The 57,671-nt window shown below is 31.4% G+C and carries 55 protein-coding genes (2 of these 55 running past the window's edge); 37 read left to right on the top strand and 18 right to left on the bottom strand.

What is annotated here, in order from left to right; genetic code table 11:
• Positions 1 to 756: the 5' portion of a M16 family metallopeptidase gene (locus tag AC3VJB_RS11915; protein ID WP_497667184.1), read on the bottom strand. 561 nt of this gene lie to the left of the window's left edge; the window shows 756 of its 1,317 coding nt (coding positions 1-756); its start codon is at positions 754 to 756; its stop codon lies off the left edge, out of view.
• Between the two features lie 206 nt (positions 757 to 962).
• Here AC3VJB_RS11915 and rplU point away from each other — a divergent pair, with 206 nt between their 5' ends.
• From rplU to AC3VJB_RS11895, 4 genes are all read left to right on the top strand, one after another.
• Positions 963 to 1,448 carry a 50S ribosomal protein L21 gene (gene rplU / locus AC3VJB_RS11910; RefSeq protein WP_047787976.1) on the top strand — a complete coding sequence of 162 codons (486 nt, stop codon included), beginning with the start codon at positions 963 to 965 and terminating at the stop codon, positions 1,446 to 1,448.
• Positions 1,449 to 1,470: 22 nt separating this feature from the next.
• The gene (gene rpmA / locus AC3VJB_RS11905; protein ID WP_028891690.1) at positions 1,471 to 1,731 is read left to right on the top strand and encodes a 50S ribosomal protein L27; all 261 of its coding nucleotides are present in this window, start codon (positions 1,471 to 1,473) and stop codon (positions 1,729 to 1,731) included.
• Positions 1,732 to 2,109: 378 nt separating this feature from the next.
• Complete coding sequence (locus AC3VJB_RS11900; RefSeq protein ID WP_047787975.1) at positions 2,110 to 2,847, top strand: LytR/AlgR family response regulator transcription factor; 738 nt, start codon at positions 2,110 to 2,112, stop codon at positions 2,845 to 2,847.
• Positions 2,848 to 4,770, top strand: coding sequence for a tetratricopeptide repeat-containing sensor histidine kinase (locus tag AC3VJB_RS11895; RefSeq protein WP_159611116.1), 1,923 nt, complete (start codon positions 2,848 to 2,850; stop codon positions 4,768 to 4,770).
• Here AC3VJB_RS11895 and dinB read toward each other — a convergent pair.
• The 4 genes from dinB to trhO form a co-directional block, all read right to left on the bottom strand.
• Positions 4,767 to 5,849 carry a DNA polymerase IV gene (dinB, locus tag AC3VJB_RS11890; protein ID WP_159508809.1) on the bottom strand — a complete coding sequence of 361 codons (1,083 nt, stop codon included), beginning with the start codon at positions 5,847 to 5,849 and terminating at the stop codon, positions 4,767 to 4,769. The genes AC3VJB_RS11895 and dinB overlap by 4 nt on opposite strands.
• An 88-nt stretch (positions 5,850 to 5,937) precedes the next feature.
• Positions 5,938 to 6,168: a ferredoxin gene (locus tag AC3VJB_RS11885; RefSeq protein ID WP_281980141.1), complete on the bottom strand. Its 231-nt coding sequence runs from the start codon at positions 6,166 to 6,168 to the stop codon at positions 5,938 to 5,940.
• Complete coding sequence (locus AC3VJB_RS11880) at positions 6,168 to 7,415, bottom strand: peptidase U32 family protein (RefSeq protein WP_159611114.1); 1,248 nt, start codon at positions 7,413 to 7,415, stop codon at positions 6,168 to 6,170. Before AC3VJB_RS11880 ends, AC3VJB_RS11885 begins: the two co-directional genes overlap by 1 nt.
• Positions 7,415 to 8,446: an oxygen-dependent tRNA uridine(34) hydroxylase TrhO gene (gene trhO, locus AC3VJB_RS11875; protein ID WP_497667183.1), complete on the bottom strand. Its 1,032-nt coding sequence runs from the start codon at positions 8,444 to 8,446 to the stop codon at positions 7,415 to 7,417. Before trhO ends, AC3VJB_RS11880 begins: the two co-directional genes overlap by 1 nt.
• Positions 8,447 to 8,672: 226 nt before the next feature.
• Here trhO and AC3VJB_RS11870 point away from each other — a divergent pair, with 226 nt between their 5' ends.
• Both AC3VJB_RS11870 and AC3VJB_RS11865 read left to right on the top strand, forming a co-directional pair.
• Complete coding sequence (locus tag AC3VJB_RS11870; protein ID WP_167712694.1) at positions 8,673 to 9,680, top strand: aspartate-semialdehyde dehydrogenase; 1,008 nt, start codon at positions 8,673 to 8,675, stop codon at positions 9,678 to 9,680.
• 65 nt (positions 9,681 to 9,745) lie between these two features.
• A complete protein-coding gene (locus AC3VJB_RS11865) occupies positions 9,746 to 10,399 on the top strand; it encodes an HD domain-containing protein (protein ID WP_167712696.1) in 654 nt (217 codons plus the stop codon).
• Between the two features lie 199 nt (positions 10,400 to 10,598).
• Here AC3VJB_RS11865 and AC3VJB_RS11860 read toward each other — a convergent pair whose 3' ends face one another.
• Genes AC3VJB_RS11860 through AC3VJB_RS11845 form a run of 4 tightly spaced genes read right to left on the bottom strand, consistent with a single transcriptional unit; the run spans position 10,599 to position 14,476 of the window.
• Positions 10,599 to 11,381, bottom strand: a complete 783-nt coding sequence (locus tag AC3VJB_RS11860; RefSeq protein WP_167712698.1) for an enoyl-CoA hydratase/isomerase family protein — start codon at positions 11,379 to 11,381, stop codon at positions 10,599 to 10,601.
• 7 nt (positions 11,382 to 11,388) lie between these two features.
• The gene (locus AC3VJB_RS11855) at positions 11,389 to 12,801 is read right to left on the bottom strand and encodes a sensor histidine kinase (protein ID WP_167712700.1); all 1,413 of its coding nucleotides are present in this window, start codon (positions 12,799 to 12,801) and stop codon (positions 11,389 to 11,391) included.
• Positions 12,802 to 12,851: 50 nt separating this feature from the next.
• Positions 12,852 to 13,322 carry a hypothetical protein gene (locus AC3VJB_RS11850; RefSeq protein WP_047787965.1) on the bottom strand — a complete coding sequence of 157 codons (471 nt, stop codon included), beginning with the start codon at positions 13,320 to 13,322 and terminating at the stop codon, positions 12,852 to 12,854.
• Positions 13,323 to 13,324: 2 nt separating this feature from the next.
• A complete protein-coding gene (locus AC3VJB_RS11845; RefSeq protein ID WP_497667182.1) occupies positions 13,325 to 14,476 on the bottom strand; it encodes a DNA polymerase III subunit in 1,152 nt (383 codons plus the stop codon).
• 119 nt (positions 14,477 to 14,595) lie between these two features.
• Between AC3VJB_RS11845 and AC3VJB_RS11840 the strand changes: the two genes are divergently transcribed.
• From AC3VJB_RS11840 to AC3VJB_RS11830, 3 genes are all read left to right on the top strand, one after another.
• On the top strand, positions 14,596 to 14,820 hold the full coding sequence (locus tag AC3VJB_RS11840) for a FeoA family protein (RefSeq protein WP_047787963.1): 225 nt from the start codon (positions 14,596 to 14,598) through the stop codon (positions 14,818 to 14,820).
• 3 nt (positions 14,821 to 14,823) lie between these two features.
• On the top strand, positions 14,824 to 16,929 hold the full coding sequence (gene feoB / locus AC3VJB_RS11835) for a ferrous iron transport protein B (RefSeq protein ID WP_196781599.1): 2,106 nt from the start codon (positions 14,824 to 14,826) through the stop codon (positions 16,927 to 16,929).
• 217 nt (positions 16,930 to 17,146) lie between these two features.
• Positions 17,147 to 17,650, top strand: coding sequence for a DUF3575 domain-containing protein (locus AC3VJB_RS11830; RefSeq protein WP_159508821.1), 504 nt, complete (start codon positions 17,147 to 17,149; stop codon positions 17,648 to 17,650).
• Between the two features lie 80 nt (positions 17,651 to 17,730).
• On the opposite strand, the gene brnQ is transcribed toward AC3VJB_RS11830, so the two are convergent.
• Positions 17,731 to 19,017, bottom strand: a complete 1,287-nt coding sequence (gene brnQ / locus AC3VJB_RS11825; RefSeq protein ID WP_437823514.1) for a branched-chain amino acid transport system II carrier protein — start codon at positions 19,015 to 19,017, stop codon at positions 17,731 to 17,733.
• 39 nt (positions 19,018 to 19,056) lie between these two features.
• Here brnQ and AC3VJB_RS11820 point away from each other — a divergent pair, with 39 nt between their 5' ends.
• Together AC3VJB_RS11820 and upp are read left to right on the top strand one after the other, a co-directional pair.
• Positions 19,057 to 19,830 (top strand): alpha/beta fold hydrolase, encoded by a 774-nt coding sequence (locus AC3VJB_RS11820; protein ID WP_159508825.1) that lies wholly within the window; start codon positions 19,057 to 19,059, stop codon positions 19,828 to 19,830.
• 42 nt (positions 19,831 to 19,872) lie between these two features.
• Complete coding sequence (gene upp / locus AC3VJB_RS11815) at positions 19,873 to 20,526, top strand: uracil phosphoribosyltransferase (protein ID WP_073182290.1); 654 nt, start codon at positions 19,873 to 19,875, stop codon at positions 20,524 to 20,526.
• Position 20,527: 1 nt separating this feature from the next.
• Here the strand turns inward: upp and AC3VJB_RS11810 are convergent, their stop codons facing one another.
• Positions 20,528 to 21,433: a DUF6427 family protein gene (locus AC3VJB_RS11810; protein WP_073182289.1), complete on the bottom strand. Its 906-nt coding sequence runs from the start codon at positions 21,431 to 21,433 to the stop codon at positions 20,528 to 20,530.
• 42 nt (positions 21,434 to 21,475) lie between these two features.
• Here AC3VJB_RS11810 and AC3VJB_RS11805 point away from each other — a divergent pair, with 42 nt between their 5' ends.
• The 20 genes from AC3VJB_RS11805 (at position 21,476) to AC3VJB_RS11710 (ending at position 40,988) form a co-directional block, all read left to right on the top strand.
• Entirely contained in the window at positions 21,476 to 21,697 is a 222-nt protein-coding gene (locus AC3VJB_RS11805; protein WP_047787956.1) for a DUF6341 family protein, read from the top strand.
• Positions 21,698 to 21,709: 12 nt separating this feature from the next.
• Positions 21,710 to 22,381 (top strand): tRNA (guanosine(46)-N7)-methyltransferase TrmB, encoded by a 672-nt coding sequence (trmB, locus tag AC3VJB_RS11800; protein WP_159611102.1) that lies wholly within the window; start codon positions 21,710 to 21,712, stop codon positions 22,379 to 22,381.
• A 200-nt stretch (positions 22,382 to 22,581) separates the two neighbouring features.
• A complete protein-coding gene (locus AC3VJB_RS11795; protein WP_047787954.1) occupies positions 22,582 to 22,905 on the top strand; it encodes an MGMT family protein in 324 nt (107 codons plus the stop codon).
• Positions 22,902 to 23,447, top strand: coding sequence for a DUF4269 domain-containing protein (locus tag AC3VJB_RS11790; protein WP_159611100.1), 546 nt, complete (start codon positions 22,902 to 22,904; stop codon positions 23,445 to 23,447). The genes AC3VJB_RS11795 and AC3VJB_RS11790 overlap by 4 nt, the downstream gene beginning before the upstream one ends.
• Before the next feature lie 175 nt (positions 23,448 to 23,622).
• On the top strand, positions 23,623 to 24,753 hold the full coding sequence (locus AC3VJB_RS11785; protein ID WP_047787952.1) for an Mrp/NBP35 family ATP-binding protein: 1,131 nt from the start codon (positions 23,623 to 23,625) through the stop codon (positions 24,751 to 24,753).
• 6 nt (positions 24,754 to 24,759) lie between these two features.
• Positions 24,760 to 24,996, top strand: coding sequence for a NifU family protein (locus AC3VJB_RS11780; RefSeq protein WP_047787951.1), 237 nt, complete (start codon positions 24,760 to 24,762; stop codon positions 24,994 to 24,996).
• Between the two features lie 182 nt (positions 24,997 to 25,178).
• On the top strand, positions 25,179 to 26,234 hold the full coding sequence (locus AC3VJB_RS11775) for an NAD(P)/FAD-dependent oxidoreductase (RefSeq protein WP_281980132.1): 1,056 nt from the start codon (positions 25,179 to 25,181) through the stop codon (positions 26,232 to 26,234).
• Between the two features lie 2 nt (positions 26,235 to 26,236).
• Entirely contained in the window at positions 26,237 to 27,133 is an 897-nt protein-coding gene (locus AC3VJB_RS11770; protein WP_497667181.1) for a sterol desaturase family protein, read from the top strand.
• A gap of 6 nt (positions 27,134 to 27,139) precedes the next feature.
• Entirely contained in the window at positions 27,140 to 27,472 is a 333-nt protein-coding gene (locus tag AC3VJB_RS11765; RefSeq protein WP_073182284.1) for a 2Fe-2S iron-sulfur cluster-binding family protein, read from the top strand.
• A 168-nt stretch (positions 27,473 to 27,640) separates the two neighbouring features.
• The gene (locus tag AC3VJB_RS11760; protein WP_047787947.1) at positions 27,641 to 29,149 is read left to right on the top strand and encodes a pyridoxal phosphate-dependent decarboxylase family protein; all 1,509 of its coding nucleotides are present in this window, start codon (positions 27,641 to 27,643) and stop codon (positions 29,147 to 29,149) included.
• Between the two features lie 5 nt (positions 29,150 to 29,154).
• On the top strand, positions 29,155 to 30,477 hold the full coding sequence (locus AC3VJB_RS11755; protein WP_497667180.1) for a lysine N(6)-hydroxylase/L-ornithine N(5)-oxygenase family protein: 1,323 nt from the start codon (positions 29,155 to 29,157) through the stop codon (positions 30,475 to 30,477).
• A complete protein-coding gene (locus AC3VJB_RS11750) occupies positions 30,464 to 31,657 on the top strand; it encodes an MFS transporter (RefSeq protein WP_497651548.1) in 1,194 nt (397 codons plus the stop codon). Before AC3VJB_RS11755 ends, AC3VJB_RS11750 begins: the two co-directional genes overlap by 14 nt.
• A 3-nt stretch (positions 31,658 to 31,660) precedes the next feature.
• Positions 31,661 to 34,078, top strand: coding sequence for a GNAT family N-acetyltransferase (locus AC3VJB_RS11745; protein WP_497667179.1), 2,418 nt, complete (start codon positions 31,661 to 31,663; stop codon positions 34,076 to 34,078).
• Between the two features lie 2 nt (positions 34,079 to 34,080).
• Positions 34,081 to 34,671 carry a GNAT family N-acetyltransferase gene (locus AC3VJB_RS11740; RefSeq protein WP_159611090.1) on the top strand — a complete coding sequence of 197 codons (591 nt, stop codon included), beginning with the start codon at positions 34,081 to 34,083 and terminating at the stop codon, positions 34,669 to 34,671.
• On the top strand, positions 34,661 to 36,481 hold the full coding sequence (locus AC3VJB_RS11735; protein WP_497667178.1) for an IucA/IucC family protein: 1,821 nt from the start codon (positions 34,661 to 34,663) through the stop codon (positions 36,479 to 36,481). The genes AC3VJB_RS11740 and AC3VJB_RS11735 overlap by 11 nt, the downstream gene beginning before the upstream one ends.
• A 1-nt stretch (position 36,482) precedes the next feature.
• Entirely contained in the window at positions 36,483 to 37,067 is a 585-nt protein-coding gene (locus AC3VJB_RS11730) for a nitroreductase family protein (protein WP_047787942.1), read from the top strand.
• A 3-nt stretch (positions 37,068 to 37,070) separates the two neighbouring features.
• A complete protein-coding gene (locus tag AC3VJB_RS11725) occupies positions 37,071 to 38,180 on the top strand; it encodes a heparan-alpha-glucosaminide N-acetyltransferase domain-containing protein (RefSeq protein WP_047787941.1) in 1,110 nt (369 codons plus the stop codon).
• Positions 38,181 to 38,182: 2 nt separating this feature from the next.
• Entirely contained in the window at positions 38,183 to 39,208 is a 1,026-nt protein-coding gene (locus AC3VJB_RS11720; RefSeq protein ID WP_167712723.1) for an alpha/beta hydrolase, read from the top strand.
• A 7-nt stretch (positions 39,209 to 39,215) separates the two neighbouring features.
• Positions 39,216 to 40,145, top strand: coding sequence for a sterol desaturase family protein (locus AC3VJB_RS11715; protein ID WP_196781600.1), 930 nt, complete (start codon positions 39,216 to 39,218; stop codon positions 40,143 to 40,145).
• Positions 40,146 to 40,157: 12 nt separating this feature from the next.
• Positions 40,158 to 40,988 (top strand): crotonase/enoyl-CoA hydratase family protein, encoded by an 831-nt coding sequence (locus AC3VJB_RS11710; RefSeq protein WP_281980125.1) that lies wholly within the window; start codon positions 40,158 to 40,160, stop codon positions 40,986 to 40,988.
• Between the two features lies 1 nt (position 40,989).
• Here AC3VJB_RS11710 and AC3VJB_RS11705 read toward each other — a convergent pair whose 3' ends face one another.
• The 7 genes from AC3VJB_RS11705 to AC3VJB_RS11675 form a co-directional block, all read right to left on the bottom strand.
• Positions 40,990 to 41,952 carry a helix-turn-helix domain-containing protein gene (locus AC3VJB_RS11705; protein ID WP_083574779.1) on the bottom strand — a complete coding sequence of 321 codons (963 nt, stop codon included), beginning with the start codon at positions 41,950 to 41,952 and terminating at the stop codon, positions 40,990 to 40,992.
• A 49-nt stretch (positions 41,953 to 42,001) separates the two neighbouring features.
• Positions 42,002 to 44,065 carry a PepSY-associated TM helix domain-containing protein gene (locus AC3VJB_RS11700; RefSeq protein ID WP_437823507.1) on the bottom strand — a complete coding sequence of 688 codons (2,064 nt, stop codon included), beginning with the start codon at positions 44,063 to 44,065 and terminating at the stop codon, positions 42,002 to 42,004.
• Positions 44,065 to 44,367, bottom strand: a complete 303-nt coding sequence (locus tag AC3VJB_RS11695; protein WP_047787938.1) for a hypothetical protein — start codon at positions 44,365 to 44,367, stop codon at positions 44,065 to 44,067. Before AC3VJB_RS11695 ends, AC3VJB_RS11700 begins: the two co-directional genes overlap by 1 nt.
• 1 nt (position 44,368) lies before the next feature.
• The gene (locus AC3VJB_RS11690) at positions 44,369 to 44,698 is read right to left on the bottom strand and encodes a hypothetical protein (protein WP_047787937.1); all 330 of its coding nucleotides are present in this window, start codon (positions 44,696 to 44,698) and stop codon (positions 44,369 to 44,371) included.
• 88 nt (positions 44,699 to 44,786) lie between these two features.
• Entirely contained in the window at positions 44,787 to 47,192 is a 2,406-nt protein-coding gene (locus AC3VJB_RS11685; protein ID WP_437823506.1) for a TonB-dependent siderophore receptor, read from the bottom strand.
• Between the two features lie 101 nt (positions 47,193 to 47,293).
• On the bottom strand, positions 47,294 to 48,022 hold the full coding sequence (locus AC3VJB_RS11680) for a DUF4198 domain-containing protein (RefSeq protein ID WP_497667177.1): 729 nt from the start codon (positions 48,020 to 48,022) through the stop codon (positions 47,294 to 47,296).
• Positions 48,023 to 48,072: 50 nt separating this feature from the next.
• Complete coding sequence (locus AC3VJB_RS11675; protein ID WP_497667176.1) at positions 48,073 to 50,421, bottom strand: TonB-dependent receptor domain-containing protein; 2,349 nt, start codon at positions 50,419 to 50,421, stop codon at positions 48,073 to 48,075.
• A gap of 360 nt (positions 50,422 to 50,781) precedes the next feature.
• Between AC3VJB_RS11675 and AC3VJB_RS11670 the strand changes: the two genes are divergently transcribed.
• From AC3VJB_RS11670 to pgi, 6 genes are all read left to right on the top strand, one after another.
• Positions 50,782 to 51,939, top strand: coding sequence for a homogentisate 1,2-dioxygenase (locus AC3VJB_RS11670; RefSeq protein ID WP_047787933.1), 1,158 nt, complete (start codon positions 50,782 to 50,784; stop codon positions 51,937 to 51,939).
• An 84-nt stretch (positions 51,940 to 52,023) separates the two neighbouring features.
• On the top strand, positions 52,024 to 53,184 hold the full coding sequence (gene hppD / locus AC3VJB_RS11665; RefSeq protein ID WP_047787932.1) for a 4-hydroxyphenylpyruvate dioxygenase: 1,161 nt from the start codon (positions 52,024 to 52,026) through the stop codon (positions 53,182 to 53,184).
• A gap of 96 nt (positions 53,185 to 53,280) precedes the next feature.
• A complete protein-coding gene (locus AC3VJB_RS11660) occupies positions 53,281 to 54,198 on the top strand; it encodes a tryptophan 2,3-dioxygenase family protein (protein ID WP_047787931.1) in 918 nt (305 codons plus the stop codon).
• A 102-nt stretch (positions 54,199 to 54,300) separates the two neighbouring features.
• Entirely contained in the window at positions 54,301 to 55,077 is a 777-nt protein-coding gene (locus tag AC3VJB_RS11655) for a DUF3108 domain-containing protein (RefSeq protein WP_073182275.1), read from the top strand.
• Between the two features lie 94 nt (positions 55,078 to 55,171).
• Positions 55,172 to 56,452 carry a peptidoglycan DD-metalloendopeptidase family protein gene (locus tag AC3VJB_RS11650; protein ID WP_167712739.1) on the top strand — a complete coding sequence of 427 codons (1,281 nt, stop codon included), beginning with the start codon at positions 55,172 to 55,174 and terminating at the stop codon, positions 56,450 to 56,452.
• A 2-nt stretch (positions 56,453 to 56,454) separates the two neighbouring features.
• On the top strand, positions 56,455 to 57,671 hold the 5' portion of the coding sequence (pgi, locus tag AC3VJB_RS11645; protein WP_281980120.1) for a glucose-6-phosphate isomerase. The gene runs 355 nt beyond the window's last position; only the first 1,217 of its 1,572 coding nucleotides appear in the window; it begins with the start codon at positions 56,455 to 56,457; its stop codon lies beyond the right edge, outside the window.

The raw sequence follows: 57,671 nt of genomic DNA, 5'->3' as shown, positions 1-57,671 counted from the left end.
AAACTCTTTTGTAATAGGGTCTTCTTTCGGAAAATTTCTTACTATATCTTTACCTCTAGGTATAGGCTCAAAATAATCTTTTATAAGTCGTTTAGCTTCTTTAAGCTCAAAATCTCCTGCAACTACCAAAGTAGCATTGTTTGGAACATAATATTTTTTATTAAATGCTAAGAATTCTTCTAAGGTAGCAGCATCTAAATGCTCCATCTTACCTATAGTAGTTCCCTTATATGGATGTTTTTTAAACATGTTTTTCTTAACATTTTCTAAAAAACGAGAGTAAGGTTGGTTGTCTACACGTAAGCGCTTCTCTTCTTTTACAACCTCATTTTGTGTATCTACACCTTCTTGACCAATAATTGGGTGTAATAAGCGTTCAGACTCCATCCATAAGCCTAATTCTAAATTATTAGAAGGAAAAACCTCGTAATAATAAGTTCTATCATCGGTAGTGTTAGCATTATTAGTACCTCCATTAGAGGAAACTATTTTAAACCACTCTCCTTTTTTTATGTTTTTTGTACCCTCAAATAATAAATGCTCAAAAAAGTGAGCCATTCCTGTCCTATTTGGTTGCTCATCTTTCGCGCCTACATGGTACATAACAGATGTTGTTACTACTGGTGCTGTATTATCTTGATGTAAAATAACATGCATTCCATTGCTTAAATCATACTCTTCAAAATCAACTTTTTGAGCATACGTAAAATGAAATGCTATAAAAGCTGAAGCTAGAGTGATAACTCTTTTTCTCATTGATTAAAGTTTAATTTTTAATATTTTCGTGTATGTGACGTGAAGTTATAGTAATTGTTACACTCAAAACAATAAAAATTAAACTTTTTTATCTTAAAAGAGTAATTTTCTGAGTAATACATTTTTTTTTGAAGTAAAAAATGTATATTTGCACCCGCATTTTTATTAAGAAAGTGTGAATAAAGTATAAACGCAAAACAAATAGTATGTACGCAATCGTAGAGATAGCAGGGCAGCAATTTAAAGTAGCAAAAGACCAAAAAGTATACGTACACCGTTTACCAGAAGCAGAAGGATCAAAAGTAACTTTTGATAATGTAATGCTTATTGAAGATAAAGGAAACGTAACTATTGGCGCCCCAGCTATAGAAGGTGCAGGAGTAACTGCAAAGATTTTAGGTCACTTAAAAGGTGATAAGGTAATCGTTTTCAAAAAGAAAAGAAGAAAAGGTTACAAAAAGAAAAATGGACACAGACAGTATTTAACTGAAATCCAAATCGAAGGAATTTCTGCATCAGGAGTTAAAAAGGCAGCAGCTAAAAAAGAAACTCCTAAAACAGAGGTTAAAGAAGAATCGACAGATTTAAGTTCAATGACTGTTGCAGAATTAAAAGCTTTAGCTAAAGAAAAAGGTATTTCAGGATACACTTCTTTAAAGAAAGCAGAATTAATTGAAGCATTAAGTAAATAATTAACTTTAAAAACTTACAAAGATGGCTCATAAGAAAGGTGTCGGTAGTTCGAAGAACGGTCGTGAATCAGAATCGAAACGATTAGGAGTAAAGATTTTTGGAGGACAGGCTGCTATTGCAGGTAACATTATTGTTCGTCAAAGAGGAACTCAACACAATCCAGGTGAAAATGTTTACATGGGAAAAGATCATACTTTACATGCTAAAGTTGATGGTGTTGTAAAATTCCAAAAGAAAAGAGATAATAAATCATACGTTTCTGTTACTCCATTTGAGGCTTAGGAAACTAACTGATTAGGATAAGATAAAAAGCTCAACTAAATTTAAATTTAGTTGAGCTTTTTTTGTGCATGTAAATTAAACGAACATTGAAATTTATATATAAAAAAACACCACTTTAAAGTGGTGTTTTTATAACTTAATATCATTATTGATTAATCCCCCAATTTATCAATATGATTCCCCTTGTGTATTACACTACAAATATCATATAAAAGAATCTTTTTTAGAGTAAAGGATGTATAAATGGTGTGCTTTTATGTGTAAATGGTAAAAAATATATACAGAAATCATTTAGCTTTAATTTTTTGTAACAAAAGCTATGCTTGACATTTCTTTTTTAAAATATTATCTGTTACATTTGGTACAAATGTATATAAAATGTTGAGAGCAGTTATAGTTGATGATGAACCTAAAGCAATACAAGGACTTTCTTGGGAATTGTCAACCTTTGAAAATGATATAGAAATCATAGAAACATTTACAATAGCAGAAAAAGCAATTAAATTTATTAACGAGAATACTATCGATTGTCTTTTTTTAGATATTGAAATGCCTACGATGGATGGGTTTCAATTACTAGAAAAATTAGAGAATAAAAATTTCGCTATAATCATTACTACAGCATATAATGAGTATGCTATAAAGGCTTTAAAAAACCAAGCTATAGATTATTTGCTGAAACCTATTGATTCCGATGATTTGGAAGAAACAATAGGAAGAATTAAACAACATTATAAGAAGAATAATAATACTGAAAAGGTAGAAAAAATATTATCAAGTTTTAATAAAAAATTTAATAGAAGAAAGATTACCATTAATACTGATGGAAAATTAGTTTTTCTAGCTCAAGATGAGATTTTATTTGTAGAATCTGACGGTAATTATTCAACAATATATACTACAGGAACTAATAAAAAAATAGTAGTAACAAAAAAACTAAAAGAAATAAATCAATTACTCCCCGAAGATCATTTTTTTAGAATACACAACTCATATATTATTAACTTGAATAAAATAAAAGAATTTTTGAAGTCTGACGGCTATGTTGTGTTAGAAAATAACCATAAGATTCCTGTTTCTAGACAGAGAAAATCTGATTTTCTTGAGAAGTTTTAAATGAAAAAATTAATAATTACAACCTTTTTATTTTTCATTGTTTTTTTGGGTTTTTCACAAAGAGACAAAAACACAATAGATAGTTTAATTAAATTAGCTACTGAAAAAAAAATAGATAATTATTATGACTTACAGCGCCTTTTTAAACGTAAAAACTTTGAGGAAGAAGAAATAACTTTTCTTTTAAATAAAAGTAAAAAAGTAGGTTATAAATTAGGGGAAATACATGCCTATAACTTGTTAGGTAAATATTATCGAAATAATTCTTTTTTTGATAGTTCTATAAAAAGCCATATTAGAGCACTTGATTTATCAAAAGAAATTAAGGATGTAAACGCAGAAATCGTTACCTTAAATCAGATAGGCGTAGTATATCGACGACAAGATAAGATTAGGAGTGCATTGAATTATCATCAAATGGCACTGGAGTTAGCTGATAAGATTGAGTTTCCTGATGTTGATACTAAAATTAGTATTAGTATATCAAATAATAGTATTGGTAATATATACTTAGCTCTTAAACAATATCAATTAGCATTAGAAAAGTTTAAAAAATCAATTTTAATTCAAGAAAAAACAAATGATAAAAGAGGTTTAGCTATTAATCATCAAAATATAGGGCTTGCTTTCCAAAACCTTGGTGATATAGATGCTGCTTTGGAACATTATAATAAATCATTACAATATAATGTTGAAAATAATTCGAGTATAGGTAAGGTAATTTGTCATACTAGTATTAGCAAGGTTTTATTATTACAGGGTAAATATAAGGAGGCATACAAATACATAAACGAAGTAGTATCTGTTTCTGAAGGTATTGGTAATCATTATTATACTTCAGATGTCTATGTTACATTTGGAAACGTATTATTAAAATTAGATAGTTTAGATAAAGCAAAAGTATACTTAGAAGAAAGTTTAGAAGTTGCTAATAAACATAAAATTCCATCAGGAGTAAACCATTCTAATCTATATTTATCTGAATTATATGAAAAAAAGAAGAATTATGAAAAAGCATATAGCTTTTATAAAAAAGCTATAGAAGGAGAGAGAAAAACATTTAACGATAAGAACATTTTATACGTTAATAACCTTATTAATAAGTATGATAATGAAGTAAGTAATAATAAAATAAAGAGTCTAGCAAAAGAGAATGAAATAGCTAAATTAAAACTATTAAGAAATAGAAATGTTTTAATTATAGCATTAGTTTCAATAGCTTTATTAGGGGTGTTATTATACTCAATTTACAGGCAACGCTTATTGAATAATGATAAGAAAATACTAATGTTAGAGCAAGAAGCTCTAAGAATTCAAATGAATCCACACTTTGTGTTTAACGCATTAAATTCAATAAAACTATACGTTATTAATAATGAGCAGAAAAATGCTGTATATTACTTAAATAAGTTTTCAAAACTAATTCGAAGTATTTTAGAATCTTCATCTGTAAAGGAGGTAACATTAAGTGAAGAACTAAAAACAATGAATTTATATATGAGTATTGAAAATATTCGACTATCTAACGAAGTAAACTATATAGAAAAAGTAGATGAAGGTGTAAATATTGAAAGAATAAAAGTTCCACCACTTATATTGCAACCTTTCTTAGAAAATTCTATTTGGCATGGACTTTCATCTAAGAAAGGAAAAAAAGAAGTTTCGTTGTCAGTTACAAAAATATCAGACGAATTTATACAAATTGATATTGTAGATAATGGAATTGGTAGGGACGCGGCTATGAAAATTAGAAAAAACAAGTCGCTTAATCGCAGATCTATAGGTATAGATTTAACCAAAGAACGATTACGAAACTTTGCCAACGAATATGCTAATAATTATTCATTAATTTATACAGATATAATTGACAAAGAAGGAAACCCTAAAGGCACCAAAGTTTCGTTGAAAATACCAATACTTTAAAAATCAAATCGTAACTGTACCCAAACAGGTTCAGTTTTCTCAGTATTTAAATTACTAAAAGAGATTCCTAATAACCTAACAGAGTTATTAAGTGTATCTTGGTACAATAACTCTTTTACAATTGGGTAGAACTCTTTTTTTAATTGTAAGTAATGGTTGGTAGTTTTACTACGTGTTTGTTGCGTAAAATCACTGTATTTAATTTTAAGAGTTACGGTTTTTCCCTTAGTATTTGATTTTTTCATTCGACGTTCTAGTTCGTCAGCAATTTTATCAAGACGTTCTAACATAAAAACCTCTGAAGATAGATTTTCTCTAAAAGTAGTTTCAGCAGCGATTGACTTTCGAATTCGATTAGGTTTTACTGCTGAATTATGAATGCCTCTAACAATATTGTAATAATGTACTCCCGATTTTCCAAACAACTTGGAAAGCTCTTCTAATGATTTTTGTTTTAAATCTAGGCCTGTAAAAATACCTAGATTGTGCATTTTTGCAGCGGTAACTTTACCTACTCCATAAAACTTATTTACAGGTAATTGTTCTAAAAACTCGATAACTTCTTCTGGGTTAATAGTTTTCTGTCCGTTAGGTTTATTAATGTCTGAAGCTACTTTGGCAATAAATTTATTGATGGAAATTCCTGCCGACGCTCGTAGCTCTAATTCTTCCCAAATTCGTTGTCGAATTTCTTGAGCAATCATACTAGCCGACGGATTTCCTTTTTTGTTTTCAGTAACATCTAAGTAAGCTTCATCTAGCGATAGAGGTTCTACCAAATCGGTATAATCGTAAAATATCTTCCTAATTTTAGAAGAAATTTCTTTGTAACGATCAAATCTTGGAGGGACAAAAATGATATGCGGACATTTTTGTTTAGCCAACACACCACTCATGGCAGAACGAACTCCAAATTTTCTAGCTTCGTAACTGGCAGCAGAAACCACACCTCGAACTTCGCTACCACCAACAGCAACAGGTTTTCCTCGCAATTCAGGATTATCCAATTGCTCTACAGATGCATAAAAAGCATCCATATCTACATGAATAATTTTACGAAAAGGAGGTTGTAATTCCATTCTGTAAAAATAACAAAAGCCCTCGTAAGAGAGCTTTTTGTTAGTCTTGATTCTTTTTTCTAACAGCGAAGCGGTCTTTTCTCTAAAACTATACTTGTTTTACCTCAATAATTTTAACTGGACATGCTTTCTTGGCTTCGTGCGAAGCTTCAAAAATACTATCGTCGTGTGATTTTATGGTAAAGAAACCTTTTTTTTCAGAAGAATGTAGTAAAACCGATTTCCCATCTTTTTTAGACATTTGAAATTGTGCGGGTGCTAACTCCACACAATAATTACAGCCAATACATTTGTTTCTTTGTAAGGTAATTACAACCATTAGTTTTTGGCAAATTCAGTTTTAACAATTTTGTATAACTTATCTGATGGACGAATCCTGAAATCTAATTTCATGGTAACTTCATCGCCTTTGGTAGCGGTTTGTGCTTCTTTATCGTTTACAAACATGCTTTTTAATTCCATTTCTTGAGCACCTGTAGTAGGTCCTGTGATTAGAATAGTATCGCCAATTGCTAAATCGTAGGCTTCAATCTTAAACTCTCCAACTTCTGCTTTTGGAAAATAATGCATTCCCTTTCCTAAGTATACTTTCTTTTGAGTAGCGTGTGAACCAGGTTCTTTACTCCATTCTCCTAATTTTTGCCCCAAGTAATACCCGTTCCAGAAACCACGATTGTACACTTTTTCCAATTCTTGCATCCAGCTAATCACCTTCTCTTTATCGTAAGTTCCATTATATAAACTGTCAATGGCATCACGGTAACATTTAATTACTTTGGCAACATATTCAGGAGCACGACCACGACCTTCAATCTTTAATACTTTAATTCCAGCATCAGCAACCTGATCTAAGAAATCAATCGTACATAAATCTTTTGGAGACATGATGTACTCATTATCTAATTCCATTTCAAAACCAGATTCTTGATCAATCACTGTATATTTTTTACGACAATTTTGTTTGCAGGCTCCTCTATTTGCAGATGAGTTGTGTGAATGCAAACTCATATAACATTTCCCAGAAACAGCCATACAAAGTGCTCCGTGACCAAAAATTTCAATTTCTAACAAACGACCAGAAGGTCCTTTGATTTCTTCTTTTTCAATTTGTTCGGTAATCTTTTTTACTTGACGTAAACTCAATTCTCTACTCAATACCACAGTGTCAGCAAACATGGCATAAAACTTAACCGTTTCTATATTGGTAATGTTAATTTGAGTAGAAATGTGAACCTCCATACCTTCAGCCCTAGCCATGGCAATTACAGCTTGATCCATTGCAATTACCGCAGTAATATTAGCTTCTTTGGCTCTTTTGATTAAAGTTTTTACAATCGATAAATCATGATCATAAACAATCGTATTTAAAGTCAAATAGGTACGAACATTTTTTTCTGAACACCTACGTGATATTTCTTCTAAATCATCTAAGGTAAAATTGATAGATGCTCGAGCACGCATATTTAATTGCTCTACACCAAAATATATAGAATCACATCCATTGTCTAAAGCTGCCTGTAACGATTCAAAATTACCAGCAGGAGCCATTAACTCAATCTTTTGCATTACTTTTTAAATTTTAAAGCTTCTGAACGTCCTTTTTTAAATATCTTATTGCTTGCGTGTTTTCCTTTACGCAATTCTTTTTGCTTTTCGTAAGGTAAATGAATGATGTTTTGGCATTCAGGAGAACAGGTGTTTTCCATTTTCTCAGCACATTCATCACATTGAATGAATAATAAGTGACAACCTTCGTTAGCACAATTAGTATGTGTGTCGCAAGGTTTTCCACATTGATGACAATTGGCAATTACATCATCAGAAATTTTTTCAGCTCTTCGGTGGTCAAAAACAAAATTCTTACCTAAAAATTTGTTTTCTAAACCTTCTGATTTTACCTGACGAGTATATTCAATAATTCCACCTTCAAGTTGGAAAACATTTTTAAAGCCTTTATGTTTGTAGTAGGCAGAAGCTTTTTCGCATCGAATTCCACCTGTACAATACATTAATAAGTTTTTATCTTCTTTATGGTCTTTTAAATCTTCTTCAATAATATCTAAAGAGTCTCTAAATGTATCAACATCTGGAGTTACTGCGCCATCAAAATGTCCAATTTCACTTTCGTAATGGTTACGCATATCTACACAAACCGTATTTGGATCTGCTAGCATTTCATTAAACTCTTTTGCATTTAAATGGACTCCTTTGTTAGTAACGTCAAAAGTGTCATCGTTTAATCCGTCAGCAACAATTTTGTTACGAACTTTTACTTTTAGTTTTAAAAACGATTTATTATCGTGCTCAATAGCTACGTTTAAACGAATTCCATTTAAAAAAGAAATACTATCTAGTTGTTTTTTTAACGCTAGAAAGTTTTCTGAGGGAACAGATATTTGAGCATTGATTCCTTCGTATGAAACGTATGTTCTTCCTAAAACATCTAGTTCGTTCCATTCAAGGAATAATTTATTTCTAAATAAAGTTGGGTTTTCTATCTTATGATATTGATAGAATGAGATAGTAATACGGTCTTTACCCGCATCATCAATTAATTTAGCGCGTTCTTCTGCGCTTAACTTGTTGTACAGTTGCATGCTATACTTTTTTAAGTTAAACAAAAATGTTGTGGTTTTTCTAGAAAACCGGTGCAAATGTACTGATTTTTTGATTTTTACTGTTTAAAACAATACTATTTAAGCCTAAATGGTATATTTTTTAAATTTTAACGTATTTTTTCTAACAAAAGAGATACAACCAATTTGTTTTTTTTAAACCTTTGTAGCATACAAACAATAAATTTTATACTCAAAAATCAAAAAAATGAGAGTAGCAGTGGTAGGAGCTACCGGAATGGTAGGTAATGTAATGTTACAAGTATTGGCAGAACGTAATTTTCCAGTAACAGAATTAATTCCTGTTGCGTCAGAGCGTTCAGTAGGAAATCAAATTGAGTTTCAAGGAACAAATTATACAGTAGTAGGTTTAGAAACAGCAGTAGCTATGCAACCAGACATTGCATTGTTTTCGGCTGGTGGAGATACCTCTTTAGAATGGGCTCCTAAATTTGCTGAAGTAGGGACAACGGTAATTGATAATTCTTCAGCGTGGAGAATGGATCCAACGAAGAAATTAGTTGTTCCAGAAATTAACGGAGATGTATTAACCAGTGAAGATAAAATCATTGCAAACCCAAATTGTTCTACGATTCAATTGGTAATGGCATTAGCTCCGTTACACAAAGAGTATAAAATGAAACGTGTGGTAATTTCAACGTATCAATCAGTTTCGGGAACTGGTGTTAAAGCGGTTCGTCAATTAGATAATGAAGAAGCGGGAGTTGAAGGCGAAATGGCATATCCGCACCCTATTGGAAGAAATGCATTACCACATTGTGATGTATTTTTAGAAAATGGATATACTAAAGAAGAAATGAAGCTGGTAAAAGAACCTAAAAAGATTTTACGAGACGATTCTTTTGCAGTAACAGCTACAGCGGTTAGAATACCAACAGCAGGAGGACATTCTGAAGCTGTAAATGTTCAGTTTGAAAATGATTTTGAATTAGATAAAGTACGTAAGTTACTTACGCAAACTGAAGGTGTTATTGTACAAGATGATGTACAAAATAATGTATACCCAATGCCTATTTTAGCAAATAATAAAGATGAAGTTTTTGTAGGTAGAATTAGAAGAGACGAATCTCAGCCAAACACGTTAAACATGTGGATTGTTGCTGATAATTTACGTAAAGGAGCGGCAACTAATACAATTCAAATAGCAGAATATTTAGTAGCTAACAATTTAGTTAAGCCATCGGTTACTGCTTAGTTATAAATTATAATAATACGTTTAAAATCCTGTGCTTGTAAGTGCAGGATTTTTATTTTTGAAATATGAACAGAGAACAAATAATACAGAATACTACTGAGTTTGTAAAAGAGACCTTGAAAGGAGCAGAAGGAGGGCATGATTTTTTTCACATTGAACGCGTATATAAAAACGCCTTATTAATTGCAAAAGATGAAAAGGTAGATGTGTTTGTGGTTTCTTTAGGTGCATTGTTGCATGATATAGCCGATAGCAAATTTTATAATGGTGATGAAACTGTTGGTCCGCAAAAAGCAAGAACTTTTCTTGAAAGTCAACAAGTATCAGAAGAAATAATTACTCATATAGAAAAAATTATCACCAATATCTCTTTTAAAGGAGGAAACTTTAAACAAAGTTTCACTTCTCCTGAGTTAAATGTTATCCAAGATGCAGACCGGTTAGATGCCATAGGAGCTGTTGGAATAGCTCGTTGTTTTAATTATGGTGGATTTAAAAATAGAGAATTGTACAATCCAGAAATTCCTCCTAATTTAAAAATGACAAAAGAAGAATATAAAAAATCAACAGCACCTACTATTAATCATTTTTATGAGAAATTATTGCTGTTAAAAGATAAAATGAATACTACAACAGGAAAAGCAATCGCGGAGCAAAGACATGCTTATATGGAAGGTTTTTTAGAACAATTCTATAAAGAATGGAATGGAATTATTTAGTATTTATTGTGTTTAGAATGTAAAATATATGTTATTTTAATAAAAATTTTATGTTAAAATTTGGATGTTGTTGAATTTAGTATATATTTGCTTCAGTTAATAACCCCCATTTTATTAATGTAATCCCCTTATTGTAAAAATAGCATCTAAGTTTTAATTTAGATGCTATTTTTTTGTAGTTGTTTCTTTAGTAAAAAAATTACTTTCCTGGAAATTCAGGTTTACGTTTTTCTAAAAAAGCAGTAGTCCCTTCTTTAAAATCTTCAGTTCCAAAACAGTTTCCAAACTCTGTAATTTCGCTTTCAAAACCATTCACACCGTCTTTAAAATTATCATTTACAGCTTTAATTGCTGCACTAATGGCAACAGAAGAGTTACGCATAATTTTTGAAGCTATTTTTTGAGCTAAAGGTAATAATTCTTCTTGCGAAGTTACATGGTTTATCAATCCAGTTTCTTTAGCTTCATCAGCAGAAATCATACCTGCTGTCATAATTAACTCCATGGCTTTTCCTTTACCTACTAATTGAGGCAAGCGTTGTGTTCCGCCATAACCAGGGATAACTCCTAAAGAAACTTCAGGAAGTCCCATTTTAGCATTGTCTGAAGCTACTCTAAAATGACAAGCCATTGCTAATTCTAGTCCGCCACCTAAAGCAAAACCATTTACAGCGGCAATAACAGGAGTTGATAAATTTTCAACAAAATCAAATAAAATTTCCTGCCCTTTTCTTGCTAACATTCCTCCTTCTTCAACAGAGAAATGTGCAAATTCAGAGATGTCTGCTCCAGCAACAAATGCTTTTTCTCCACTACCTGTGATAATAATTACTTTAATACTAGCATCTTCTTCCAAGGCTTTAAAAGCATTATGAAGCTCTTCAATAGTAGCTTTGTTTAAAGCGTTTAATTTTTTTGGTCGGTTAATGGTAATAGTTGCCAATGCGTTAGTTTGTTCAACTAAAATATTTTCAAAATTCATACTATGTTTATGTTTTAGGTAATATTACAGTAAAAACAGTTCCAACTCCTTTAGTTGAAGTAAAGGATATTGTACCGTCATACGCTTCAATTATATTTTTTATGATAGATAGTCCTAAGCCCATTCCACTAGTTTTAGTAGTAAATTTAGGCTCGAAAATTAACTCCTTATTTTCTTCACTAATACCTTTTCCGTTATCAGAAACTGTTATTTTAACACTATTTCCTTCAGAAGCAACTTTAACTTCTATTTTAGGATTTTTATCAGTGTCTTTTATTGCCTGAATTGAGTTTTTAACTAAGTTGGTGACAATTCGTATCAACTGTGTTTTGTCTAAACTTGCATACAGCTCTCTCTCTTGAGGGAAATAATGTATGTAATCTTCAGTAAAAATATCTAACGAGTGTTTAACGATATCAACTACATTCAATTTTTCTCTACGCTGTGTAGGCATTTTAGCAAAATCAGAAAAAGCAGAAGCAATAGAACTCATTACATCAATTTGTTGAATAAGCGTTTCGCTGTACTCAGACATTTTTTCTTTGATATTAGGATCTTCTGGATTGAATTTTCTTTCAAAACTTTGTACTGACAAGCGCATAGGTGTTAACGGATTTTTAATCTCGTGAGCTACCTGTTTGGCCATTTCTCTCCAGGCTTGTTCTCGCTCACTTTGCGCTAGTTTTACAGCACTTTCTTCTAACTGGTCAATCATGTTGTTATAAGCGGCAACCAGCGAATTGATTTCTGAACTAGCAGAGTTTAAAGTAATTTTTTCGTTACGCTTATTTAAACGGGTCTCGTTTATTTTTTGCGAGATGGTTTGAATGGATCTAGTAATATAAGTTGATAAAAAGTAAGCTAAAACAATGGCAATAATGAGCATTAGCAAATAAACTAATGATAGACGAGAAATAAACTCTCGTAGTTCATGTTTTTGCTCTTCATTATCTTGTGCAATTTGTAATTCTAAAATTCCAATCCTTTTAAAACGAGGGTCGTTTAAGTAAGTGTATGAAGATTGGTAAGTGATACCTTTTTCAGTTCTACTTTTTAAAATTTTATGATTTGAGTTGTTGGCTAAATCTTTAACAGTTTCATTAGGAAGGTTTTGTCCTTCTTTTTTATCAAAATTATAAGGAATGGAAGATTTTAGCAACTTTCCATCCATATCATACATAGAAATTGTAAGTTTATGAACGTATGCTATATCGTAAATTCTATCTTGAAAAATTTTAGCTAAATTCTCAGTAGTTACTGGATATGTGGTTCTGCGTTTGAGTTCTATTTCAATGTCTTGTTTTGTAGAAAACTCTTTACGTTCAAAACGTGCAGTATTATAATCTTTTGTTTGCTCATCGTATTGGTATATGGTAACCATTACAATTAAAATTGATGCCAATAGCACTAAAAGTATCATTGACAGGAAAATTCTAATTCGAAGTGATATGTTATTGAAAATACGCAATTTTATAATTCAATTTTTTTAGTTCTCATAAGCAAAGTATCATCTGTTTCTCCATCATTATCCCAGTCATAAGTAGAGGTAGCGCTAAAACCATTGTTAGTTTGTGTAATTTTATACCAAGCTTGTACTTGCTTTCCTAAATACGGATAATCAACAAATAAACTATCTCCACTAGTTTTCCACTTACCGTTAGTTTCACCAACTTTTTTCCCATCGGCTTGTACAAACCATGCAGAAAAAGTACCATCGCTGTTATAGGTAGATTGTGCTTTTCCTGAATTAGGTTTGCTAAAATCGTCTTCAAAAACAGAAGTGCTATCGGTTTCGTTGGCAGTTAAATATTCAATTTTCAAATATGTTGTTTCCCAATTTCCAACCAAATATTCTTGTAATTGCGGTCCTTTTTTTTCTTGTTTACAAGCAACAAAAAGTATTCCGAAAATAAGTGCGGTAATTATGTGTTTTGTTTTCATGATTAAGATTGGATTTTTTCTTCTTTGGTGTGTAGAAGACGCGTTAGTTTAATAGATAAATCTAACAAAATAATTTTAGCATTTCCGTTTCTTTCAATATGATACTGTGCGTCACTTACTTCTTTTTCTATGATTAAGATATTAGCACTATGAATAAACTGAGCAAATTTTGCGAGTTCGAAGTTTGCAGACTGAGTTTCTAAAAAAACTAAATCTGGCGTTCCGTAATTTAGAAGTAAAGCTTGCCTAAAAAATTGCAAACAATACTGTAAGAATTGTTTTTGAGTTTCTCTACCAGATTTAGCAATTTCTTCAGACCAACCAATTAAATCTTGAATAACAGCGGCATTTCCTTTGGCTCTAAATGCAGCCCTAATCCAAGTAATAAACCATTGTTCAAAAACTAAATCGTTTGAATTGTTGTTTAAAATGTGTAGAGCCTTGTTATAATTCCCTTCTGATTGATGAGCAATCTTTATTGCTTCGTTCTCTGATATTTCTTTTTGTTGTGTTAGAGCATTGGCTATGTCACTTTCACTTAGTGCTGGGAAGTGCAATGCCTGACATCGAGATTTTATGGTATTAATAATTTGCTCTTCATCTTCAGTAATAAGGATGAAAATAGTTTTACTAGGTGGCTCTTCAATCAGTTTTAATAATTTGTTAGAGGCGGCAATGTTCATCTTTTCTGCCATCCAAATAATCATTACTTTAAAACCACCTTCGTATGATTTTAACTGTAATTTTTTTACAATGTCTTCCGCTTCATCAACACCAATTTGTCCTTGTTTATTTTCAACACCAATATGTTGTAACCAATTAAACAAACTTCCATAAGGTTGCTCCTCTATAAAAGACCTCCAATCATCTAAAAATAAATTACTAACTGGGTGCTTTTTAACAGAATCATTTGTAGTTACAGGAAACGCAAAATGTAAATCTGGATGCTGTAGTTTGCTACATTTAATGTTGCAGGCTTCTACATTATCGGAGAAGTTACATAATAAGAATTGAGCGTAGGCAATTGCCATTGGTAAAGTACCACTACCTTCTTTACCAACAAAGAGTTGTGCATGCGGAATTCTGTTATTTTCAGCCGATTGCTGTAGGTGGTTTTTTATATGTTCTTGCCCAAGAATATCGTCGAAAGTCATACTACAAATATAAGACATCAAATAGAGAGAGCAACCTATTAAATAAATCATAATATTGTGTTGGTATACTGTTTAGAACGATTCTATTTTAGTATATTTGCAAGCTAAAAATATATCTTTTGAGTACTATCGCATCGTTACATTTAGGGGAAAAAGGAATTATATCTGAAGAGTGCTTGGATAAAATTCCGTTGAAATTATTAGAAATGGGGTGTTTACCCGGAAGTGAAGTAGAGTTGCTTCAAATAGCTCCATTAAAAGACCCAATGTATATATGTGTAAACGGAAGTCATTTAGCGATTCGAAAAGAAACAGCTTGTCAAATTTCAATTATAAAACTATAGCTGATGAGTAATCGTATTAATGTAGCCTTAATTGGAAATCCTAATACAGGTAAAACATCATTGTTTAATCAGTTAACAGGGTTAAACCAAAAAGTAGGAAATTACCCTGGTGTTACGGTTGACAAAAAACAAGGAGTTTGTAAATTGCCTAATGATAAAAATGCAACGATTACTGATTTACCTGGTACTTATAGTATTAATCCCACCTCTATAGATGAAAGTATTGTTTTAAAAACTTTGATGACTACGCATCAAGAAGAAAAACCAGATGTAATTGTTGTAGTTGCTGATATTGAAAATTTAAAAAGGAATTTATTACTCTTTTCGCAAATTCAAGATTTAGAAGTTCCGACGATTTTAGCGTTAAACATGGCTGATCAACTAAAGCGAAAAGGGATTTCTATAGATGTGCCAGCCTTAGAAAAAGAACTACATACCAAAGTAGTGTTAATGTCGGCAAGGACTAACGAGGGAGTTGATGACTTAAAAAAAGAAGTAGCTAATTATAATTCGTTAAAAGTACACTCAACTTTCAACGAATTATCTCAAAAGATTGATAGTGCTTACTTTGAAAAGTTAGCTAAAGTAAGTAATGAATTTACAGCTTATGAGTTGTGGATGATGCTTACAAAAAATCATAAACCATTACTTTCTTCCTCAGAAAAAGAAGCAATAAAAGAATTTGAAGGAGAAATTACAAAGCAAAAAAAGTATCAACATAAAGAAACTATATATAGATATCAGCAAATAAATGCTGTTTTAAATAAAACCTACAAGGTAGATGCTTCTCAAGCTACGGATGTACGTAGTAAACTAGATAGAGTTTTTACTCATAAAATATTTGGGTATGTTATTTTCTTTGGATTGTTATTATTGATATTTCAATCTATTTTCGATTGGGCTTCTACTCCCATGGATCTTATTGATGGTTTATTTGCTGATATCGCAGAGTTTACTAAAGCGCAACTACCTGCAGGAATGTTCACCGATTTATTAACTGACGGAATTATTCCTGGAGTAGGTGGTGTAGTAATCTTTATACCTCAAATAGCTATTTTATTCTTGTTTATATCTATTCTTGAAGAAACAGGTTATATGAGTAGAGTAGTATTTTTAATGGATAAAATTATGCGTCGCTTTGGAATGAGTGGTAAAAGTGTAATTCCATTAATTTCAGGTACTGCATGTGCTATTCCAGCAATTATGGCAACTAGAACTATTGCTAGTTGGAAAGAACGATTAATCACTATTTTGGTAACACCCTTTACAACCTGTTCAGCACGATTACCGGTGTATGCAATTTTAATAGCATTAATTATTCCTGATACTAAGTTGTTTGGTTTTTTAAGTTTACAAGGGTTTACTTTATTAGCATTATATATTTTAGGTTTTGCTGCAGCAATTATCGCAGCATATATTTTGCATAAAACATTGAAAATAAAAAACAACTCACTTTTTGTGGTTGAAATGCCTAATTATAAGATACCATCAGTAAAAAATGTGTTTTTTGATGTCTTAGATAAAACAAAAGCATTTGTTTTTGGAGCAGGAAAAATCATTTTAGCAATTTCAATAGTACTTTGGTTTTTAGCGTCTCATGGACCATCATCTTATGAAAATGCTGAGAAAAGTGTTATAGAGAATACTGCAAATAAAAATCTTTCAGAAGAAGATTTAGCTAAAAAAATAGCATCTGCTAAGTTGGCAAACTCATATATAGGAATTGCAGGAAAAACAATAGAACCAGTTGTTAAACCATTAGGTTATGACTGGAAAATAGGTATTGGACTAATTAGTTCTTTTGCAGCAAGAGAAGTGTTTATAGGAACATTAGCTACTATCTATAGCGTAGAAGACGATGGAGAAGATACAACGACTATAAAACAAAAAATGAGGTCAGAAATAAACCCGGAAACAGGAGAAAAAAGATTCAACCTTGCTACGGGAATTTCTTTATTGTTATTTTATGCGTTTGCAATGCAATGTATGGCAACACTAGCAATAGTAAAAAGGGAAACAAAAAGTTGGAAGTGGCCAATGGTTCAACTAGTAAGTATGGGAGTTTTGGCTTATTTATCAGCATTTATAGCCTATCAATTTTTAAGTTAATGCAAGAAGTTTTAACATATCTAGTCGTTTGTGGAGCCGTTATTTTTTTAGTGAAAAAGTTCTTTTTTAAGCCTAAAAAAAATAGCAGCTGTGATACAAATTGTAACTGTTCTTAAGCATGAAATGATAAATAACCAAACTGTTTTTTACAAAAGATGTATGTTTGTGGTATCATCCTTGTAGGAAGTAGATAAATTATAATTAGTAAAAAATTAAAATGAAAAAAATAGTATTAGCAACTGTAGTTTTTATCAGTTCTCTCACGTATGCACAGCAAGAGGTAAAAGTAGATTTACTAGACGCATTGGCTTTTAAAACGCTAGAGGTGTCTTACGAGTACTATACAACTGATCGTTCTTCGGTTGGTATTTCAGCTTTGTTTAACTTTGAAAAAAAATCAGCAGATTTTAGATACAATGAAGAACGAATGTTTACTCCTTTTTTTCGTCATTACTTTACAAACAATAGCAATTGGAACTATTTTGGAGAAGTTTTTATGGGAATAAATACAGGAGAAAGAAAAGTTGAAGTTCAAGGGAGTACAATAAAAAAATATAAGGAATATACTGACGGAGCTTTAGGTTTAGCCTTTGGTTCAAAATACGTATCGTCTGGAGGATTTGTACTTGATGTATATGGAGGTTTGGGTAGAAACCTGTTTACTTCAGAAGCTCGTTCAATTGTGCCTAGAGTAGGAATAAATTTAGGGTATCGTTTTTAATATACTCAACTCAAATAAAAACAAAAAGCTCGTAATCACGAGCTTTTTGTTTTTATATAATATATCATTCATTAAGTAACTTATTCAGTTGGAATTTGCTTTTTGCTTTTAATCAAATTAGCAAAAACAAAACTCAATATAGCAGGTAATACCCACCCTAAATTATGATTAGCAAAGGGAATGTTGTTTTTTATTTCAACTAAGTAATTAGGATTGATAATAAAGCCTAAAAAATCTGGAATGCTAAATAAAAAGGTTACCGCTACTACACTTTTAAAAACTAAAATTGAGGTGTATTTTTCAGGAAGTACATTTAGTACAATTAAAACAATAGTAATAGGATAAATAAACATCAAAGCAGGTAGTGCAATATTGATAATATATTTCACATCAAATTGACCAACAGCAATTCCTAGTAAACAGCTAATAATAGCAGTAATTGTAAAGACCTTTTGAGAGTTATTGCTAATTCCTTTAAAATAATCGGCAGTTCCAGTAATAATTCCAACCGCTGTTGTAAAACAAGCCAAAGCAACTAAAACACTAAGAAAAACACTTCCAATATTTCCTAAAGTTTGATTGCTCAGAGAGTTTAAGATTTCTGTTCTATTAGCACTTTCAGAAAAGGTAGAACTAAATAAAACTCCATTATAAATAAGGCCAGCATAAATAATTAATAAGCCTATACCAGCAATAAAACCTGCTTTGGTAATAAGCTCTTTTTTCTCTTCAAAAGTTGTATTCGTATTAAAATTCATTGAAATGACTAAGACACCACCAACAACTATGGAAGCAATGGCATCAAAAGTTTGATATCCTTCTAACAAACCATCAACAAATGGAGCTTTAAGGGTAGTTGGAGCAATCATATCAGGGGCTGTAAAAAAACCAACGAAAATAATAGCTAATAAAATGATTATAATAAGAGGTGTTAAAAACTTGCCTAGTAGGTTTAACACTTTTGACCGGTTCATGGTAAAAAGAAAAACAAGTCCGAAATAAATTGTACTAGTAACTAAAGAACTACTGTTGCTAAAGTAAGGAGCAATGGCCATTTCATGAGTAACCGAAGCAGTTCTAGGTGCAGGTAAAGCAATACAAATAGTGTATACAACAAAGCAATATATAAGACTAAAAATTGGAGAGACTTTTTTGCCAAAATCATACATAGTACCCTGTAGTTTGGCATGGGCTAAAATACCTATCATAGGAATAATAACAGCAGTAATAAAAAAGCCAATAGTTACCCAAAACCATAAGCTTCCAGCATTTTTTCCTAAAAATGGAGGTAAAATTAAATTACCAGCTCCAAAAAACATTGAAAATAAAGCAAATCCGTTTATAAATATCTCCTTAGTTTTGTGCATTGCTTAACAAATTAGTAAGCGACGAATATACATTAAAAAATGATTGCAAAATTTAAAGAAACCACTGTTTTTTATACAGATACTGGCAAGGGAAGTAGTATTGTTTTATTACACGGGTTTTTAGAAAATAGGACTATGTGGAATGAGGTGGTTGATGAGTTATCCAGAAAAAATCGCGTGATTTGTATTGACTTATTAGGGCATGGAAAAACAGGATGTGTTGGGTATATTCATACGATGGAAGAAATGGCAGAAGCAGTAAAATCTGTTTTAAGAGAGTTAAAAATTCGTCGAGCTACCTTTATTGGACATTCCATGGGGGGATATGTTGCCTTGGCATTTGCAGAAAAATATCAAAAAAATGTAAAAGGAATTTGTTTGATGAACTCTACCTCTCAAGCAGATAGTGAAGAACGAAAAAAGTTGCGACTCAGAGCTGTTGAAATGGCTAAGGAAAATTACGAAACATTGGTAAAAATGTCAATTAGCAACTTGTTTGCAGAGAACATGCGTTTACAGTTATCCGAAGAAATAGAAAAAATAAGAGAAGAAGCCTTAAAAACACATGTTAGAGGATATATTGCAGCAACAGAGGGAATGCGTTTGCGAGAAAACAAGGAAGTTGTTTTACAAACAATAGAAAAGAGATTGATGATAGCAGGAAAAAATGACCCAATATTAAATTATACTACTGTTGAAGAAGAAGCAAAGAGAACTAATACCTCATTAATTGCAATACCAAACGGACATATGAGTTATGTTGAAGCAAAAGAAGAACTATTAAAAGCACTAACCAACTTTATAAAAGCTTGATAAAATCTGTTACTTTTGTAGCGTACAAAAAGAATACACCTCATGAAAACTCATCATTTAGCCAAACAAAATTCTATTCTTAATAAATTTCTAGCTGAACTCAGAGACACATCAGTTCAAAAAGATTCAATGCGTTTTCGTAGAAATATCGAACGAATAGGTGAAGTGATAGGATACGAGTTAAGTAAAGAGTTAAACTATAAGGTTAAAGAAATAACAACGCCTTTAGGAACAAAAAAGGTAGAATTGCCAGAAAATGATATAGTATTGTGTTCTATTCTTAGAGCAGGGTTACCACTACACAATGGGGTTTTAAACTATTTTGATGATGCAGAGAATGCATTTATATCAGCATATCGCCATCACCCAAACAATGACGAAGAGTTTGAAATCGTGGTAGGGTATTTTGCTTCGCCTTCAATAGATGGAAAAACATTATTACTTATAGATCCTATGTTGGCAACAGGCCGTTCAATGGTTGAGGTTTATGAGGGCATAAAAAAGTATGGAACGCCAAAAGAAATAATAATAGCTTCGGTTATTGGTTCAGTTCAAGGTGTAGAATATGTAGCTAAACACTTGCCAGAGAGCACTACTTTATGGATTGGTGATATTGATGAAAAACTAAATGATAAAGGCTATATAGTGCCAGGTTTAGGAGATGCAGGTGATTTAGCTTATGGAGCAAAAATGTAGTTTATGCAATAGCACTCATTGTAAAAGACACTATTAAGAATAAGAGAATAATAACATCAGCATACCATTTTTTTTGAAAAAACTCAATTCCATTAGCTAAAATAACAGAAACAGGGAATAATACATATAAAAACTCACTTCCAGAACCGTCTTGAACTAAAAGTAAAATAGCTGTAGTGATTACAAGATGAGTAAGAATTAATATCCAGTTTTTTCTGAATTTATTTTTAATAGCAAGTGCCTTTGGGCTTTTTAAAAAAATAGAAGCTATTAAAAAAAAGCTTATGAAAAGAATAGGGAACAAATACTTTTCATGAGAATAGAAGCTTAAATCAGGATAAAAATCCCAATCAAAAAGTAACCAAAATTTTTCAAGGTTATCATACCAAAAATAGTAGGTGAAGTATAAAAAAACAGGAGAGCAAAAAGCAATTATAGGAGTTAATAATGTTTGATAAGTAAATCGTTGATGTAAAAATATAGATAGGTAAAGTAATATTAATAATAAAGGAGCATAAGGTTCTATTAAAAACGATACTCCAAGCCACAAACCACCATCAAACAATTTATGCAGCATGTTTTTTGAAGACTGTAAACTGTATACTTTTCGTAAAAAAAGAAGTATAGTTAAGTTAGCATAAAAAGTTTTATTTATCTGTATAGTATCAGGAAAAAAACCTATTAGTATTACAAAAAACAAAAAAGCAAAAGAATTATCATAAGTCAATAAATTCTTGGCAAGAATAAAGTTGTATACAGAAAAAACAACTAAAAACAAACCAAGTTCTTTAATTAAATTAAAAGATAATTGCTTAGAAAAAATACTTAAAACAAAATACCCTAAAAACAGTACAAACAGTACAATAAAATTTATAGGCTTAGATTTACCGAAAAAATTGGCTAACATTGTTTCTTTTTATATTTTTGCAGCTGTAAAGATACTTAAGATATGATAGCAGGCAATATTTTTAGATGGATTGGTAGTTTATTTACCGACTTTTTATTTGCACCATTCAATTGGTTACGCTTAACGTTAGCTAAATCAGATGCAGGTTGGTGGACTTCAAACGCTGTAAACTGGTTCTTTTTATTAGTGTTATTAGTGTTATTTGCATATTGGATGAAAGAAGCTGCTCGTTTTAAAAGAGAAGGAACAGAAGATAGAGCCTAATTTCTACACACTTTGGGAAGCAAAAATAAATTAAAACGTTTCAAAGAAAATGAAACGTTTGCTAACGTTATTCAACCAACACGCGAAGAAGTAATTAACGATTTTTCTTATAAAGGAAAATGGAATACTTTTTTTAAAAACGACAATCCAATAGTTTTAGAGCTAGGTTGTGGTAAAGGAGAGTACACGATTGCTTTAGCAGAAAAAAATCCTGATAAAAACTTTATTGGAATTGATATTAAAGGTGCACGATTTTGGCGAGGAGCTAAAACAGCACTAGAAAATAACATGGAAAATGTAGCTTTTATTAGAACACAAATAGAGTTAGTAGATTATATTTTTGCTGAAAATGAAGTTTCCGAAATTTGGATAACCTTCCCAGACCCACAAATTAAGTATAAACGTACTAAGCACCGTATGACGAATTCTGAATTTTTAAAGAAATATCATGGTATTTTAAATTCAGAAGGAACAGTTAATCTAAAAACTGATAGTGAATTCATGCATGGTTACACTTTAGGTTTATTGCATGGAGAAGGTCACGAAATTTTGCACGCTAATCACGATGTGTATAAAAATGTGTACAGCCCAGAAGAGGTAACCAGTACTCAAACATTCTACGAAAAACAATATTTAGAAATCGGAAAACCGATTACTTATATAAAATTTAAACTTAATTACTAATCCTGCTTTTTGCAGGATTTTTTGCCTCGGACGTTTCCTTTTGGGTCGTGCTTTCCGAGTTACATGGTAGCTTGCTGTAACCGCTAACGTATTGGTTTTTTGATAAATGTCCGTTCGAGTGATTTTCAAGATTGAAATGAGTGAAAATTGTATCGAGAACCATATTCGTATATTTTTTAAAAGAATCCTATCTTTACCACATGGCAGATAAAAATTTCTTCGAAAAAGTGTACGAAGTAGCACGTTTAATACCACATGGAAGAGTTACAAGTTATGGAGCCATAGCTACCTATTTAGGAGCAGCTCGTTCAGCAAGAATGGTTGGTTGGGCAATGAATAACTCTTCAGAAAAAGAAGTACCAGCGCATCGAGTAGTTAATAGAAAAGGATTATTAACAGGAAAACATCATTTTGACGGAACAAATCTTATGCAACAATTGTTAGAAAGTGAAGGAATAGAGGTGGTTGAGAATGAAATTCAAGATTTTGAAAAGGTATTTTGGAATCCAAGTGAAGAATTGTGATAAACTTCAGAGATATAACATACTTAAAAGAAGGAACTGTCCGTCAAAAAGAAGCTCATAAAGTATTATTAGAGCTGAATATTTTTGAACTATTAAAACACTTCAATCCTATTTTAGTGGGTACTATACCCATAAATATTGATGTAGACTCAAGTGATTTAGATATTATTTGTCAAAGTGATAATCATGAAGAGCTTGTAAAAGTTGTGAGCGAAAACTATAGAGAGTTTTCAAGGTTTGAAATAAAGACGATACCATCATACAAAAACTTAAAAACAACAATCATTACATTTGAGTATAAGGCTTTTCCAATAGAGATTTTTGTACAAAATAAACTATCAGAAGAGCAAGACTCATATCTACATATGCTTATCGAATATCAAGTATTGTTAAAAGAAGGAAAAGAATTCAGGTCTAAAATTATAGCTCTAAAACAACAAGGATTTAAAACTGAACCAGCGTTTGCGCAACTTTTAGGTCTAGAGGGTAATCCGTATGAAGCGTTATTAACATACGGGTTTGAGAAAGGTTATATTTCTTGATTTTTTCTAAAAAAATCAAGTTTAAAATCATCTATAAAACCAACTTATCAACCTATAAATATTACCAATCTAAAGACTTTATTTTCTGAGGGCTAAAACGTATCTTTGCAGTTAAGATTAAATAAAAATAAGCAACAAGCCTACCGCTTGCTGTTTAAAGCATATAGCATAAAACATGAGTTTTAAAAAACAAGATATATACAAAGCGTTAGAAACCATAACGGCACCAGGAGAAGGTAAAAGTTTAGTAGAAAACGAAAATATAACCAATGTAGTTACATTTGGAGATGAGGTTATTGTAGATGTTACTATTTCAAATCCATCATTACAAGCAAAAAAGAAGGTAGAAGTTGAGATAATGAAAGCAATTCACCAACACGTTGATCAAAAAATCGATGTAAAAGTGAATGTGAAGGTGGAAGTTCAACAAAAAGAAAACCCAAATCAAATTAGGGGAAAAGAAATTCCTAATATTCAAAATATTATTGCCATCGCATCAGGTAAAGGAGGAGTAGGAAAATCTACCATTACCTCAAACATGGCTGTTTCATTAGCTAAAATGGGCTTCAAAGTAGGAGTGTTAGATGCCGATGTTTATGGACCATCACAGCACTTAATGTTTGATGTAGAAAGAGAAAAACCATTAGCGGTAAACGTAAATGGGCGTTCAAAAATGAAGCCGATTGAAAGTTATGGAGTAAAACTATTATCATTAGGTTTCTTTACAGATCCAAGTCAGGCAGTGATTTGGCGTGGACCAATGGCTTCAAAAGCGTTAAATCAATTAATTTTTGATGCAGATTGGGGAGAGTTAGATTTCTTATTAATAGATTTACCTCCAGGAACAGGAGATGTACATTTATCAATAGTGCAAGCAGTACCAATTAACGGTGCGGTCGTGGTAAGTACACCTCAAAACATTGCCTTAGCAGATGCTAAAAAAGGAGTGGCAATGTTTAAACAAGAAAGTATTAACGTACCAGTATTAGGTATCGTTGAAAATATGGCGTATTTTACACCAGCAGAACTTCCTAACAATAAATATTATATTTTTGGAGAAGGAGGTGCTAAAAATTTAGCAGAAGATATTGAAACTAGTTTCTTAGGAGAAATACCATTAGTACAAAGCATACGAGAAGCAGGTGATGTTGGACACCCAGTAGCGTTACAAGAAAACACACCACTAGCAGAAGCTTTTACAGAGGTAACTAAAGAAATGGTTTCGCAACTATTAAAAAGAAATGCAAACTTACCACCAACAGAAGTAGTACGAATTACTACTATGAGTGGTTGTAGCTCAAAATAAGCAGTTATGGCAACAGAAGACATAAGAAATAACGTAGAAAAAGCGTTGGAAGAAATCCGCCCTTTTTTAGTAAGTGATGGAGGTAATATAAAATTATTATCTATAGAAAACAGTACAGTAAAAGTACAATTAGAAGGAGCTTGTAGTGGATGTTCTGTTAATCAAATGACTCTGAAAAATGGAGTAGAGGCAACAATAAAAAAATACGCACCAGAAATTAAAGAGGTAATTAATGTTGAATAACCTGATTTATATCAGGTTTTGATTAACAAAAGTATCATATTTTTGAGTTTTAAGCGTTTCCTTTACTTATTTTTTTATACAATAAGTAACACTTAAACAGGCCTTTCAATTATTAACACATACAATTCCTGCCTTATTTTTAAGGTGGGAATCTCAATATAAAAAGAAAATTTTGTTACAAAATGATACATACAGATATACTTATTATTGGAGCAGGTCCTACTGGGCTTTTTACTGTTTTTGAAGCAGGGTTGTTAAAATTACGTTGCCATTTAATTGATGCCTTACCGCAACCAGGAGGGCAATGTTCAGAAATTTATCCCAAAAAGCCAATTTACGATATTCCAGCATATCCAGAAATTTTAGCAGGTGATTTAACCGATAAATTAATGGAACAAATTAAACAATTTGAACCAGGTTTTACACTAGGTGAACGTGCTGATACTATTGAAAAGCAAGAAGACGGAACGTTTATTGTAACTACCAATAAAGGAACAAAGCACCAAGCACCCGTAGTAGCAATTGCAGGAGGCTTAGGAAGCTTTGAACCACGTAAACCACCGATTCCTAATATTGCAGATTTTGAAGACAAAGGAGTAGAATACATGATTAAAGAACCAGAAATTTATCGTGACAAAAACGTGGTAATTGCTGGAGGAGGAGACTCTGCTTTAGATTGGTCTATCTTCTTAACAGATGTGGCAAAATCTGTAACGTTAATTCACAGAAGAAATGAATTCCGTGGAGCTTTAGACTCTGTTGATAAAGTACAAGAGTTAAAAAATGAAGGTAAACTAATGTTAATTACACCAGCAGAAGTTAAAGGTATTGTAGGAGAAGAAAAGGTAGAAGGCGTAGTAGTAGAGCAAAAAGATCAAGAACCATTTACATTACCTTGTGAACATTTTATTCCGTTATTTGGATTGTCTCCAAAATTAGGCCCTATTGCAAATTGGGGATTAGAAATTGAGAAGAATGCCATAAAAGTAAATAATGCATTAGACTATCAAACAAATGTAGAAGGAATTTATGCAATTGGAGATGTAAATACATATCCAGGAAAGTTAAAATTAATTCTATGCGGATTCCATGAAGCAACCTTAATGTGCCAGAGTGCTTACAAACGTATTCATCCAGATAAAAAATATGTGATGAAGTATACGACGGTAGGTGGTGTTGATGGATTTGATGGTACTAGAAAAGAAGCCCCAAAAGCAGTAGTTAAAGCGATTAATTAAGCATGACATTAACTGAATATATACAGCAGTTATCAGAAGATAAATTATTGTATTTCGCCTTACCTGTATTTTTCATTTGCATGTTGGTAGAATACCGAATAGCAAAAGAAAAATACCATGGTAAAGACACTGGAGTATCAATGCTAATGATGGTATTTTCTGCTATTGTAGAGTTTATTCCGAAAATTTTAGCCTTCATAGCGTTTTTCTATTTGTATGAGATGAGTCCGTTAAAAGGTATAGCTCAACGTCAATGGTGGGCATGGATTTTATTGTTATTGGCTGATGATTTTGCTTATTACTGGTTTCACCGATTAAATCACGAAGTACGTTTGTTTTGGGCAGGTCATGTACCACATCATTCATCGGTGCATATGAATTTAGGAACAGCATTGCGTCAAGGAGTCGGTGAACGTATCCATAAATTTTTCTTTTGGATGTGGATTCCTTTATTAGGATTTGATCCATTAATGATGTTTACTATGATGGGAATCAGTTTAATTTATCAGTTTTTTGTGCATACAGAATTGGTAGATAAACTTCCGAAGCCTATTGAATTAATTTTCAATACACCATCACATCATAGAGTACATCACGCATCTAATATTCGTTATTTAGATTGTAATCATGCAGGAATTTTAATTATTTGGGATCGTATCTTTGGTACTTTCTCTGAAGAATTAAAAGAAATTGATAAACCAGTATATGGATTAACCGTAAATATTGAAACGTTTAATCCAGTAAAAGTGGCTACTCATGAATATGCTGCAATTTGGAAGGATGTTAAAAGAGCTGATACATGGAGTGATAAGCTAAGTTATATCTTTAACTCACCCGGTTGGACACATGATGGAGAAGATAAAAGAGCAAAAACACTTCGAAAAAAAATGAACCTGTAAAATAAAATGGAACAAGATATTACTATAAAAATTACTGATCGTGACGGGGTAACGCATGAGATACAAGCACCCACAGATATGGCAATGAATTTGATGGAAGTGGTTCGTTCGTACGAATTAGCTCCTGAAGGAACTATTGGAATTTGTGGTGGAATGGCAATGTGTGCTTCTTGTCAATGCTATGTAAAATCAGATCATGAATTGCCAGAAATGGGAGATGATGAAGAAGCAATGTTAGCAGAGGCTTTTTATGTAGAAGATAATAGCCGATTAGGGTGTCAAATACAAATGACCCCAGATTTAGATGGTTTAGAAGTTGAGTTAGCTCCAGAGAGTTAAGAACAAAAGAATAAAATTTTTAAAGCGCAGTATTTAGTGTACACTAAATACTGCGCTTTCTTTTTATAAAATATACCACTTACGTCATTTTAAATTCCATTTGCGTCATTTAATTTGTTTGGTCTAAATATATTTTTGCTTCAAATTATTAAGACTAAATAAAAATAAATGATTCTAAAAACTCCCCCTTCATTAAAAGAATTGTCATTAAATAGTTATTTGTTTAGTGATGAGTCTGTAAAGTTATATGAAGAATACATTCAAAAAACATTTTCTTATATAGAGCGGTTTTTATCTAACAGAACTTTTTATAAAGGAGATGAGCTTGCAGAAATTCTAAAAAACAAAGAACAAGCTAAGCTAATAAATATTGAGGAAACACAAGCGATAGATAGTGTTTTAGAAGAGCTAAACAATTTATATATAAAAAATGCTATTGCTTTTCACAATCCAACTTATGTAGCACACCTAAATTGTCCAATTACACTCCCTTCTATTGTAGCAGAAATGATTGCAACTACAATTAATACAGCCGTTGAAACATGGGATCAGAGTACTTCGGCAACTTTTATAGAAGAAGAAGTAATTCAATGGACTTCAAAAGTATTTAATATGTCTGATAATTCAGATGGAGTATTCACAAGTGGAGGAACACAGTCTAACTTTATGGCAATGTTAATGGCCAGAGACGATTATGCTTTCAAACATTTTGGCATAAACATTAAGCAACATGGGTGGAGTAATGAAATAAGTAAGTTTAGAATTTTTTGTTCTGAAAAAGCCCACTTTAGTATTCAAAAGAGTGCAGCTCTTTTAGGTATGGGATATGATGCTGTTATTCCAGTAAGAGTAGATGAAAGAATGCAAATGGATACTAACGAGTTAGTCTTGGCTATAGAAAAAACAAAACAAGAAGATAATATTCCAATTGCAATAGTAGCTACATTAGGAACTACCGATTACGGTAGTTTTGATTCAATTAAAATCATAGGGAAAATTGCTAAAGAAAATCAAATGTGGCTACATGCAGATGGAGCATATGGAGGAGCCTATGCACTAACGAACACGCATAAAGAATATTTTAATGGTATTGAAATGGTTAATTCAATAACGGTTGATTTTCATAAAACTCTGTTTCAACCAGTAAGTTGTAGTGCTTTTTTGGTAAATAATAAACAATATTTTAAGTACGTATCATATTATGCAGATTATTTAAACCCTATTGAAGAGAAAGATTCTCAAAGACCAAATCTTATAGAAAAATCTATTCAAACGACACGTCGTTTCGATGCCTTAAAAGTTTGGTTAACTTTAAAAACTCTAGGAACAAAAACAATTGCTAACTACTTAGAAGAAGTACATTACCTAGCTAAAAATGTATACTTAGAAATTAAAGATAAAGACTGTTTTGAAACTGTACATGAACCAGAATTAAGCACACTAGTATTTAGGTATAAAGCACAAGGTATTAAAGAGAACAGGATTCATGATGCTATAAATTTATATATAAAGAACACTTTATACAAAGCAGGAAAAGCATCCATAGCAAGTACCAAATTAAATGGTAACATATACCTAAAATTTACGCTACTAAACCCTAAAAATACAATTAACAATCTCCTATACATTATAGAAATGATTCAAACTACAGGAGAACAATACAAAATAACAAACTAGAAAAAATGAAGAATAATACAGTTGATTTTATAGCCATAGGTGTAGGACCTTTTAACTTAGGTTTAGCTTGCTTATCAGAACCAATTGAAGATTTAAATGGAGTGTTTCTTGATAAAAAAGAAAAATTTGATTGGCATCCAGGAATGTTATTAGAAGATACAACTTTACAAGTTCCTTTCATGGCAGATCTAGTAACTCTTGCTGATCCTACAAATCCTTTTAGTTTTTTAAATTATATTAAAGAACAGGGCAGAATATATTCTTTTTACATACGAGAAAATTTCTTGTTACTTAGAAACGAATACAATCATTATTGTCAGTGGGTAATTAGTAAACTTTCTAATATATATTTTAATACAGAAGTAACGAATATAGACTACGATCAAAAAGACGGCATTTATGTAGTTACTAGTGTTTGCACAAAAACACAAGAAATTAAAATTTATAAAGCAAAAAAACTGGTTCTAGGAACAGGAACACAACCTTACATTCCTGCTTGTTGTAAAAAGTTAAAAGATACTGCTGTTCATTCATCACAATACTTACCTAACAAAGAACAATTACAAAATAAAAAAAGGATAACAGTATTGGGAAGCGGACAAAGTGCTGCTGAAATATTTTCTGATTTATTACAAGAAATAGATACTAAAGAGTATGAGTTGAATTGGATAACACGTTCACCTCGCTTCTTTCCGTTAGAGTATGCTAAGTTAACGTTAGAAATGACTTCGCCGGAGTATGTAGACTACTTTTTCAATTTACCAGCATCCAAAAGAGATACACTCATTAAAAATCAAAAGCATTTATACAAAGGGATAAATCAAGATTTAATAGGATCTATTCACGATACATTATATGCAAAAAGAGTCATATCAAAAGAACCTCTAAAAGTTTCATTACGTACCAACTCTGAGTTGAAAACTACCAAAGTATCAGATGAAGGTATTAAGTTGGAGCTTCATCAAGTAGAACAAGACAAATATTTTGAACACGAAACAGACGCATTGGTTCTTGCTACAGGTTATGAATATCAATTACCTGATTTTATAGAGGGAATTTCAAACAGGATTTTATGGGATTATCAAGATCGTTTCGATGTACAGCGCAATTACAGCATAGATAAAAATCACAACGAAATCTTTGTTCAGAATGTAGAGCTACACACCCATGGTTTTGTAACCCCCGATTTAGGAATGGCTGCTTACAGAAGTTCTTATATAATCAAAGAAATAACAGGAGTAGAGCATTATCCTATTGAGCAAAAGATAGCATTTCAGCAGTTTGAGGTTACACAAGAGGAAGAAATAGAACTCAATGTCTTTGCATAAAGGTATGAAGTTAAAAACATTTTTAATAGTAATGACGTTGGTTGCAGTAGTAAGTGATTATTTACTGCATCCATTTTATCCACAATTTTTTGAGCTTCGTTTTGGAATGACAAACCCTAAAAATGTAGGATATTACTTTGCAGCCATCTGTTTTATGGTAATGATTGCATTTCCATTTTGGGCATATATTTCTAAAAAAATATCAGAATTAAATATTCTAGTGTACACCCAAGCAGTTGCAGGCGTATTAGCATTGTATTGTTACTACACTACATCGTACATTAATTTTTGGGTAGTATCTCTTATCATGGTACTATTTAAAGGAAGTTATTTACTGGTATATCCGTACATTTTAAAAATCATTACAAAAGAAGAACATCCAAGTACAATCGGATTGCTTTCAGTAGTGGTACATTTAGGAGGTATTTTAGGAGCTGTGCTTGGAGGTATAACGGTAGATTATATAAACCCAAGTAGCATTTTTTTAATAATGGCAGCAGGAGATTTTATTCAAATGGCTATGAGTGGTTATTTATTAAAAAGTAAAAAGTATGCTACCGATTTAATCATTTCAGAAGAATCTACCGCTACTGATAAAAAGATAATTCCGAAAGGATTTATCTTGAAATTAGGACTAATTACGTTGATATTATACTTCAGCGACTTTTTAATTAGGCCTTTCTTTTCATCATATTGGGAAAGTTTTTCAACGTACAAAAGCAAATTGGTTTCAGGTACTATATACGCTATCCCGGGCTTTGTAGCCTTAGTAGCCTTGTGGATTAATAATAAGCGAAAATCAAAAGGGCATGAAGGAATTATAAATGCCTTGTTTATAGGGTTAATTGGACTTACGCTACAAGGAATACCCAATGAATCAGTGGTTGTTTTAGGGCGAATTATTTATGGCTGGGCAATTTTTCAAGGAGTTGTGAAATTCGACATTTTATTATTTGAATTAAGCACGCCAGAATCATACTCGGTTGATTATAGTAAAATACATTTCTTCCAAAACTTAGGCGTATTACTAGCTTCTTTAAATGTAGGAGTTATAGTCGATAGTTTCGATTTACGAATGCCTTTTATTATTGCATTAGGCGGATTTACACTCACATTGGTCTTGTACTTTATTGTATTTAAATCGGTAAGAAAAGTACATAAACAACTAGCTAAAACCTAAATTATGATAACAACTGATGCCATAGTTTTTTCAAAAGAGTATAAAGGTTTAGGAACAATAACCATTCGTCCTTTTCAAATAAAAAAAGACAGTGTTTTTTTACAGCAATGGGTAACTCAAGAATATGCTGTTTTTTGGGGGATGCAAAACGCAACAGTAAAAGAAGTTGAAGAAGAATATACCCAACTCATAGCCCCAGAACATTACGATGTTTTTGTAGGAATGTTTAATGGTGAACCGGCATTTATAGTAGAACGTTACAACCCGCAATTAGATATTATTAATGGTTTTTATAAAGCTAAAATATCCGATTGTGGTGTACATATTATTGTAGCACCGCCAAAAATCACTAAAACACCAAACTTTACGTGGTTTATGTTTCGAGCAATTATGGATTTTGTTTTTACAAACCCAACTATTAACAGAATAGTAGTAGAGCCAGATATTCGAAACAAAAAAATGTTTGCGCTGTGTCAACGCATAGGTTTTCAACTGGGAAAGGTGATAGAACTTCCTAACAAAACAGCACAATTAGCATTTTTAACCAAGACCAATTACCAACAAAAAATCCAATCCTTTTCACCATTTAAAAGAAGTGCCATGAATACTTTAGATAATGTGGTTTCTCCACAACAATCAACACAACATATACAACCAAAAGTGTGGCAAAAAGCCAACTTATTACTAGTGAAAAAAGCATTGTGTGAGTTTTCGCATGAACTATTAATACAACCAGTAATAATTCAAGAAGTAGATAACGGATATAAACTGTATAAAGTTTATGCAGATGACACAGAAATTCAATATGAGTTTAAAGCAAAACCAATGGCTTTGAATCATTTGATGATTGATGAAAACTCAATAAGAAAATATATAAAAGAAGTTGAAGAAGAAATTGATGCAATTACATTTATAAAAGAATTTAGAAAAGCGTTAGGAATTGCTGATGAAAAAATGCCTGTGTATTTAGAAGAAGTTATAAGTACACTATACGGAAGTGCATTTAAAATTACCAAAGGAAACCCTACTGTAGAAGAATTAGCAACGGCCGATTTTCAAACGATAGAACAATCTATGACCGAAGGGCATCCAGGGTTTGTAGCAAATAATGGTAGAATAGGGTTTGACAGCAGCGATTATCGTTCTTATGCACCAGAAGCGGGAAATTCTTTTTCGTTATTATGGTTGGCAGGACATAAGTTAAAAGCAGTTTTTTCAGCGATAGAAGCATTGCCTTATGAAAGCCTAATACGTCAGGAATTAGATGTTGATACCATAGCACAATTCAACAAAATAATTGAAGAAAAAGGCTTCAGTCCAAAAGACTACTTGTTTATACCTGTTCATCCATGGCAATGGTTTAACAAACTAGCTACAATTTTTGCTTCAGAAGTAGCCAAAGGAGATTTAATTTGCTTAGGATACGGACCAGATCAATACTTAGCACAACAATCAATTAGAACGTTATTCAATATAAGCAATCCGCAGAAATTTTACACCAAATCGGCATTATCTATTTTAAACATGGGCTTTATGAGAGGATTGCCTTTATACTACTTAGGAACAGCTCCAAAAATGGCAGTTTGGTTAGAAAACCTATTATATAACGATGCTTATATAAAGACAAATGGATTTAGAATGTTAAGTGAAATAGGTTCGGTTAGCTATGTGAATCCATATTTTGAAGAGTTTGGACCACATAACGATTACAATAAAATGCTAGCTTCATTATGGAGAGAAAGTCCATATTCTGTGGTTAAAGAAAACCAAAAACCACTAACGATGGCAGCATTATTACATATAGATCATTATGGAAAAGCATTGTTGCCGGAAATGATTAAAGACTCAGGTATTTCAATAGATAATTGGTTACGTAGCTATTTAAAAGCGTACTTAAGCCCAATGTTACACTGTTTTTACTATTACGATTTAGTGTTTATGCCACATGGGGAAAACATTATTTTGGTATTAGAAAATAACATTCCTGTATATGCTTTACTAAAGGATATTACAGAAGAAGCATGTATTTTAAATCCTGAAGTTGAGCTACCAGAAGAGTTAAAAAGAATGTATGCGCCAGTACCAGAAGATGTCAAGTTACTATCCATATTTACAGATATGTTTGATGGGTTATTTCGCTTTTTAGCCCCAATTTTAGAAAAACATGCGAATTATGGAGAGCATCGTTTTTGGGAACTCGTAGCAGAAAATATTCATGAATATCAAGAGCAGTTTCCTGAACTGTCAGGCAAGTTTAAACAGTATGATTTGTTTGCTGAAGATTTTAAACTTTCGTGTTTAAATAGGTTGCAATTAAATAATCATAAACAAATGATTGATTTAGATGACCCTGTTTCCCTACTCCAATTTGCAGGAAAGTTAAAAAACCCAATAGCGGTATTTAAAAACCAAGAAGTATAATTATGGTTCAAACGTATCAAAAAATATTTAGTAAAGAAATTATTGGATTGGGGGTAATCAACATTCGTCCATTTCAATTAGAAACAGATACACCAATGTTACATCGTTGGGTAACTCAACCCTATGCAAAATACTGGGGAATGTTAAATAAGTCTGTAGAAGAAGTACATGCTGAATACCAAGAAATAGAAAATAATCCGCATCATTATAGTTATGTAGGAATGATAGGGAGTACCCCAGTGTTTTTAATGGAGCGTTACAAAGCTTCAAAAGATAACATAGCAGACTATTACGATGTACAAGAAAATGATTATGGTATGCATGTTTTAGTAGCGCCTGTAGAAAAAAGAATACCACAGTTTACATGGCATGTGTTTTCAACTATTATCGATTATTTTTTCAGTTTACCACAAGTGGAAAGAATTGTTGTAGAACCCGATGTGAATAACGAAAAAATTCATACGCTAAATAAAAAAGCTGGTTTTAAATACCAAAAAGAAATTGAGTTACCTCATAAAAAAGCAGCCTTAGCTTTTTGTACAAGAGAGACGTATCAATCAGCTTTAATTAAACTAGAACAACATGACAAATAATATAGCCCATTTACAACCAAAGGTATGGAGTTTTGTAAATCGTCAATTAATAAAAAAAGCAATCAGTGAATTTTCACATGAGCTTATTTTAACTCCTGAGTTTATTTTAGAAGAAACAGATGGCTGTATATACCTGATTACCTCAGATAATAATGAGTTCACGTATCAATTTAAAGCAAAAAAGTATGCTCTCGATCATTGGTTGGTTGATGAAAAAAGCATTATTAAAAAAAATAATATATCGAATGAAGTTTATTTAGATGCACTACATTTTATAACAGAGTTTCAAAATACTCTTGGTATTCCTGATGAGTTTTTAGCAACTTATTTAGAGGAAATAACAAGTACACTTTCAGGAGCAGCATATAAGTATGTTAATGAGAAATTTTCAGCTAATGAATTAGCTGAAAAAACCTTTCAAGAAATTGAACACGCGATGACTGAAGGTCACCCCTGTTTTGTAGCGAACAATGGGAGAATAGGGTTCAATATTAAAGATTATCAAAAATATGCACCAGAAAGTAATCAATCGTTTAAACTTTTATGGATAGCAGCTCATAAAAAATATGCTACCTACACGGCTGTTAAAAATTATGAGTATGAAAAACTTTTAGAGAGCGAATTAGGAAAAGAAAAATTAGCATCATTTAAAGAAGTTGTAAAGAAGCAAAATGTAGCTACTGAAAATTACATTTTTATGCCTGTGCATCCATGGCAATGGAAAAACAAAATTGTAGCTGTTTTTGGAGCAGATATTGCTCAAGAAAATATCATCTTAGTAGGAGAAAGTGATGATGAATTCTCTGCGCAGCAATCTATTAGAACACTTTTTAATGCGTCACATCCAGAAAAGTTATACACAAAAACAGCTCTGTCTATTTTAAATATGGGCTTTATGCGTGGACTTTCTCCATATTACATGCAAAGTACGCCGCATATTACCCAATGGATAACAGATTTGTTAGCAGATGACATTTACCTACAAAACAATGGGTTTACCATGTTAGGAGAAGTGGCAACAGCGGGGTATCACAATCATTATTATGAAACTTTAGGAAAAACGAATCCGCATAACAAAATGTTATCAGCTTTGTGGCGTGAGAGCCCGTTTACAAAAATAAGCTCTAATCAACGCGTGTTTACGATGGCTGCTTTATTGCATATAGATTACCAAGACAAATCATTGTTAGCGGCTTTAATAGAAGCTTCACCTTATAACACAACTACCTGGATTCAACGTTATTTAAAAGCCTATTTAGCACCTTTATTACACTGTTTTTATAAGTACGAATTTGTGTTTATGCCACATGGAGAAAACCTAATTCTAGTGCTAGAAGAAAATACACCAGTGCATGTGTTAATGAAAGATATTACAGAAGAGGTTATTGTTTTTAACGAAACAATGTACTTGCCTGAGCATGCTAAAAGACTGTTTGTTAAGACTTCAGATAAAATGAAAGTGCTTTCAATTTTTACTGATGTGTTTGATTGCTTCTTCCGTTTTATGGCTCAACAGTTAGATTGTTATTCAAGTTTTTCAGAGGATAATTTTTGGCAATTAGTTGCAGATTGTGTGTATGAATATCAAGAACAACATCCTGAGTTTTCAGAAAAATATAAACAATACGATTTATTTGTTAAAGAATTTGATCGCTGTTGTTTGAACAGGTTGCAGTTAAGTAATACCAAGCAAATGCTCAGTTTAGCTAATCCGATTGAAAGTCTAAAGTTAGAAGGAGTATTAAAAAACCCACTTGCAAGGTTTAAAAAAGAAACAGTAAAAACGGTACAATCTTTAGAAAGTATTTAATATGAGTTTTAAACAGATAACTAAAATTATACAAGAACGAAAAACCACCTACGCGTATGATTTTTCGGATAGAAAAATAGAGAAGGAAACGATTGAAGCAATTGTAACCAATGCGCTATGGGCACCAACTCATAAATTAACCCAACCCTGGAAGTTTGTAGTGTTAGAAGGAAAACATAGAGAAGCATTAGGTGAGTTTATGGCTAATTATTATCGAAAAATATATTCAGAAGAAGAATTTTCTAACGAACGTTATAAAGAAACAAAAAGGTATGCCAGTAAAGCCAGCATGATAGGAGTGATTTTTAAACCTAGTAAGAGAGCACAACTCCCGGAATGGGAAGAAATTGCAGCTATTTCAAGCGCAGTACAAAACATGTGGTTAAGCTGTACAAGTCTAAATTTAGGAAGCTATTGGGATACCAGTATAGCAACTATAAAGTATGGTGAAAAAGAAATTAGCTTAGAAGAAAATGAACAATTTTTAGGTGTTTTTTTTATAGGACATGTAAAAGAAAATCTTCCTAAAGTAAATAGAAAACGAAAGCCATTATCTAAAAAACTAAGCTGGCATTTTAAAGAATAAAAAATGGAACAAAAAAAGAGAGTATTAGCCATAGATATGGCAAGAGGAATTAGTGTTTTATCTATGATACCTGTTCATTCCATGATTATATATTCGACAATGGATACTTGGAATAATTCTTTTTTAGGGAAGGTAGCTCAAGTATTAGAAAAAGGAACTCCTATGTTTTTAGTCGTGATGGGGTTTTCTTTTGTGTTTTCAAGTAAGTTAAGCATGTTTAAAATCTTTAAAAGAGGAATAAACATTTTAGCAAAAGGGTATTTACTTAATATTTTAAGATTTGCAGTACCCATGTTGTTATTTGGAGGATTCCCTAGAGCTTTTATAGAAGGTAATGGGCTAACTCTAGGAGATTCATATAATTATCTGTTTTTTATTTTATTGGGAGATATCTTGCAGTTAGCTGGGATTTCCTTGATTATAATGGGAGTTATAATCAAGTTTATTAAAAACAAGTATGCAGCTTTAACCTTAGCATTACTTATTGTTTTTTTCACAGGAGAATTAAGTGGTTATAAACCTAACATTGTTGGGGTAGATTATATATGTGATTTATTATGGGGAAAAACCTACAATGTTTACTTTCCTGTATTTCCATGGATGTCGTTTATTTTAATAGGATTATTCTTTGGAATGTGGTATCAAGAAAGTAATAATAATATTGTTTTAACATATAAAAGAATGCTAGTTTCAGGTGTTTTATTTATGTGTATAGGTGTAGTATTATGCTATTATAATTATGAATATCATTTTGGTGATTACTATCATTTAGGGCCAGGAGGAACCATAGCTTTTATTGGAGTGAATTTATTTTTAGTTTGGTTTGGGCATATATTAGTAACCTGTATTCCACACAATAAACTGTACGATGTAATTTATTACTCAAGTAAAAATGTAACAACATTTTATTTAGTACAGTGGGTACTTATATACTGGGGAGTATTGTTTTTTGGATATTCATCACAAACAAGTCAGTTAAAACTATTAGCAATTATTATAGGAATTACATTGCTAACATTTGGTGTTCTTTGGACAAAGAAAAGAGCAATTAAACTAATAGCAAAGCAAAAACAATCTTCATCTACAAAAAGAGTAAAACAAGCAATTACATAGTTATGAAAAAAATAGTTATGATACTAAGCTTGTTTATAGGAGTAAAAACGTATACACAAGTAAACTTAGCAGGAAGCGATGGCTTAGATTTATATGTTCAGGAATTTTTAGAAGTTATTCATTCTTATCAAGGTCCACCGTTGCAGGAATTACCTTTAGAGATAGGAAGGAATGCCATGGAAAACATGCAAAAAGATTCCACATTAACCTACGATAAAGTAACCTTTACTAAGGTTTCTTTTAAAGAACAAGATAAACAAGTAAATACAGTAATTGTAAAGCCAAAAAAAACAAAAAAATTATTACCTGTATTACTTTATTTTCATGGAGGTGGATGGGTGTTTAATAGTTTTAAAACGCATAAACGATTAATGCGAGACTTAGCTTTAAAAGCAAATGTAGCAATTGTTTTTGTAGAGTATTCAAGAGCACCAGAGGTTAAATACCCCATAGCAAATGAAGAAGGATATGCGGCAACTTTGTTCATTTCAAAATATGGAAAACAATATGGGTTAGATACAAATAGAATTATTGTTGGTGGAGATAGTGTGGGAGGAAATATGGCAACAGTTGTAGCTATGATGGCAAAACAAAAAGGAACTCCTAAGTTGCTAGGACAACTATTATTGTACCCAGTTACGGATACCAATTTAAATACGAAATCGTATGAACAATTCTCAAAAGGGCATTATTTAACGAGAGCAACAATGAAATGGTTTTGGAATGTTTACGTACCAGAAAAAAAATTATACTCATTAGCAACAGTAGCTCCGTTAAAAGCAACTTTAGAAGAGCTTAAAAACTTACCTAAAACACTTTTAATAACTGCAGAATATGATGTTTTAAGAGACGAAGGAGAAGCCTATGCAAGAAAATTAAGAATGGCAGGTGTACCAGTAGTTTCAACTAGATATGGGGGAACAATACATGATTTTATTGTACTGAACTCCTTGCGAGAAACAGTAGCATCAAAGGCAGCAGTAGCACAAATAGCTACGTTTTTAAAAAAGAGTTTTTCTAAGAAATAGTTTAAATATGAATTTATCATCTATAGAAATACTTGCAGGAAAACTAGAACATATGAGTCTAATAGTACTCGTTTTAATGCTTGTTGAATGGGGAATACTAATTGTAACAAGTTATGTTGAAAAAAATAAAGAAGGAGTCGTAAGTATTGTTTCGTATCTAATACAAAGTATTCCTTACTTCTTATTATCAAAAATATTTATTGTTGGCACTATGTTTTGGTTATATGAAAACAGAATTTTTACTCTAGGTTTTCAATGGTATATATGGATTGTCGCATATTTGTTGTATGATTTTACAGTGTTTTTTATTCATTTTTTAGGACATAAAGTTCGAGTTTTATGGTGTATTCATGGAGTACACCATACGGCTGAAGAAATGAATTTAACCGTGGTTGCTAGAGGATCAATTTTTGATGTGTTTTTCACTCCGTTCAACTTTATATGGCTTCCAATATTAGGTTTTCACCCATTAATGATTTTTGTAATTGAACCCATTGCACGCCTTTATGCAACACTAACACATGTAAATGAAAAAGTTATAGGAAAGCAAAAATGGTTAGATAAACTATTAATAACACCTTCAGTCCATAGAGTACATCATGCAAAAAATCATATTTATTTAGATAGAAATTATGGTGAAACCTTTAGTATTTGGGATCGTTTATTTAAAACGTTTCAAAAAGAATTGGATAATGAAAAAATAGTCTACGGAATCATGCATGAGAAACTTAATAGTGAGAACTTATGGCATGTGCAGTTTTTACTATGGAAAGAATTATGGTTGGATATAAAAAAAGCTCCTACCTTACTAGATAAAGTAAAATACCTTTTTATGCCCCCAGGCTGGAATCACATTGATGGAGGAAAAAAAGCAAAAGAATATAGAGACGAAGCATGGAAATTTAGGATTAAAAAGAACTCATTAAGTACACGCTAAAAATAAAAAAGGATGATAAAGCAATATGAAAATTTTAAAGTAGACTATTATCCAGAACATGAGATGATTGTTTGGAGTATTAAGTCAAAAGGAGTTCCTAATTTTTCACCAGAAATATTATGGGAGTTTAAAGACTTTGCTAAAGATTTAAAAATGATGTTTGCAGACAAGGTGTATCCATTAAAATATATTGTATCGGCATCTACACATAAAGAGGTATATAATTTAGGAGGAGATTTACCCTATTTTTTAAAAAACATCAAATCTGAAAATAAAGAAGCATTATCAGAATACGCTAATTTATGTATAGACGCTATTTACAACATATATAATACTTTTGGGCTGCCCGTACTAAGTATTGCTTTGGTTGAGGGAAATGCTTACGGAGGAGGTTTTGAATGTGTAATGGCACATGATATTATACTATCTCATAAGTCAGCTAAATTTTGTTTACCAGAAAACAAGTTTCATCTTTTTCCAGGTATGGGAGCTTATAGTTTTTTATGTAGAAAACTAAATATAAAAGCAGCTCTTAAAGTGTTATACACAGGAAACATATACAAGGCCGAAGAATTAGAAGAAATGGGTTTGGTAGATTGTGTTTTTAATGAAGAAACGGGAATATCATCGGTTATAAATTATATGGAAAAATCAAACTTTAGCTTTCAATACAATCACTATAAATGTATAAAAAGAGTTTTTCCTTTACAAAAGAAAGAGTTGAAAGACATTACTGCGATGTGGGTAGATGCTTGTTTGAATTTAGAAAGTAAGAGTTTACGTAGAATGGAATTAGTTATAAATGCACAATTAAGAAAGTTAAAGTATGAGTTAAAACCCTAATTTAGGATTTGTAAGTATAATTTTTCCGAAATTCTTTTGGGGTTGTTTTTTCAAATTTTTTAAAAGCAGCTGTAAAATGTGTAGGGTTTTTATATCCAACTATATCAGCTATTTCATAAATAGGTTTTTGAGTATAAGCTAATAAGTCTTTTGCCTTATTCATTCTTAAATTTTTGGTGTAATTAAAAATAGTTTCACCAAACAATTTCTTAAATTCATTTTTTAAAACATTTTGATTCAATAGTACTTTACGAGCAAGTTGCTGAATTGATATTTGCTCATGAATATTGGTTTGAAGTATAGCTTCTACTTTATATATTTTTTTAAGAACTTTTTCATTAGAACTATTTCCTTTTTTAGAATGAATGTTTAGTTGTAAATGTGTTAATTCTAATACTTTTGATTCTAAAAAAAGACGTTTTAACAATCCTTTTTGCGAGTTAGTGAGCATATCATTAACTATTCTTTCCATATTTGAAGTTAGCTGCTGTGTAGTACTTAAGTTAGAAACTTTGTTACTAGAAAAAAGTGCTTGCATTTTATGTTTTTTAATAAATGAATCATGCATCTTAATTTTAACTTCATTTATATGCTTATTTCTGTAAAAAACAATTTTATCATCACCATTATCATGTAATAAATAACTTTCACTTTTTTCGATAATAAGATCATTTTCTAGATTGGAAAAACGAATAATTTTTTCCCCATCTATTAAAACAGAAAGTTCTAAAGTATTAAAACGATTATTATTGTTGCCAGAGATAAAAAGAAAATCTTCTTTGAGTTTAGCGTTAATCAAATTGATTAATAAGCCATCAAAATAATAACTTATTATCGTCCCTTTACCATAAAGAGAATTAATAGTATAGACTGAAGTTTTTATACCACAGTCCATACTTTTTATTTTAAGGCACAGAAATTTTTTTAACTGTGACTTTTTATTGTTGGCAGTAACTATTTCCATAAATACGGGGGATATAGGAAATGGGGAATGAGCCTATACTAAGAAGGAATTAATCTTTAATCCACTTATAAATATTAATAATTAAAAATATACTAGCTATTGCTACCAAAAGAAGCATAAATATCTCAGATATATTATTAGCTTCATGAAGAATAGCTTCAAAGAAATGGTACACATTATATAAACCGGCAATACTCGCCCAAACCAGTGAAGTTATCTTGAACCATTTTTTAGAAAGCTCAATAGTTAGCAAACCAAAAAGTAAGCACATTCCTTCAAATAAAATACGATATAAGTGATGTACAATAGGAGCTTCACCTGTTGCACCCTCCATTACTAAAGTTTCATTGTAGTATATATTGAATAGCCCATATATATGGTGAACTATCCAGCCAATTGCTAAAAATATCCAAAGGATACTAATTTTTGTTCTCATCGGTATGTGGTTTTTATCTTTTAATAATTTATTTTTTTCTGTAGTTTGAGCCGTTTTTTTAGCCTCCTCAGCTAACAGTTTTTTACGGTTTTTATAATCTATAGGATGTTTTGTAAAAGCACTTTTAGTCTTTACTTCAGGTTTAATTTTAAGGTATATAAATAATGCAGTAATTGAGATGGCTATCCATAATAAATCAACTGTAAGAATGTCAAACTGCTTAGCTTTGTAGGTGTTCCAAACCCAGTTGTTAGAAACAACACCATTAACAATAGGAATTAAAAATCCAAGGATAGCGCCTGCTAACAAAGTAGTTTTATTTGTGAAATAATTATCTCGTTTAAATCTAAAAAAGAGGGTTGCTAATAACCAAACAACAAAAAACCAAGTGTATAAAATACTCATTTTTTGAGTTTGATATGCTTCGGGTAGTAGCTTAACAATCAAGAAAAATAAGGCTGTTACAGGATACAAAGACAAGCAAATAGCAAGATAAATGTGCCCTATTTTCGCAGTATATAAACGTTGTTTTAAGGTCATACTTTTCTTATTACGAGCTTCAATCCAAATCAACACACCAGTTATAATAACAAAGCATGTAATAAGAGCTAATACAAAATAAATAACTTTTACAGCAATTCCTCCAAAATTTCCATAATGAAGACGCCCTAAAGAAAGCTGCACATCGTCGGTATATTTACTTTCATTGGGATTTCTTATTACTGAAGTTTTATTGGTTTCTAAATCATAAATTACCATTCCCGAACTTAAAAAACGTTCTTTATGATCCAACTCTCCAATAAGAAAGTATTTCATGTTGGTACCTCTATAATTTTTAATTAAAACATAGGTAGGGTTAAAGTGAGACCAGCGGTTGGTGTTTTCTTTCACAAATTCATTTACACTAGGAAGCGTTTTGTTAGTTTCAGCAGCCCATTCATAAGTTTTGCGGTCGGGACGTAAATCATTCATTAATTTTGTTTGATCACCACCGTATAAAAAATTAGCAGGAAGTAAAACAAAAAGACTAAGACAAAAATAAGTTGCAGTAACAGCATACATAAACTGAAAGGGAAGTCCAATAATACCTAATGCAGTGTGTGCATCTGTCCACACTCTTTTTAAAGCAATTTTGGGATTGAACTGATAAAAGTTTGAAATTATTTTTTTCCAGTGAACGATGACTCCGGTAACAATAGCAAACAAAAAGAATAAAGAAACAAAACCAGCAAGGTAAATTCCAATAGTAGGTATTTGAGTAAAGAAATGTAGACGATATAAAAACTCTCCTAAGCTATATTTTTCTACATAAGAAGCAGTTTCTCCAGTATGAATATTTATTGCTTGATAATTTTGATACTTAGCCTCATTAGGGATATTTACTGTGTCTTTTGCAGGATAAGTTAATACATATATTTCATCGTTTTTATCTCCTAAATAAAAACGAATATCTCTACTAGTTAAATGATAGTTTTTAGAGAGTTTTTTTAATAAAAAATCATAATCTATATGTTCTCGAGCAATATTTTTTGAGTGCTTACCTTCTTCCCAAGAAGCAATTTCATCTTTAAAAAGGGCAAATGCGCCTGTAAAAAAGATAATATACAAGGCTACACTTATAACAATACCGCTAACTGTATGTGTGTTAAAGAACACATTGTAATTTCTATTACTCATTATATAAACGGATTTTGTTGGTTTCCTAAATAATAAATTACATATAAGATTATTGAAATTATGAGATATATAACCCAAGCTTTCCATCCATTTTTAAATAGGTAAGGAACAATTAGTAAAGCACCCCAAACAATAAAAATGGTGTAGATAGATGTGATTAGTATTCCTTTTGGGTTTGGTAGCCATAAAACTAAGCACATATGTAGTAAGGCACTTATTACGTATCCACCAATGAGACCTGCAGATATTTTTGCAAATTGTTGCCAAGGGGATTGGTTTAAATATTTGGAATTAGCAGGCATATTAAAAAATGAGTTCTATTAAAAAAGTTAACATAAATAAAGCAGTTAGAAAAGCGTAGTTTATCACTCTTAATGGAGTGATGAGTACGATAAGGCTTAAAAATAAAGAGGCAGCTACAATCCATGTAATAATTCCAGCAGAAAGACCAAAAAAGGTTATTGATAAGAGCAAACTTATCAATAATGTAATTGTTCCAATTATCTTGGTATTACGTTTATTATTATGAAACCATTTTTGTAAGCGGGTGTTCTTAATTAACAATGCTTTTTCAGAAGTGCTGTATAAGGCATAACATCCGATGAAAATAAGGAAAAGAGTAACTGTTTTCATAGTAGTTCAATGAAATAACAAAACCCTGAACATAAAAGTTCAGAGTTTTGTGTTTGCAACATTTAATAATTCAAATAGATATTCATATTTAAAACTTATAACTTATAGTTCCTAGAAAGGCTCTTGGATTTTGAGGAGTAATGGTACTCCATCCTGTATAATATTCTTCGTTTGCTAAATTATTTCCTTTTACACTAATTCTAAATTTATCAACTTCATAATAAATTGAGGCATTAAAAATAGTATAGGCAGGCAGGTAAAAATCACCTGCAGCAGGATAACCTACCATAGTATTATATTTACTTGCACCGTTTAACCCAAAACCTAATCCTACATTTTTAATAGCTCCTTCTTGGAATTTATAATCAGCCCAAAAATTATAAGAAGTTTCAGGGCCTGCTTCAGCTAAACGTTTATCAACTAAATCAGGTCTAGATTTTGATTTTGTTACTTTAGCATCATTATAGCTAATACCACCACGTAAGTTTAATCCGTCAACAGGGTTAGCATTCATTTCTAGCTCAAAACCTTTACTTTTAACAGTAGCGTCTTGTTGTTTATTAGCACCGAAACCCATAACTTTATCTTTAACTGTTATGTCATAATAACTTAAAGTAGTTTCCAGTTTATTATTAAATAAATTTGTTTTTATACCAAATTCTAATTGGTTTGCTTGTTCTAAATCATAAGATTGTAACTTAGAATCTCCGTCAGGGTTGGCGATATCAACAGGAACTCTTTCTGGATTAACATAAGAAAAACCATTTTGATAATTAGCAAAAACAGATAGTTGATCTAAAATTGGTTGGTAAACAATTCCGAATTTAGGAGAAAAAGTAGACTTAGTATATTCTTTTTCATCGTCACTTGGGTCGTTTGCATCACCTTTATAATTAAATCTATCATAACGAACCCCTGCCATTACCGATAGTTCTGGTAAAATGTTTATAACATCAGAAATATAACCGCTAAGAATATTTTGATTGATATCAGAATTAGCTCTTGAAGAGTTGGCTAAAACAGTATCAATATTTGCTCTTGTAGTTGGTAAATTAGGAAAACCAAAAGCAGGTGGTACAGGAATTAATTGCCCTTGAGGGTTTACAACATTAATCCCTTTTGGATCTGTACTATTGTCTAAAACTTGAGAGTCTAAATAATCGACACCAATAACTAACCTGTTTCTTAAAGAACCTAATTTAAAATCACCAGTAAAGTTTTGTTGTAATGTAAGTGTATTTGTTTCTGCATCTGATTTTATAGCATACGTTCCAAACAAATCATTTTGAACATTGTACAAATATGTATAGTATCCTTTAGATTTAGCATTACCGCCAGCTATAATTGTTTGAGAAGACCAATTGTCAGTAATTTTATAAGCTATTTCCCCTCTGTAGTTTTGCGTTGGATTTTTAATAGAGATATCATTATTTGTAAATGATTTATTTCTATCGTAGTTTAATTCTTCTAAATTTTTATAGGTAAGCGGGGCTGACCTGTTTAAAAATAAGAAAGCTTGATTTGTTTGATCTGTTGAAGAAAGTTCATAATTAAAGTTTAAAGTTAACCTATTATTTACTTTGTAAGAAACAGATGGGGCTAAAAATAATGCTTTTCTAAACCCAGCATCTTGAAAGCTATCTTGTGTTTGATATCCAGCGTTTAATCGTAATGAAATGTTTTCATTATCTTCTAAGTTTGTGTTAAGATCTACTGTTAGTTTTTTAAACCCGAAAGAACCTCCACCAACGGTAATATTTCCTCCTGTTCCTTTGTATGGTTTTTTAGTGACAATATTAATTAAACCACCGTAAGATGTTACAGTACTCCCGTATAAGGTAGCAGAAGGCCCCTTTACAACTTCAATTCTTTCAACATTGTCTGGGTTTATAAACCCATTTGTAATTCCAGGAACACCGTTTACTAATTGTGGTTGAACAGAAAAACCGCGGATAGAGTAAAAACCTGCTCCATCACCACCTCTACCAGTAGATGACCATAATTTTTCAACACCTGTTGTATTTTTTAAAGCTTCTTCAAAACTAGTAACAGACTGTGATACTAGTAGTTGATTGGTAACTGTACTATATACCTGAGCATTTTCAATATTTTTCAAAGGTAATTTAGCTACATAAGCTGTTTTCTTTCTTGAGAATTTATTTTTTCTATGAGTGTCAATAGTAACTTCATTAAGTATCTCGTTACCCTCATATAAGGTAATTACTAAGTTTTTTGTACCACTATTAGTACTTATGTTTTTCGTTTTAAAGCCAACATAAGACACTATTAATGTTGTTTCTCCCTTTGTATTAGATAATGTAAAGTTACCATCAATGTTAGTTTGTACTCCATTTTTTGTCCCTTTAACAATAATATTAACCCCTACCAAAGGTTCATTGTTGTTGTCTAGTACAGTACCACTAATATTTCCCTCTTGTGCTACTGTGTTTACCATTACTAAAAATAATAGAATGGTAGTTAATAAGCCCTTCATTTTTTTTCTTATTTAGATTTAATAAATATAATTAAGCAAATGTATTTTAAGAAAAATTAACACCAAAATTTATTTAGAATTATTTTAAATAAATTTTAACACTAGTTTTTTATACAATAAGTCGCACAATGCCAAATAATGTTATAGTTAACATTGTTGTACGTACCAGGTGTCTTTTCTTCATGTGTAGCTTCTACGGTATAGGTAGTCTTTTTAGGTAGTTTAAATGTTACTAATCCTTTTTCATTGGTTTTTTCTTTTACCGACCATTTTCCTTGAGTGAATAAAGTAATTTCTCCTTTTTTAAGGGCAGTGCCTTTGTATAATACTTTTAAGGTAACTTCATCAGCATTTGTATGGTGTTTTGGAGTAACGTCGATAATTTCAATTCCTTCTGGGTTTGTACTTTTTAATTCTGTTATTGATGTACCTACGACAACTCTAGCTTTAGCATGATATTCGGGTTTAAAGGTTGTGTAATCGTATTTTGTAAAATCAAACACTTTTATATTTTTATTGTCAAGTGCAATGGTATATGTTCCTTTTTGTTTAGGAACGAAAGAGGTACTATAATAATCGTCTTTAGCTATTGTTTGTAAAGTTGTTTTAGTTCCATCAGGAGCGATTAACCAAATAGTAAAGTTTTTTACATTGTTATAGTTTTCTCCGCCTACTTTTTCAATTACACCTTCCGAAAACTCTCCAAAACGAACTTTTACTTCGTGTTCGTTGTTTAATGTTCCTGTAGAGCTAGTTTCAATCCAAATATAATGAGCAAAAGAATTGCTAAATACAGCTAAGAATAATAAAGTAAGAATTGATTTTTTCATTTTTTAATAATTTATAAAAACCACCTAAATTTTAGGTGGTTTTTGGGTTGTTAGAATAAGTTATAGGTAAGAGAAATCCTACCATTGATTCCTGGTTCAGATTGCCAATAAAGAAATTTATCGTTTTTGGTGCCAGAATATAAATGTTTATTTAAAATATTATTAATATTTAAAGCAATACGAAGTTTATTATTTTTCCAATGCACTCCACCATCCATTTTAAAATAGTCAGGAAGTTCTGCCTTATTATTGGCCCCTATTGTCCATGAAGTTCTATCTACTAAGTATTGATATCCTAAAGAAATTCCAAAGCCTTTTAAGGCAGAATTTTGATTAAAATTATAGTTTAACCAACCATTGGTAATATGTTTAGCGTGTCCTGCAATTCGAGTTCCTACTGCGTTTGATATGTTTGATTTTGCGATTTTCACATCTGTGTTAGCGTAATTTAATAATAAGTCTAATTCACTTGTAATGTGCGCTTGCATATCAAACTCAAAACCTTTTGATTCAACCTCACCAAGTAAAATACTAAACTGACGAGTAGGGTCGGTAGGATCGCTAGTAGTAATGTTATTCTTATTAATAATGTAAGCACTTAAAGAAGCGTTTATTTTACCATTTAACCAATTGGTTTTTAAACCAGCTTCGTAAATAGTTCCTTCAATAGGGTCAAACCTCTTTCCTGCATTATCAATAGCATCATTTGCTAAGAATGATTGGTCATATAATCCATAAGCGGTAATTTGAGGAGTTATATCAGCACTAAAACCAATTCTAGGAGTAAATTTTTTAGTTGTAATATCTCCTTTAGGAGTTAATTGAGTGTATCTACCCGCTAATGTTAAACGTATTTTATTCTCTAAAAAACCTATTTCGTCTTGAGCGTATATAGAGTTTATTTTTGTTCCATAAGAGTAAGAAGGTGTACGGTCTTTTAAAGGTGTACTTCTATCAAATACAGGAAAAATACGATCTCCGTAAGTTGGATTGTATATATTAAAAGGATTTGTAGGAGTGTCTACTGCACCACCTTGATAAAAATCAGCAAAATACTCTTTATCCGTATAATCAAACCCTCCCATAACTTTATGGGTTACTGCTCCTGTATTAAACTTTCCGTTAGCATATAATTGAAAATATTCACTTTCAGAAATAGCATCCCAAATACTTACACTTCTAATAGCATCACCATTATTTTGCATACTATTTAACCAAGCAGAAGCTCCTTGTTGAGTATACAACATAGTAACATATTTTGCTTCTACTGACCAGTTATTATTAAAGCGATGTGTTAGTTGGTTTAATAAACTAACTTCTTTAATATCAGTGTCAGGAAAATTACTGTCAACCATAGAAAAGTTCTTAGGAAGACTCCCAAATCCTTTATCTAAAGGAGCAAAAATATAAGCAGCTCCTAAAAGAGTGTTTAGTTTTTGAAAAGAAAACTCAGTTAAGAAGTCTGTTTTATCACTTATTTTATATGATAATGAAGGAGCAACACCAATACGTTCACTATCCTCAAACTTTCTATGACTTCCAGTGTTTTGATATAAAACGTTCAAACGAGCTAGTAAACGCTTATCACTTGTTAAAGATCCACCAAAATCTGCCGCAGCTCGATATGTATCAAAACTGCCTGCCATTAAGTTTATAGACCCTATTTTTTCTTCGGTAGGTTTTTTTGTAACCACATTATAAAAACCACCAGGTTCACCCGCAGCCATCATAAAGCCTGAAGGTCCCTTGACAAATTCTATACGATCTATCATAAAAGTATCTTCAGACAAAGGCCCCCAAGAGTCTTGAATATTTACACCATTCCTAAAAGCTGGTAATCTAAACCCACGCATGTTAATACGTGCGAAATTCCCCCAATGTTCTATGTTACTAACCCCACTTACATTCCTAAAAGCTCCTTCGAGCATATTTGTAACAAGTTGATCTTGTAAAACCTCTGAGCCAACTACCTGAATGTTTTGAGGTAGTTGTTTAATAGGTGTTTGTAAGCGTAAAGAATTAGAGACCTTCTTCTTAGCGTATCTGTTTTTTACTCCATTAATGGTGATTTCGTCTAACTCATCGATAGCTTCTTTAAGAAGAATCCTACCAAGATTTTTAGATTCATTATTTTTAAGTCTTACTGTAATTGATTTTTTCTCAAAACCAACCATTGATAAATTAATTACATACTTACCTTTTTTTAAGCTTTTAAACTCAAACTCTCCTTTTTCATTACTAATAATTCCATGATTTGTAGAACTTAAAGTTATATTCACAGAAGAGAGGAAGTTATTGTTTTCTGATACAATAACACCCTTAATAGAGCTGTTTTGAGCGACTATTGATGTTGTAATAAATAAAAACAATACCAACAATATGGGTATGATTTTTTTCATTTTTTATTATTATTTAGATTTAATAAAGTTATTTTATGAGGCAAAAGTATTTTAACAAAACTTAATGTCAAAACTTATTTAGATTAATTTTAAATAAAAAAATCTAAAATTTTGAAATTTAATGAGATATCAACATCTTTTTAATTTTGGTATATTTGTAAAGCACAACTAAAAAACCTATTTAAAATGCATTGGAAAGACCTTTTAGCGCATTTAAAGTTCATGATAAAAAGGAACCCGGAATAGCTATTGTTGTTTGGTTTTGAAGTTTAGCTACTATTAATATAAATGATAGGCTAAATAAAGAAAGAGAGTTAATTATATAATTAACAAATTGTTGAATAATCAAATTAATTAAAGATGCCTTTTTATCATAAATTAGGAAAAATTCCACATAAGCGACATATCCAGTTTCGTAAAGAAGACGGAAGTTTATATTACGAACAATTATTTGGTACAATTGGTTTTGACGGAATGTCAACCAATAGTTATCATGAATATAGACCAACAATGGTTAAAGAAATTCGTAAGCAATACTCTATTGCTCCGAAAGTAGCAAAAGAAAATAATATCCAATCGTATCGTTTTAGAGGTTTTCAAGTTCCGCAAGAAAATGATTACTTACAAAGTAGAAAAGTAGTACTTACCAATTCTGACTGTAATATCATCTTATCGGCTCCAAAAGAATCTACTAAAGACTATTTTTATAAAAATACGGATGCAGATGAGGTAATTTTTATTCATAGAGGGACAGGAAAATTACGTACAATGCTTGGGAACTTAGATTTCAAGTATGGAGACTATTTAGTAATTCCTCGCGGAGTTATTTATAAATTGGATTTTGATACAGAAGACAACAGGTTGTTTATTGTAGAATCGTATCGTCCAGTTTACACCCCAAAAAGATACCGTAACTGGTTTGGTCAATTATTAGAGCACTCGCCATTTTGTGAGCGTGATATTCGCAGACCAGAAGAGTTAGAAACGCATAACGAAAAAGGAGATTTCATTATCAATGTAAAGAAACAAAACGAAATTATTGAAATGGTATACGCAACACATCCTTTTGATGTTGTTGGGTATGATGGATATAACTATCCTTATGCTTTTTCAATTCATGATTTTGAACCAATAACAGGGCGTATACACCAACCGCCACCAGTACACCAAACATTTGAAACGGATGCTTTTGTAATTTGTAGTTTTGTTCCGAGGCTGTATGATTATCATCCAGAGGCTATTCCTGCACCATACAATCATAGTAATATTGACTCTGACGAAGTATTGTATTATGTTGATGGAGATTTTATGAGTAGAAATGATATAGATGCAGGTCATATTTCTTTACATCCAGCAGGTATTCCTCATGGGCCACATCCAGGAGCTACAGAAAGAAGTATCGGAGAAAAAGTAACTGAAGAACTAGCAGTAATGGTAGATACTTTTAAACCTTTAAAAGTAACTGAAGAAGCTATGAAAATAGCAGATGAAGATTATTATAAATCTTGGCTAGAGTAATTCAGTATATTAATGAGACAATTTGAAAATGTGTCAATTCAATTTTCAAATTAACTAATTATCAAATTTTCAAAATAGAGAAAAATGTCAAAAGAAATAAAATCAGTAAACTACGGTTTAGAAAAAATATTTGAAGGAGCGCAAGACTTCTTACCACTTTTAGGAACAGATTATGTAGAGTTTTATGTTGGTAATGCAAAGCAAGCAGCACACTTTTATAAAACGGCTTTCGGTTTTCAATCATATGCTTATAAAGGTTTAGAAACAGGGTCTACAGAAGAAGTAAGTTATGTTATTAAGCAAGACAAAATTAAGCTGGTTTTAACAACACCATTAAATAGTAAATCTCCAATTAATGATCATATTGTAAAACATGGTGATGGAGTTAAAGTGGTAGCGCTTTGGGTAGAAGATGCAAGAAAAGCATACGAAGAAACAACTTCACGTGGTGCAAAATCGTACATGGAGCCTACTGTAGAAAAAGATGAGCACGGAGAAGTTGTAAGAGCAGGGATTTATACGTATGGAGAAACAGTTCATATGTTTGTTGAGCGTAAAAACTATAACGGAACATTTTTACCAGGTTTCCAAAAATGGGAATCAGATTATAATCCACCAGCAGCAGGATTAAAATATATCGACCACATGGTAGGTAATGTTGGTTGGAATCAAATGGATGTTTGGGTAAAATGGTATGAAGATGTAATGGGGTTTGAAAACTTTTTATCATTTGATGATAAGCAAATTCATACAGAATATTCAGCGTTAATGAGTAAAGTAATGTCTAACGGAAATGGAAGAATTAAATTTCCAATAAATGAACCAGCTGAAGGAAAAAAACGTTCTCAAATTGAAGAGTATTTAGATTTTTATGAAGGAGCAGGAGTACAACACATTGCGGTTGCTACTGATGATATTATAAAAACAGTAAGCCAATTAAGGTCTCAAGGAGTAGAGTTCTTATCAACACCACCAGAAGAATATTATAAAGCAGTTCCAGGAAGATTAGAAGAATTTAGTCACGAGCTAAGAGAAGATATTGAAAAGCTAAAATCTTTAGGAATTATGATTGATGCTGATGAAGAAGGATATTTATTACAAATTTTCACAAAACCAGTAGAAGATCGTCCAACTTTATTCTTTGAAATTATTCAAAGAATGGGAGCCCGTGGTTTTGGAGCTGGAAACTTTAAAGCATTGTTCGAATCAATTGAAAGAGAACAACAATTAAGAGGAACTTTATAGACTAAGATAGATAATAGAAAAAAGAGAAAAGAAAATAGATAGTTAGACTGTCTGTTTTCTCTTTTCTCTTTTCTTTTTTCTCAAAAAAACAAGAAAATGAGTAAAGAAGAAATATTAAAGGCAATAGAAGAAAAATACGATAAGTTAGGAGTTCCTGTAGAAGCAATGCTAGAAGGACTGCTATGGAGTGAGCCAATAACTTATTGGGATTACATACAAACAGATGCACTTTTAGGATTGCAAATTCCTAGAACTACGTTACCAGATGAAATGGTTTTTATCATGTATCATCAAGTAAATGAACTGTTGTTTAAAATGATTTTGTGGGAAATTGACCAAGTAGCAAAAGCAGAAGAAATTACACCAGATAAATTCTCAAAGCATTTAATGCGCATAAGTCGTTATTTTGATATGTTATGTAGTTCTTTTACAGTTATGGGTGATGGAATGGATGTAGACCAATACTTAAAATTCAGAAACACATTAACACCAGCAAGTGGTTTTCAAAGTGCACAATATCGTAAGATTGAATTTGCGTCTACCGATCTTATTAATTTGATAGATGCTCGTTATCGAGATACAATTGATAGAAATTCATCATTTAAAAATGCCTATGATCATTTATATTGGCAAGCAGCAGGTAAAAATTATACAACGGGTCAAAAAACAACATTATTAAATTTGTTTGAGAAAAAGTATATGGGTGAATTTATAGATTTTATGGAAGATTATAATGACTGTAACCTTTCAAAAAAATTCAAACAATTACCTGAAGAAGTTCAAGCAAATGAAGAACTAATAAAAGCAATGCGTCACTACGATTATACAGTAAATGTAAAATGGGTAATGGCTCATTACAATGCAGCAGGAAAGTATTTAGGGGGAACTGATGGGGATTTGGAAGCCACAGGAGGAAGTAATTGGAGAAAGTATTTACATCCAAAGTACCAAAGAAGAATTTTCTTTCCATACTTATGGAGCGAAGAAGAATTAAAAAATTGGGGAACTTTTTAAATTCTAGTAACAAGAAGATAAAAGAAGCATAATGTTCTGTTAAACAGTTTTTTTAATTTTTGGAATGGTAATTGTCTATCAATTTTCATAAGTTTGAACATTATGAGAAAAAGAATATTGTTTTTTACATTTTTAATCGTTGCACAAAGTTTTTTTGCACAAAGTCAACCAAAAGCATACAAAAGCGGAGAGTGGCTCCGGTTTGATATGAGTTATAGTGGTTTTTTAAAAGCAGGAACAGCTGTTTTACAACTAAAAGAGAAGAACCTAAATAACCAAAAAGTACTACATGCTATAGGAACAGGTAAAACAACTGGTGTTATTAGTTGGTTCTTTAAAGTTGATGATAGATATGAAAGTTACTTTGGAATTGACAAAGTTGAGCCCTACTTATTCAAAAGAAAAATAGATGAGGGCGGACATAAAAAAAATCGACATATAACCTTCAATCACAAGAAAAAAACAGCGTACGTACAGGATTTCCGTAAACAAAAAGATACGTTAATTTCTATTAAGTCTCCTCAAGATATGATTTCTACGTTCTATTTTTTAAGAAGTCAGAATACAAAAAAATTAAGAAAAGGAGATGAAATTAAGCTTGATATGTTTTTTGATAATAAAAGTTACCCTTTTAAATTGCGTTTTTTAGGCTATGAAACATTAAAAACAAAATTTGGTAAAGTAAAAACACAAAAATTTAGACCATTAGTACAAGCAGGTAGAGTTTTTAAAGCTAAAGAAAGTGTTACCATTTGGATTTCGGCAGATGATAATAAAATACCAATAAAAATGAAAGCTTCTTTAGCCGTAGGTTCTTTACGTGCAGAATTAGATGCTTATAAAGGGTTAGCAAATCCTTTTGAAATAATTGTTGATTAAAAAAATATAAGCTGTTTAAGAATTGTTAAAGTGAGAGAAAAAATACTATTTATTTGTACTTTTGCGCATAAACTCAAATTTAAAGCAGCTTTTTTTGAAAAAAATCATTTTTACATTCATTATTTTATGTCTTTTCTTTTCGTGTAAAAAAGAAAAGAAAGTAGTCGTGCAAGAGCCCGTTAAAATAGAAAAACCTAAACCTGTTATAGCTTACGGGTTTAATTTAGATAACTATAAGGTTATTAACGATACTATAAATAATGGAGAAAGTTTTGGCGTTATTATGGATAGACACCATGTAATGTACCCAAAAATTAATGAGATAGCGACTAAAATTAAAGATACTTTTGATGTAAGGAGAATACGATCTGGAAAGGCGTACACAATTTTAGCTTCAAAAGATAGTTTAGATCAGGCTCAAGTTTTTATTTACAAACATAATAAAGTAGAAGCTACAGTTATAGATTTTAAAGACTCAATAATATCTGCATATAAACATAGAAAAAAGATAAAAACTGTTGAAAAAGAAATAGCTGGTGAAATTTACTCTAATTTATCTGTAACAATGGATAGTCTACAGTTAAAACCAACGTTAACGAATACTGTAGCAGATATTTATGCTTGGACCTTAGATTTTTATCGTTTGCAAAAAGGAGATACATTTAAGTTGATATATGAAGAAAAGTTTATTAATGATACTACCTTTGTTGGCTATGGTAAAGTCAAAGCAGCTATTTTTAAACATAACGGAGAAGATTTGTATGCTTACAGATATGTAGCCGATTCAATAAAAAAAATTCCAGAGTATTACGATCAGGAAGGAAATATGTTACGAAGAGCATTTTTAAAATCACCAATTAAATTCCAATATCGAATTTCTTCAAGATACAATTTAAGAAGACGAATTAAGTTATATGGCAATAGAGTAAGACCACATAAAGGAACTGATTTCGCAGCTAGGTATGGAACTCCAATTATGACTACAGCAAGTGGAACTGTTGTAGAATCAACAAGAAGAGGAGGAAATGGTAATTATGTGAAAGTAAAACATAATAGTACCTATACGACACAATATTTACACATGAAAAGACGTAATGTTAGAGTAGGAGATTATGTGAAGCAAGGAGATATTATAGGTTGGGTTGGTATGACAGGTAACACAAGTGGTCCGCATGTTTGTTATCGTTTTTGGAAAAATGGACGACAAGTAGATCCATTTCGTGAAAAATTACCATCAGCAGAACCTTTAGACCCTAAAATAAAACCAACGTATTTAGAGTATATAAAACCACTTAAAAGACAGTTAGATAATATAAAATTACCACAACCTGAACCACTTTCATTTAAAGAAAAAGAAATTTTAGCTACTAATTAATTATGCCCTTACAAAATATAAACCCGACAAAGACAAATGCTTGGGAGAAGTTAATAAAACATTTTAATGAAGCGAAAAATTATGAGCTAAAAGAACTGTTTCGTAAGAATAAAAACAGAAAAGATAATTTTTCTATTTTGTTAGATGAATTAAGTGTTGATTATTCTAAAAATAGAATAACTCAAGAAACAATCGACTTATTAATTTCTTTAGCAGAAGAAGTCGAATTAAAAGATGCTATTGAAAAATATTTTTCAGGAGACAAAATTAATGCTACGGAAAACAGAGCAGTATTGCATACAGCTTTAAGAAGTAGTACAGACCTACCCGTTTTTGTAGGAGGAAAAGATGTAAAGCCTAAAATTAAAACAGCTTTACGAAAAATGAAAGCTTTTAGTAATAAAGTTATTTCAGGAAAATGGAAAGGGTACACAGGTAAGTCAATAACAGATGTTGTTAATATAGGTATTGGAGGATCTGACTTAGGTCCAAAAATGGTTACAGAAGCATTACAGTTTTACAAGAATAAACTGAACATACATTTTGTGTCAAACATTGATGGAGACCATGTCTCAGAAATTCTTAAAAAAATAAACCCAGAAACAACACTTTTTATAATAGTTTCCAAAAGTTTTACAACACAGGAAACAATTAATAATGCTAATACAATAAGAGATTGGTTTTTAAAACATGCAACTGTTTTTGATGTTTCTAAACATTTCGTTGCAGTCTCTTGCAATACTGAAGCTGTTGATAGTTTTGGGATTGATAAAAAAAATATATTTCCAATGTGGGATTGGGTTGGCGGACGCTTTTCTCTCTGGTCAACCGTAGGTTTATCAATCTCTCTGTCTATAGGGTTTGAAAATTTTAAAGAATTATTAAAAGGAGCCGAAAAAATGGATGACCATTTTAAAACTGCTGACTTTAATAAAAATATACCAGTTGTCTTAGCTCTTTTAAGTATTTGGTATAATAATTTCTTCGATTCTGAAACCGAAATGGTATTGCCATATAGTGAATACTTAGAAAAACTTCTACCATATTTACAACAAGCGGTGATGGAAAGTAATGGTAAAGATGTTGATAGAAACGGAAATAAAGTTGATTATCAAACAGGAACAATTGTTTGGGGTGGAACAGGTGTAAATTCTCAACATGCCTTTATGCAATTATTACATCATGGAACTAAGTTAATACCTGTTGATTTTATTGGATT

The organism is Tenacibaculum sp. TB-53, from assembly GCF_059716285.2.
Note: the sequence above shows the minus strand (reverse complement) of the source record. Positions and strands in the feature narration are given on the sequence as shown.

Excerpts from the sequence above, each read along its gene's own strand:
- rplU (WP_047787976.1), top strand. The coding sequence starts at position 963 with ATGTACGCAATCGTAGAGATAGCAGGGCAGCAATTTAAAGTAGCAAAA.
- rpmA (WP_028891690.1), top strand. The coding sequence starts at position 1,471 with ATGGCTCATAAGAAAGGTGTCGGTAGTTCGAAGAACGGTCGTGAATCA.
- AC3VJB_RS11900 (WP_047787975.1), top strand. The coding sequence starts at position 2,110 with ATGTTGAGAGCAGTTATAGTTGATGATGAACCTAAAGCAATACAAGGA.
- AC3VJB_RS11895 (WP_159611116.1), top strand. The coding sequence starts at position 2,848 with ATGAAAAAATTAATAATTACAACCTTTTTATTTTTCATTGTTTTTTTG.
- dinB (WP_159508809.1), bottom strand. The coding sequence starts at position 5,849 with ATGGAATTACAACCTCCTTTTCGTAAAATTATTCATGTAGATATGGAT.
- AC3VJB_RS11885 (WP_281980141.1), bottom strand. The coding sequence starts at position 6,168 with ATGGTTGTAATTACCTTACAAAGAAACAAATGTATTGGCTGTAATTAT.
- AC3VJB_RS11880 (WP_159611114.1), bottom strand. The coding sequence starts at position 7,415 with ATGCAAAAGATTGAGTTAATGGCTCCTGCTGGTAATTTTGAATCGTTA.
- trhO (WP_497667183.1), bottom strand. The coding sequence starts at position 8,446 with ATGCAACTGTACAACAAGTTAAGCGCAGAAGAACGCGCTAAATTAATT.
- AC3VJB_RS11870 (WP_167712694.1), top strand. The coding sequence starts at position 8,673 with ATGAGAGTAGCAGTGGTAGGAGCTACCGGAATGGTAGGTAATGTAATG.
- AC3VJB_RS11865 (WP_167712696.1), top strand. The coding sequence starts at position 9,746 with ATGAACAGAGAACAAATAATACAGAATACTACTGAGTTTGTAAAAGAG.
- AC3VJB_RS11860 (WP_167712698.1), bottom strand. The coding sequence starts at position 11,381 with ATGAATTTTGAAAATATTTTAGTTGAACAAACTAACGCATTGGCAACT.
- AC3VJB_RS11855 (WP_167712700.1), bottom strand. The coding sequence starts at position 12,801 with ATGATACTTTTAGTGCTATTGGCATCAATTTTAATTGTAATGGTTACC.
- AC3VJB_RS11850 (WP_047787965.1), bottom strand. The coding sequence starts at position 13,322 with ATGAAAACAAAACACATAATTACCGCACTTATTTTCGGAATACTTTTT.
- AC3VJB_RS11845 (WP_497667182.1), bottom strand. The coding sequence starts at position 14,476 with ATGACTTTCGACGATATTCTTGGGCAAGAACATATAAAAAACCACCTA.
- feoB (WP_196781599.1), top strand. The coding sequence starts at position 14,824 with ATGAGTAATCGTATTAATGTAGCCTTAATTGGAAATCCTAATACAGGT.
- AC3VJB_RS11830 (WP_159508821.1), top strand. The coding sequence starts at position 17,147 with ATGAAAAAAATAGTATTAGCAACTGTAGTTTTTATCAGTTCTCTCACG.
- brnQ (WP_437823514.1), bottom strand. The coding sequence starts at position 19,017 with ATGCACAAAACTAAGGAGATATTTATAAACGGATTTGCTTTATTTTCA.
- AC3VJB_RS11820 (WP_159508825.1), top strand. The coding sequence starts at position 19,057 with ATGATTGCAAAATTTAAAGAAACCACTGTTTTTTATACAGATACTGGC.
- upp (WP_073182290.1), top strand. The coding sequence starts at position 19,873 with ATGAAAACTCATCATTTAGCCAAACAAAATTCTATTCTTAATAAATTT.
- AC3VJB_RS11810 (WP_073182289.1), bottom strand. The coding sequence starts at position 21,433 with ATGTTAGCCAATTTTTTCGGTAAATCTAAGCCTATAAATTTTATTGTA.
- AC3VJB_RS11805 (WP_047787956.1), top strand. The coding sequence starts at position 21,476 with ATGATAGCAGGCAATATTTTTAGATGGATTGGTAGTTTATTTACCGAC.
- AC3VJB_RS11795 (WP_047787954.1), top strand. The coding sequence starts at position 22,582 with ATGGCAGATAAAAATTTCTTCGAAAAAGTGTACGAAGTAGCACGTTTA.
- AC3VJB_RS11785 (WP_047787952.1), top strand. The coding sequence starts at position 23,623 with ATGAGTTTTAAAAAACAAGATATATACAAAGCGTTAGAAACCATAACG.
- AC3VJB_RS11780 (WP_047787951.1), top strand. The coding sequence starts at position 24,760 with ATGGCAACAGAAGACATAAGAAATAACGTAGAAAAAGCGTTGGAAGAA.
- AC3VJB_RS11775 (WP_281980132.1), top strand. The coding sequence starts at position 25,179 with ATGATACATACAGATATACTTATTATTGGAGCAGGTCCTACTGGGCTT.
- AC3VJB_RS11770 (WP_497667181.1), top strand. The coding sequence starts at position 26,237 with ATGACATTAACTGAATATATACAGCAGTTATCAGAAGATAAATTATTG.
- AC3VJB_RS11765 (WP_073182284.1), top strand. The coding sequence starts at position 27,140 with ATGGAACAAGATATTACTATAAAAATTACTGATCGTGACGGGGTAACG.
- AC3VJB_RS11760 (WP_047787947.1), top strand. The coding sequence starts at position 27,641 with ATGATTCTAAAAACTCCCCCTTCATTAAAAGAATTGTCATTAAATAGT.
- AC3VJB_RS11755 (WP_497667180.1), top strand. The coding sequence starts at position 29,155 with ATGAAGAATAATACAGTTGATTTTATAGCCATAGGTGTAGGACCTTTT.
- AC3VJB_RS11750 (WP_497651548.1), top strand. The coding sequence starts at position 30,464 with ATGTCTTTGCATAAAGGTATGAAGTTAAAAACATTTTTAATAGTAATG.
- AC3VJB_RS11745 (WP_497667179.1), top strand. The coding sequence starts at position 31,661 with ATGATAACAACTGATGCCATAGTTTTTTCAAAAGAGTATAAAGGTTTA.
- AC3VJB_RS11740 (WP_159611090.1), top strand. The coding sequence starts at position 34,081 with ATGGTTCAAACGTATCAAAAAATATTTAGTAAAGAAATTATTGGATTG.
- AC3VJB_RS11735 (WP_497667178.1), top strand. The coding sequence starts at position 34,661 with ATGACAAATAATATAGCCCATTTACAACCAAAGGTATGGAGTTTTGTA.
- AC3VJB_RS11730 (WP_047787942.1), top strand. The coding sequence starts at position 36,483 with ATGAGTTTTAAACAGATAACTAAAATTATACAAGAACGAAAAACCACC.
- AC3VJB_RS11725 (WP_047787941.1), top strand. The coding sequence starts at position 37,071 with ATGGAACAAAAAAAGAGAGTATTAGCCATAGATATGGCAAGAGGAATT.
- AC3VJB_RS11720 (WP_167712723.1), top strand. The coding sequence starts at position 38,183 with ATGAAAAAAATAGTTATGATACTAAGCTTGTTTATAGGAGTAAAAACG.
- AC3VJB_RS11715 (WP_196781600.1), top strand. The coding sequence starts at position 39,216 with ATGAATTTATCATCTATAGAAATACTTGCAGGAAAACTAGAACATATG.
- AC3VJB_RS11710 (WP_281980125.1), top strand. The coding sequence starts at position 40,158 with ATGATAAAGCAATATGAAAATTTTAAAGTAGACTATTATCCAGAACAT.
- AC3VJB_RS11705 (WP_083574779.1), bottom strand. The coding sequence starts at position 41,952 with ATGGAAATAGTTACTGCCAACAATAAAAAGTCACAGTTAAAAAAATTT.
- AC3VJB_RS11700 (WP_437823507.1), bottom strand. The coding sequence starts at position 44,065 with ATGAGTAATAGAAATTACAATGTGTTCTTTAACACACATACAGTTAGC.
- AC3VJB_RS11695 (WP_047787938.1), bottom strand. The coding sequence starts at position 44,367 with ATGCCTGCTAATTCCAAATATTTAAACCAATCCCCTTGGCAACAATTT.
- AC3VJB_RS11690 (WP_047787937.1), bottom strand. The coding sequence starts at position 44,698 with ATGAAAACAGTTACTCTTTTCCTTATTTTCATCGGATGTTATGCCTTA.
- AC3VJB_RS11685 (WP_437823506.1), bottom strand. The coding sequence starts at position 47,192 with ATGAAGGGCTTATTAACTACCATTCTATTATTTTTAGTAATGGTAAAC.
- AC3VJB_RS11680 (WP_497667177.1), bottom strand. The coding sequence starts at position 48,022 with ATGAAAAAATCAATTCTTACTTTATTATTCTTAGCTGTATTTAGCAAT.
- AC3VJB_RS11675 (WP_497667176.1), bottom strand. The coding sequence starts at position 50,421 with ATGAAAAAAATCATACCCATATTGTTGGTATTGTTTTTATTTATTACA.
- AC3VJB_RS11670 (WP_047787933.1), top strand. The coding sequence starts at position 50,782 with ATGCCTTTTTATCATAAATTAGGAAAAATTCCACATAAGCGACATATC.
- hppD (WP_047787932.1), top strand. The coding sequence starts at position 52,024 with ATGTCAAAAGAAATAAAATCAGTAAACTACGGTTTAGAAAAAATATTT.
- AC3VJB_RS11660 (WP_047787931.1), top strand. The coding sequence starts at position 53,281 with ATGAGTAAAGAAGAAATATTAAAGGCAATAGAAGAAAAATACGATAAG.
- AC3VJB_RS11655 (WP_073182275.1), top strand. The coding sequence starts at position 54,301 with ATGAGAAAAAGAATATTGTTTTTTACATTTTTAATCGTTGCACAAAGT.